Source organism: Pseudoalteromonas sp. TAB23, from assembly GCF_000498075.1.
Lineage (GTDB): Bacteria > Pseudomonadota > Gammaproteobacteria > Enterobacterales > Alteromonadaceae > Pseudoalteromonas > Pseudoalteromonas arctica.
Map to the genome: position 1 here is coordinate 1 of NZ_AUTP01000324.1, position 57671 is coordinate 57671.

At 38.8% G+C, this 57671-nt stretch carries 45 protein-coding genes, 1 tRNA gene, 3 pseudogenes and 1 riboswitch (1 of these 50 running past the window's edge); of the genes and pseudogenes, 35 read left to right on the forward strand and 14 right to left on the reverse strand.

The window, feature by feature from the left end; all coding sequences use genetic code 11:
* From L654_RS0121125 to L654_RS0121140, 4 genes are all read left to right on the forward strand, one after another.
* A partial coding sequence (locus L654_RS0121125; RefSeq protein ID WP_024608981.1) for a PUA domain-containing protein occupies nucleotides 1–463 on the forward strand: 463 nt, incomplete at its 5' end.
* Nucleotides 464–579: 116 nt separating this feature from the next.
* The gene (locus L654_RS0121130; protein WP_007581591.1) at nucleotides 580–939 is read left to right on the forward strand and encodes a glutaredoxin domain-containing protein; all 360 of its coding nucleotides are present in this window, start codon (nucleotides 580–582) and stop codon (nucleotides 937–939) included.
* Nucleotides 940–978: 39 nt separating this feature from the next.
* Nucleotides 979–2463 (forward strand): glutamate--tRNA ligase, encoded by a 1485-nt coding sequence (gene gltX, locus L654_RS0121135; protein ID WP_007581594.1) that lies wholly within the window; start codon nucleotides 979–981, stop codon nucleotides 2461–2463.
* Between the two features lie 163 nt (nucleotides 2464–2626).
* Nucleotides 2627–2926, forward strand: coding sequence for a hypothetical protein (locus L654_RS0121140; RefSeq protein ID WP_021032137.1), 300 nt, complete (start codon nucleotides 2627–2629; stop codon nucleotides 2924–2926).
* Between the two features lie 13 nt (nucleotides 2927–2939).
* Here L654_RS0121140 and L654_RS0121145 read toward each other — a convergent pair whose 3' ends face one another.
* Both L654_RS0121145 and L654_RS0121150 read right to left on the reverse strand, forming a co-directional pair.
* Entirely contained in the window at nucleotides 2940–3335 is a 396-nt protein-coding gene (locus tag L654_RS0121145) for a hypothetical protein (protein ID WP_024608982.1), read from the reverse strand.
* 263 nt (nucleotides 3336–3598) lie between these two features.
* On the reverse strand, nucleotides 3599–4468 hold the full coding sequence (locus tag L654_RS0121150; RefSeq protein WP_024608983.1) for a CPBP family intramembrane glutamic endopeptidase: 870 nt from the start codon (nucleotides 4466–4468) through the stop codon (nucleotides 3599–3601).
* A 112-nt stretch (nucleotides 4469–4580) separates the two neighbouring features.
* Between L654_RS0121150 and L654_RS0121155 the strand changes: the two genes are divergently transcribed.
* The 3 genes from L654_RS0121155 to L654_RS0121165 all read left to right on the forward strand — a co-directional run bounded on the left by L654_RS0121155 (nucleotide 4581) and on the right by L654_RS0121165 (nucleotide 7748).
* Complete coding sequence (locus L654_RS0121155) at nucleotides 4581–5282, forward strand: DUF3581 domain-containing protein (protein ID WP_024598641.1); 702 nt, start codon at nucleotides 4581–4583, stop codon at nucleotides 5280–5282.
* A 176-nt stretch (nucleotides 5283–5458) separates the two neighbouring features.
* On the forward strand, nucleotides 5459–6706 hold the full coding sequence (locus tag L654_RS0121160; protein ID WP_024593280.1) for a DEAD/DEAH box helicase: 1248 nt from the start codon (nucleotides 5459–5461) through the stop codon (nucleotides 6704–6706).
* A 58-nt stretch (nucleotides 6707–6764) separates the two neighbouring features.
* Nucleotides 6765–7748, forward strand: coding sequence for a sensor domain-containing diguanylate cyclase (locus tag L654_RS0121165; protein ID WP_024608984.1), 984 nt, complete (start codon nucleotides 6765–6767; stop codon nucleotides 7746–7748).
* Nucleotides 7749–8066: 318 nt separating this feature from the next.
* Here the strand turns inward: L654_RS0121165 and L654_RS0121170 are convergent, their stop codons facing one another.
* Nucleotides 8067–9023, reverse strand: a complete 957-nt coding sequence (locus tag L654_RS0121170) for a methylenetetrahydrofolate reductase (protein ID WP_024608985.1) — start codon at nucleotides 9021–9023, stop codon at nucleotides 8067–8069.
* Between the two features lie 259 nt (nucleotides 9024–9282).
* Between L654_RS0121170 and L654_RS0121175 the strand changes: the two genes are divergently transcribed.
* The gene (locus L654_RS0121175) at nucleotides 9283–12165 is read left to right on the forward strand and encodes a pitrilysin family protein (protein ID WP_024608986.1); all 2883 of its coding nucleotides are present in this window, start codon (nucleotides 9283–9285) and stop codon (nucleotides 12163–12165) included.
* A gap of 80 nt (nucleotides 12166–12245) precedes the next feature.
* Here the strand turns inward: L654_RS0121175 and L654_RS1000000128600 are convergent, their stop codons facing one another.
* Nucleotides 12246–12371: a hypothetical protein gene (locus L654_RS1000000128600; protein ID WP_007581611.1), complete on the reverse strand. Its 126-nt coding sequence runs from the start codon at nucleotides 12369–12371 to the stop codon at nucleotides 12246–12248.
* Nucleotides 12372–12773: 402 nt separating this feature from the next.
* Between L654_RS1000000128600 and cysE the strand changes: the two genes are divergently transcribed.
* Entirely contained in the window at nucleotides 12774–13592 is an 819-nt protein-coding gene (cysE, locus tag L654_RS0121185) for a serine O-acetyltransferase (RefSeq protein ID WP_024606056.1), read from the forward strand.
* A 35-nt stretch (nucleotides 13593–13627) separates the two neighbouring features.
* Nucleotides 13628–14308: a hypothetical protein gene (locus L654_RS0121190; protein ID WP_024608987.1), complete on the forward strand. Its 681-nt coding sequence runs from the start codon at nucleotides 13628–13630 to the stop codon at nucleotides 14306–14308.
* Between the two features lie 12 nt (nucleotides 14309–14320).
* Here the strand turns inward: L654_RS0121190 and xseA are convergent, their stop codons facing one another.
* The gene (xseA, locus tag L654_RS0121195) at nucleotides 14321–15661 is read right to left on the reverse strand and encodes an exodeoxyribonuclease VII large subunit (protein WP_024608988.1); all 1341 of its coding nucleotides are present in this window, start codon (nucleotides 15659–15661) and stop codon (nucleotides 14321–14323) included.
* Nucleotides 15662–15796: 135 nt separating this feature from the next.
* Between xseA and guaB the strand changes: the two genes are divergently transcribed.
* From guaB to rimI, 5 genes are all read left to right on the forward strand, one after another.
* Nucleotides 15797–17266, forward strand: coding sequence for an IMP dehydrogenase (gene guaB, locus L654_RS0121200; RefSeq protein WP_002958783.1), 1470 nt, complete (start codon nucleotides 15797–15799; stop codon nucleotides 17264–17266).
* Nucleotides 17267–17531: 265 nt separating this feature from the next.
* Nucleotides 17532–19109 carry a glutamine-hydrolyzing GMP synthase gene (gene guaA, locus L654_RS0121205; RefSeq protein ID WP_024608989.1) on the forward strand — a complete coding sequence of 526 codons (1578 nt, stop codon included), beginning with the start codon at nucleotides 17532–17534 and terminating at the stop codon, nucleotides 19107–19109.
* 155 nt (nucleotides 19110–19264) lie between these two features.
* Nucleotides 19265–19341: transfer RNA gene (locus L654_RS0121210), tRNA-Trp, on the forward strand.
* 64 nt (nucleotides 19342–19405) lie between these two features.
* Nucleotides 19406–19711: a hypothetical protein gene (locus tag L654_RS0121215; RefSeq protein ID WP_024608990.1), complete on the forward strand. Its 306-nt coding sequence runs from the start codon at nucleotides 19406–19408 to the stop codon at nucleotides 19709–19711.
* Complete coding sequence (gene rimI / locus L654_RS0121220; protein ID WP_007581622.1) at nucleotides 19698–20165, forward strand: ribosomal protein S18-alanine N-acetyltransferase; 468 nt, start codon at nucleotides 19698–19700, stop codon at nucleotides 20163–20165. Before L654_RS0121215 ends, rimI begins: the two co-directional genes overlap by 14 nt.
* Nucleotides 20166–20240: 75 nt before the next feature.
* Here rimI and L654_RS0121225 read toward each other — a convergent pair whose 3' ends face one another.
* Nucleotides 20241–22907: an ATP-binding protein gene (locus L654_RS0121225; protein WP_024608991.1), complete on the reverse strand. Its 2667-nt coding sequence runs from the start codon at nucleotides 22905–22907 to the stop codon at nucleotides 20241–20243.
* 853 nt (nucleotides 22908–23760) lie between these two features.
* Here L654_RS0121225 and prfC point away from each other — a divergent pair.
* The 4 genes from prfC to L654_RS0121250 all read left to right on the forward strand — a co-directional run bounded on the left by prfC (nucleotide 23761) and on the right by L654_RS0121250 (nucleotide 29238).
* The gene (gene prfC / locus L654_RS0121235) at nucleotides 23761–25350 is read left to right on the forward strand and encodes a peptide chain release factor 3 (protein WP_007581628.1); all 1590 of its coding nucleotides are present in this window, start codon (nucleotides 23761–23763) and stop codon (nucleotides 25348–25350) included.
* A gap of 59 nt (nucleotides 25351–25409) precedes the next feature.
* A complete protein-coding gene (gene argS / locus L654_RS0121240) occupies nucleotides 25410–27152 on the forward strand; it encodes an arginine--tRNA ligase (RefSeq protein WP_024608992.1) in 1743 nt (580 codons plus the stop codon).
* A 658-nt stretch (nucleotides 27153–27810) separates the two neighbouring features.
* On the forward strand, nucleotides 27811–28449 hold the full coding sequence (gene pdxH / locus L654_RS0121245) for a pyridoxamine 5'-phosphate oxidase (RefSeq protein ID WP_010553172.1): 639 nt from the start codon (nucleotides 27811–27813) through the stop codon (nucleotides 28447–28449).
* 21 nt (nucleotides 28450–28470) lie between these two features.
* Nucleotides 28471–29238: a TatD family hydrolase gene (locus L654_RS0121250; RefSeq protein WP_024608993.1), complete on the forward strand. Its 768-nt coding sequence runs from the start codon at nucleotides 28471–28473 to the stop codon at nucleotides 29236–29238.
* Here L654_RS0121250 and L654_RS0121255 read toward each other — a convergent pair.
* Nucleotides 29205–29825 carry an AhpA/YtjB family protein gene (locus L654_RS0121255; protein ID WP_024608994.1) on the reverse strand — a complete coding sequence of 207 codons (621 nt, stop codon included), beginning with the start codon at nucleotides 29823–29825 and terminating at the stop codon, nucleotides 29205–29207. The genes L654_RS0121250 and L654_RS0121255 overlap by 34 nt on opposite strands.
* A 152-nt stretch (nucleotides 29826–29977) precedes the next feature.
* Here L654_RS0121255 and serB point away from each other — a divergent pair, with 152 nt between their 5' ends.
* Nucleotides 29978–31009: a phosphoserine phosphatase SerB gene (serB, locus tag L654_RS0121260; RefSeq protein ID WP_024608995.1), complete on the forward strand. Its 1032-nt coding sequence runs from the start codon at nucleotides 29978–29980 to the stop codon at nucleotides 31007–31009.
* A gap of 20 nt (nucleotides 31010–31029) precedes the next feature.
* Here serB and L654_RS0121265 read toward each other — a convergent pair whose 3' ends face one another.
* Nucleotides 31030–33507, reverse strand: coding sequence for a PilZ domain-containing protein (locus L654_RS0121265; protein WP_024608996.1), 2478 nt, complete (start codon nucleotides 33505–33507; stop codon nucleotides 31030–31032).
* A 362-nt stretch (nucleotides 33508–33869) separates the two neighbouring features.
* On the opposite strand from L654_RS0121265, the gene radA reads away from it, so the two are divergent.
* Entirely contained in the window at nucleotides 33870–35255 is a 1386-nt protein-coding gene (gene radA, locus L654_RS0121270) for a DNA repair protein RadA (protein ID WP_024608997.1), read from the forward strand.
* A 75-nt stretch (nucleotides 35256–35330) separates the two neighbouring features.
* Nucleotides 35331–36263 (forward strand): hypothetical protein, encoded by a 933-nt coding sequence (locus tag L654_RS0121275; protein ID WP_024608998.1) that lies wholly within the window; start codon nucleotides 35331–35333, stop codon nucleotides 36261–36263.
* A 62-nt stretch (nucleotides 36264–36325) separates the two neighbouring features.
* Here the strand turns inward: L654_RS0121275 and argE are convergent.
* Nucleotides 36326–37453, reverse strand: a pseudogene (argE, locus tag L654_RS01000000126565) (acetylornithine deacetylase).
* Between the two features lie 224 nt (nucleotides 37454–37677).
* Between argE and argC the strand changes: the two are divergent.
* From argC to L654_RS0121335, 8 genes are all read left to right on the forward strand, one after another.
* Entirely contained in the window at nucleotides 37678–38688 is a 1011-nt protein-coding gene (gene argC, locus L654_RS0121285) for an N-acetyl-gamma-glutamyl-phosphate reductase (RefSeq protein WP_024608999.1), read from the forward strand.
* Nucleotides 38689–39456: an acetylglutamate kinase gene (gene argB, locus L654_RS0121290; RefSeq protein WP_007581651.1), complete on the forward strand. Its 768-nt coding sequence runs from the start codon at nucleotides 38689–38691 to the stop codon at nucleotides 39454–39456.
* Nucleotides 39457–39463: 7 nt separating this feature from the next.
* Nucleotides 39464–40396, forward strand: a complete 933-nt coding sequence (locus L654_RS0121295; protein ID WP_024592295.1) for an ornithine carbamoyltransferase — start codon at nucleotides 39464–39466, stop codon at nucleotides 40394–40396.
* On the forward strand, nucleotides 40393–41559 hold the full coding sequence (locus tag L654_RS0121300; RefSeq protein ID WP_024609000.1) for an argininosuccinate synthase: 1167 nt from the start codon (nucleotides 40393–40395) through the stop codon (nucleotides 41557–41559). The genes L654_RS0121295 and L654_RS0121300 overlap by 4 nt, the downstream gene beginning before the upstream one ends.
* Nucleotides 41560–41608: 49 nt before the next feature.
* Nucleotides 41609–43474: an argininosuccinate lyase gene (gene argH / locus L654_RS0121305; RefSeq protein WP_007581654.1), complete on the forward strand. Its 1866-nt coding sequence runs from the start codon at nucleotides 41609–41611 to the stop codon at nucleotides 43472–43474.
* A 265-nt stretch (nucleotides 43475–43739) separates the two neighbouring features.
* Nucleotides 43740–43940 carry a hypothetical protein gene (locus tag L654_RS0121310; RefSeq protein ID WP_024609001.1) on the forward strand — a complete coding sequence of 67 codons (201 nt, stop codon included), beginning with the start codon at nucleotides 43740–43742 and terminating at the stop codon, nucleotides 43938–43940.
* Nucleotides 43941–45487: 1547 nt separating this feature from the next.
* Entirely contained in the window at nucleotides 45488–46000 is a 513-nt protein-coding gene (locus L654_RS0121330) for a hypothetical protein (protein ID WP_010553183.1), read from the forward strand.
* 104 nt (nucleotides 46001–46104) lie between these two features.
* Nucleotides 46105–46611, forward strand: coding sequence for a hypothetical protein (locus L654_RS0121335; protein WP_024609005.1), 507 nt, complete (start codon nucleotides 46105–46107; stop codon nucleotides 46609–46611).
* Nucleotides 46612–46646: 35 nt separating this feature from the next.
* Here L654_RS0121335 and coaD read toward each other — a convergent pair whose 3' ends face one another.
* Nucleotides 46647–47138 (reverse strand): pantetheine-phosphate adenylyltransferase, encoded by a 492-nt coding sequence (coaD, locus tag L654_RS0121340; protein ID WP_024609006.1) that lies wholly within the window; start codon nucleotides 47136–47138, stop codon nucleotides 46647–46649.
* A 198-nt stretch (nucleotides 47139–47336) separates the two neighbouring features.
* On the opposite strand from coaD, the gene L654_RS0121345 reads away from it, so the two are divergent.
* Nucleotides 47337–48029, forward strand: coding sequence for a TetR/AcrR family transcriptional regulator (locus L654_RS0121345; protein WP_024592300.1), 693 nt, complete (start codon nucleotides 47337–47339; stop codon nucleotides 48027–48029).
* 372 nt (nucleotides 48030–48401) lie between these two features.
* Nucleotides 48402–49859: a tRNA uracil 4-sulfurtransferase ThiI gene (thiI, locus tag L654_RS0121350; RefSeq protein WP_024590024.1), complete on the forward strand. Its 1458-nt coding sequence runs from the start codon at nucleotides 48402–48404 to the stop codon at nucleotides 49857–49859.
* 25 nt (nucleotides 49860–49884) lie between these two features.
* On the opposite strand, the gene L654_RS0121355 is transcribed toward thiI, so the two are convergent.
* Both L654_RS0121355 and L654_RS01000000126570 read right to left on the reverse strand, forming a co-directional pair.
* Nucleotides 49885–50787 carry a 2-dehydropantoate 2-reductase gene (locus L654_RS0121355; RefSeq protein WP_024609007.1) on the reverse strand — a complete coding sequence of 301 codons (903 nt, stop codon included), beginning with the start codon at nucleotides 50785–50787 and terminating at the stop codon, nucleotides 49885–49887.
* Nucleotides 50780–51083, reverse strand: a pseudogene (locus L654_RS01000000126570) (hypothetical protein). Before L654_RS01000000126570 ends, L654_RS0121355 begins: the two are co-directional and overlap by 8 nt.
* 152 nt (nucleotides 51084–51235) lie before the next feature.
* On the opposite strand from L654_RS01000000126570, the gene L654_RS0121365 reads away from it, so the two are divergent.
* The 3 genes from L654_RS0121365 (at nucleotide 51236) to L654_RS0121375 (ending at nucleotide 54819) form a co-directional block, all read left to right on the forward strand.
* The gene (locus tag L654_RS0121365; RefSeq protein WP_007377833.1) at nucleotides 51236–51718 is read left to right on the forward strand and encodes a YajQ family cyclic di-GMP-binding protein; all 483 of its coding nucleotides are present in this window, start codon (nucleotides 51236–51238) and stop codon (nucleotides 51716–51718) included.
* A 201-nt stretch (nucleotides 51719–51919) separates the two neighbouring features.
* Nucleotides 51920–52705 (forward strand): hypothetical protein, encoded by a 786-nt coding sequence (locus L654_RS0121370; protein WP_024609008.1) that lies wholly within the window; start codon nucleotides 51920–51922, stop codon nucleotides 52703–52705.
* 63 nt (nucleotides 52706–52768) lie between these two features.
* Nucleotides 52769–52953, forward strand: a riboswitch (cobalamin riboswitch).
* A 36-nt stretch (nucleotides 52954–52989) separates the two neighbouring features.
* On the forward strand, nucleotides 52990–54819 hold the full coding sequence (locus L654_RS0121375) for a TonB-dependent receptor (protein ID WP_024609009.1): 1830 nt from the start codon (nucleotides 52990–52992) through the stop codon (nucleotides 54817–54819).
* A gap of 90 nt (nucleotides 54820–54909) precedes the next feature.
* Here the strand turns inward: L654_RS0121375 and msrA are convergent, their stop codons facing one another.
* On the reverse strand, nucleotides 54910–55446 hold the full coding sequence (gene msrA / locus L654_RS0121380) for a peptide-methionine (S)-S-oxide reductase MsrA (protein ID WP_007581669.1): 537 nt from the start codon (nucleotides 55444–55446) through the stop codon (nucleotides 54910–54912).
* 85 nt (nucleotides 55447–55531) lie between these two features.
* Nucleotides 55532–57671, reverse strand: a pseudogene (locus tag L654_RS01000000126575) (efflux RND transporter permease subunit) (it continues 955 nt past the right edge of the window).

Below are 57671 nucleotides of genomic sequence, written 5' to 3' on the forward strand. Positions count from 1 at the left end.
GACTAAACTGCAAGCCGCCGACATTGCAAGGCGCGCAGGCGTTGAAGTTATTATTGCTAAAGGCGCAGGCAAAAACGTTATTTTAAAATGCATGAGTGATGAATTACCCGGTACACGTTTTTTAAAACTCACCGCCCCAAAAGATGGCCGTAAAAAATGGCTACTAGCTGGGCCAAAAAGTACCGGCCAAATTGTTATTGATACAGGTGCTATTACAGCGCTGCAAAATAAAGGTGCAAGCTTACTCGCTAAAGGCGTTACTAATGCATTTGGACGTTTTGAACGCGGTGATTTAATTGATTTAATTGATAATAAAAATCAAGTGATTGCACGGGGCTTAACGCGCTTTAGTAGCACCGAGGTAAATAAAATAAAGGGTGCGCATTCTAGTCAAATAGGCCAATTACTCGATTACGATAGTGGCGCAGAAGTACTTCATAGGGATGATATGGTATTGCTATAGAAGCACTTTTAGTAAATTAAATTACTTGAGTGTAATTCTCGGAGTATTACACTTTTTTGATTGTAAATTTGTGCTAAAATCTGGCTCCTTAAATTGTTGTAAGCAGAGCACAGAACATGAAATTAGTTCGTTGGTTTTTAGGTTGTATAATCTTATTCTTTAATTTTGTATTTACTCCTCGCAGTAAAAAGCGTGCAAGCGACGAGCAAGCACAGCTTGATCAGCAAACCTCACAATTTAAACTGTATCAATTTAAAGCATGCCCGTTTTGTGTAAAAGTACGTCGCGCCATTAAACGCGAAGGCTTAAACATAGAAACGCGTGATGCAAAAGACAATGAGCAATATCGTCAAGAGCTACTAGAACAAGGCGGCAAAGTTAAAGTGCCTTGCCTGCGTATAGAGCAAAACGGCCAAGTACAATGGCTGTACGAATCAAACGATATTATTGCTTACTTAAACAAAGTAGCTGCATAAACCACTTTTATTATCTCACTTATTTAAAGAGAATATACCATGACAATTCGCACCCGTGTTGCCCCGTCGCCAACTGGTGACCCGCATCTTGGCACCGCTTATATCGCCTTATTTAACTACTGTTTTGCTAAACAACAAGGCGGTGAATTTGTACTTCGTATAGAAGATACAGACCAAGTACGTAGCACGCCAGAGTCTGAACTTGCGATTATGGATAGCCTACGTTGGTTAGGGCTTGAGTGGGATCATGGTCCTGATGTGGGTGGCGAATTTGGTCCTTACCGTCAATCTGAGCGTAGCGATTTATATAAAAAATACGCGCATCAGTTAGTTGATGATGGTAAAGCGTTTTACTGCTTTGCAACAAGCGAAGAGCTTGATCAAATGCGTGAAGAGCAAATGGCAGAAGGCCTACGCCCTAAATATGACGGTCGTGGTTTAAACCATACAGATGAAGAAATTAAAGCAAACTTAGCTGAAGGCAAACCTTACGTTATACGTATGAAAATCCCAAGCGAAGGCACATTTAAGTTTAACGATTACCTTCGTGATGAAATTGAGATCCCGTGGGAAAACGTAGACATGCAAGTGCTTTTAAAAGCGGATGGTTTCCCAACGTACTTTTTAGCGAACGTAGTTGACGACCACCATATGGAAATTAGTCATATTTTCCGTGGCGAAGAGTGGATTAACTCAGCACCTAAGCTGTTAAAGCTTTATGAAGATTTTGGTTGGGAAGCGCCAGTACTTGGTCACTTACCATTACTACGTAACCCAGATAAATCAAAGCTGTCTAAGCGTAAAAACCCAACGTCTATTAATTACTATAAAGAAATGGGTTACCTGCCAGAAGCCGTGCTTAACTACTTAGGCCGTATGGGCTGGTCAATGCCTGATGAGCGTGAAAAGTTCACACTCAATGAAATGATTGAAAACTTCGACATGAAGCGCGTATCGCTTGGTGGTCCGGTATTCGACGTAGATAAACTAAGCTGGTTAAACGGCATGTGGATCCGCGAAAACCTAACCGACGAGCAGTTAATTCAGCGCTTTGTTGATTGGAAGTTTAATGGCGAAATGCTCGCTAAAATATTACCCGAAGTTAAAACTCGTATTAATACGCTGTCGGATATGGTTGAGCTTGCAGGGCACTTTGTAGGCGGTATTCCAACTTACGATCCTGCGCTATTAACAGCCGGCAAAGCAGACGAAAACGTGATTCGCCAAGCGCTACAATTTTTTGTATGGCAGCTTGAAGGTCTACGTAGCTTTGAAAAGCCCGCTATTTTTGCAATTGCAAAAGAAGTTGCAACATTCCACGAGCTTAAGATTAAAGACTTTTTAGAGCCAATATTTGTCGCAATTACTGGCAAAACGTCAAGTACGTCAGTGCTTGATGCAATGGAAATATTGGGGTCTGACTTATCACGTGCTCGTTTACGTGTAGCACTTGCTCATTTAGGTATTTCTAAAAAGCAGGCTAAAAATATAGAGCGTGCGTACCGCGAATACCCAAGTGCATAATTGCTAAACAATGTACTTTTAAAAGCCGAGCTTAGTAAAATAAGTTCGGCTTTTTTGTGTCAGGTTGTTTAGCTATATGACATGGCATTTTGATATTGTTTAACTAAAGTATTAGTACTCAACCCAATGCTACAATGCGGCATATAAACTCATAGGAGGCAGTATGATTGCAACCGTTAAAAACAAAGCTATTTTTAGCAGTAATACATTTTCGATAAACCTTGTTACTTACCCAACGAATCACAGCGTAATGAACCATATTGACCCTGTGCAGCAAGGGCGCTATTACAAGCTCAACTTTGTATTAGAAAAACCTAAAGCGGGTGGGGTATTTAAATGCTCAAAATGCATTATAAATTTATTTAATCGCGTGTATTTGTTTAGACCCGATAAGTACGAACACAGCGTATCTAAAATCGAGTCTGGAAAGCGTGTACTACTGAGCTTTGCGCTTAATATATAATTTGCACTTTTACTTATTGATAGTCGTAGGCCTGTCCGGTGCATAAAACAGATAAGTCGCAATACGATACAGACGTTTCGCTACAGGAATTAATAGTAAAAGCATTCCCGCCTCTGCGCATGGCATCTTCTTTAAGTAAATCAATAGCGTTTGATTTAGAGCGATTGTAGCTTACATTATTGCTGCCCAGTCCATCGCCATCACAGCTTTCAGCTTCTATTCGGCCTAAAAGTGTTGCGCCACTTTCGTGTGCTTCTTGATCGCTATAAAATTGCTGTAAATCTCTTTTATTAACGTAGGTGCCAATTTCTTGAGATAAAACGCCGTTGTCTATATCTGTATGATAAGTCATGCCTGAACAACCAGCTATTGTGGCGAGCACTGTTATTGCCATTATAAAACGTAGCATATTTATTAGTCCTTTAATTTATTTAATACCAATCTGCTTATATATGGGGGCTATTTAACGTTAAGAAAATTACGCTAAAACTAGGCAAAAATTTTTGTATCTAGTTGTTCTAAATAAAAAATTTTTAACGACGTTATAGTGAAATTTAATTCGTTAAATTGTTCAAAGATTTATGCAGGTTGGTATAAAGTAGTAAATTACTAACAAAATCAAATGCGGGCAATGTTTACTACTAAGTAAATTGTTAGCATTTGTAAATGTATTTAGATTTTATTGAGCATAGGGTAAGTAAACAAAAAGAAGTGGCAAACATTAACCAACCAATGGCATAAAATAGCCCACTCTAAGCGCTGCGTTTTATAAAAAACATAGCCGTATCCTAAGCCTGCAATAAACGAAACCAATACATAGTTAATTCCTCCAGCAAAATGTGCCAAAGCAAAAATACATGCAGTAATTACAGGGGCAAGTATTGCTAAACGGCTCGGTGTAATTATTTTGCTAAGCTTAGTTTGAAGTAAACCTCGAAATAAAGCTTCCTCGGCAACACAGGTAAATAAAAGATTAATAGCAATAAAGGCCAACCAAAAGTCCGGCACTTTTGGGTTAAAGCTTACAAGTCCAAGCATTAAAGCCGCAGTGAGCGAAGCTAAAACAGTAGCAATAGCAATTAAAATGGGTTGTTTAACGTTTAATGGGCCCGCTTTATTAGAGTCTGCTTTTAAAGTTTTTTTATTCGAATAAAAGTAAGCACAAAGAAATAAACCCGCCATAGCTTTATCAAAATTAGCATAAAGGGTAAAAGCAATCGCATCGCTTGTAATACGCTCATCTATAACAATAGGGAGGTTATTAAAACCAGGCACCCAATGAAGTGCTAATGCAAGTGAGAAAGTTATAAAAACAGTACTTAACATAGCGCGTATTATTGCCCGCTTTGTATTTAGCACACTGTAGTATAAAACAACGTAAAGCCCAGTACTGAGCAGTGCATATAAATTTATGTAACCTTGAAAATACGCACTTGTAACACTTAAAGCCATTAAGTAGTGCCAAAGGGGTTGTCGCATTATTGATATTTTGCAGTACGGAAAAACACATATAATTGATAGTGCAAATAAATAAAAGGTCATTGTTTTTTATTGCTCTGTTTTATTTAGCAACTAATCTAACAGATTCGACCTCTCAATATTTTTTTTCTGGTAATATAGATAGGTTATAAGCAGTTTAAGCAGTGAACAAACTATGTTAAGTCCTTTTTTTCAGCAGCACGCTGATTATGTTTCTATCTCTCGTGAGCAAGGTTGTCGATTCGCTAAATGCGTTGCTGACGATTACAATCCACTTCACGACAAAGATGCCAAAAAGTTTTGCGCGCCAGGAGACTTACTTTTTTCATTGGTACTAGACCGCTACGGTATTAGTGAACAAATGGAATTTACTTTTGCTGGTATGGTTGATGAAAACACCAAACTTAACTTCCCTGAAGGGGCTGATGAGTTTGATGTAACCAATGGCGAAAAAGTAATTTTAAAGGTAAAGCGCAGCGGTAAAACCAGCCAATGCCCAGCATTAACTAATAGTCTTATAAAAAATTATGTTGAGTTTTCTGGTACTACTTTTCCGCATGTAATTATTCCATTAATGGGCAAGCAAGAGGTAATGATAAACCCTGCTCGTCCTATGGTGATTTACGAATCAATGCTTATCAATCTTGATAATCTTGATATTACAGAACCAGAACTTGAGTTTGCAGAGCCTAGTTTTGAGTATGCCGGTAAGCGCGGAAAAATCACACTACGTTTTAACCTGTTGGAAAACGGCGTTAAAGTGGGTAGTGGTGAAAAGCATATGGTAGTTTCGGGTATACGCGAATACTGCCAAGCAACAGTTGACGATTTAATAGCGTTTTACAACGAGCGTAAAGCTACACTAAAGCCAGCTTAAAGCTACAGCAAATTATAAAAGGCGCTAAATACAGCTGTTATTTAGCGCCTTATTTATTGTTTTAGCGCTAAAGTGAAAGTGAGCAACCACGATTAAATACTTTTCTGGACTGGTTAATTTACGCAGTACAGTAATATGCGTACAATAGCGCTCTTTGTTATTTTAAAGCTAAGTCTATGTCTGCCACTACGTTCTCATCACTTAATCTCGACCCGTTATTATTAACAGCGATTGAGCAAAATAATTACACTCAACCTACCGCAATTCAGATTAAAACTATTCCGCCTATTTTAGCCGGAAGTGATGTAATGGGCAGCGCGCAAACAGGTACGGGTAAAACCGCCGCCTTTGTTTTACCTTTATTACATAAGCTTTTAAATACCCCTAAAAAAGATGAGCAAGGCCTTGCCCGCGTTGTAATTTTAACGCCAACCCGTGAGCTTGCTCAGCAAGTATTTGCAAGCTTTGAAAAGTACGCACAAGGCACTAATATCAATGGCGCTTTAGCCTATGGTGGCGCAAGTATTGGCCCTCAAATAAAAGCACTTAAAACAGCGCAAGTTATAGTGGCAACACCTGGGCGTTTGCTTGATCATATAGTTAAAGGCAGTGTGGTACTTTCAAGCGTAGACTCCTTAGTGTTTGACGAAGCTGACCGCATGCTTGATATGGGGTTTATTGATGAAATTAGACGTATATTGCGACATATCCCGGGCGATCGCCAAACTTTACTATTTTCAGCTACGTTTGATGACAGCGTGTTTGAACTCAGTAAAAAGTTACTTAAAAACCCAGAGCTAATTGAAGTTGATAAACGTAACTCAGCTGCGGTTGAAGTAGAGCAAGTTATTTACGCTGTAGATGAGGATCGTAAGCGCGAACTTGTATCGCACATGATTGGCATGAAAAACTGGCGCCAAGTGCTTATTTTTACTCGCACAAAACAAATGGCTGATCAGCTTGCTAAAGAAATGTGTAAAGACGGTTTAAAAACCGAATCAATCCATGGCGACAAATCGCAAGGCGCACGCGACCGTGCATTGCAAAACTTTAAAGAAGGTATTACACGCGTACTTGTTGCAACTGATGTAGCTGCGCGTGGTTTAGATATTTCTACACTTAGATACGTAATTAACTTTGAACTACCTTACATTGCCGAGGATTACGTGCACCGTATTGGCCGTACTGGTCGTGCTGGTGAACAAGGACTTGCTATGTCGCTGGTAAGTCTTGATGAGCAATGGCTGCTAGAAGAAATTGAAGTACTACTCGATACGCGTTTAACGCCGCAGTGGTTAGAAGGTTACGAGCCAGATCCTAATAAAAAGCCAAAAGATAATCGTAAAAATACTAACAAGTCGCGAAAAGATCGCGATAAAAAACGCATCACTGGTAAAAGAGAGCCAAGTAGACGTCGTAAATAATAGCTTTTACTTTGTTTTTTTGCCTATACTGGAGCTACTAAATAGCCGAGGTAAAGCAATGTTTGAAATTGATCAATGGGCATTTTCTGGTATTGATGGCCAAATATCTTTGCATAAATGGCAAAAAACAATCGACCTTATAACGGGGCTTTTTTCAGCCCCGTCTGGTTATATAGTTCAGGCAACAAGCAAAGGCTATCGCGTTGTTATTAGAAGTAACGAGGGTGGATCTAACTTTGAGACCAACCCTATACTCCCTCCTCAAACTCCTCTGTTTTGTCGCCACGTAGCTGAAACTAACAATACATTATATGTTAATGATGCAAGTAATAACGATACATGGAACACCCTACCAGAAGTAGTTGAAGACGGTGTTGAATCCTACCTAGGTTTACCTATTCATTGGCCTGAAGGCGAAGTGTTTGGCACGTTATGTTTAAAAGACACTAAAATAACAAGCTATACCGATGAATATTTTGAACTCATAGAACAACTACGTGATTTAATTGAAGACGACTTAGCGCTTGTGTATAGCTATGAGCAAATGCGCGAAATAGCCATGTTAGACTCATTAACGAATATTTATAACCGCCGGGCACTTAGCTTACTCGCTCAACAAAAACTTAACTTAGCACTGCGTTTAGGCTTTGACGTATGCTGTTTGTTTATTGATATAAACGACTTTAAAAAATTAAACGACACCTGCGGACATGAAGTAGGCGACAAAGCCTTAATTATATTAGCGGATACGCTAAAAACGCATTTAAGAGATGCCGATATAGTAGGGCGCTTAGGTGGCGATGAGTTTGTTGCAGTAATGCAAGTAAGCGATAAGAGTAAAATTAATTACATCATGGATAAAATTTCGACTGAGTATTCAAAAGCCTTACTCAAAGAAGACGTTTGCGATTTATCGCTTAGTATTGGTTATAGTTTTACTAATAAACAAAAGCAGCCCTTTGAAGCGCTATTAAATGATGCAGACCACGCAATGTATAAAAATAAACAAGCGTATAAGCTTGCTAAAAAAGCACAATTATAAAAGGAGGTTCGTCATGACTCATGCCACACAAACTTGGCTGGTTTTTTCTGCGATAGGTTTTATTTTTTCCTTAGCAATAATAAGCTTATTTGAAACGTTCCCTAGCAATCTAATGAGGGAATAATTTTTGGTGTTATGTGCTCCTCTATGGGGTTTGCCTTAAAAAGGCTTGAGAGTAATAACCAAAAACACCTTCAATAAATAGCTTAAGCTGCAAATCTTTACTTGTATTTATTAATTAATTTTTCAAAGAACGGACATAAAAAAGCAAGCCGTGAGGCTTGCCAAGAAGGGTGTTAATTAGCTCTAACCTAGCTTTTAAGCTATTAGCTTTTCCGCAAGGTTCAATTCCATAATGGCTTTTAATAAACGGTATAGGTTAATTGACGCGTCAATTTCTTCTTTACGGTTTGTTAAGCTTTCAATATTTAAGCCCAGCGGTACATCTAAATGCGCACAGCTTTTAAGTATTAAGTCGAGGTTTTCGCGGCAAATACGTACCGATTCGCTTAATGTATTGTCTGCATCAAGCATGCGCCATTTAGTTGCCTCTGGCACTGAGATACCCAACCATTGCATAAAGTCTAAGGTTTTTTCACCGCCGCACGGGGTAAACGTTAATATAATACGTTGAGGTGTAATACCCTGTGCTTTACATGTACGTGCGTAGCTAGTAATTAGCTCTATAGTCGCTTGTGCGTCGTAAACAGCTTGCGATATAAAAAACTGACAACCTTGTGCTGTTTTTTCTATTAATCGTTCGTGCTCATTTCGTTTACTTGAATGGCGCTCGGCAATCGTAACGCCACCTAAAAAGAAATCATCTGATTGCTCAGCCAATGCTTTATACGCATCTGGCAGGCTTAGCTTTATATCGCCTATCGATGATGGGCTACCTACTAAAACAACATTTTGTAAATCGTAGTCGTTTTTAGTTTCACTTAGCCAATCTTTAAATTCGCCTACGCCACGCTGCGCCACACTTTTATAAGTAATCACATCTTGTGCAGATAAATTACGAAGTAAATGGCTGTATTCACGCGGATCAACGGTTTGTTTAAACGCAAATGGGCGGTCTTGATTAGTACGGCTGCTTTCGTCTTGAATGTCGTAAATTATCACGCCGTCGTATTCAATTTCGTGTAAGCGACCTAATAGCTTTTCTGCAATGATTTTTAATTGCGCTTTATCGGTGCCAATTTTAGGCGGGGTAGTACCAATAAGATAAACACCTTGATTGGTGTCCACTATCTTCTCTTTTAGTGATAAAGCCATAATCCTCATTCCAGCTAAGTTTGTTTTGATGGATTTAATATAGCAGCCATTTAGACGTCTAGATAGATTTATTTAATGAAAGTTTTTCAACTAACATGATGTTTATTCATATTGCTTGTTCCCATAATTTATAATTGACACAGTTGTTTACATAATAAATTCCCTTTGGGCTCTTATATTTATTGGCTTTGGGGCATAATCGAGGGTGAGTTAGTGATAAATCTGACAACAAATTTGCTCAATTTAAAAAGGGACAACAATGAAATTTAAATTATTAGCAACCAGCTTAGCGGTATCGCTGGCGTTAACGGGTTGCGCCATGCAACAAAACCAAAGCACGCAAACAACAGCACAACAAAAACAAGTAAATAAAGCTGATGAGGGTGTTTTTTCGCAAGATTATTTAATTGAAGAGCTAGAAAACGGCTTACGTGTCATGGTTGTTAAAACCGATTACCCTGATGTAGTGTCGCTGCAAATTCCGGTATCGGTTGGATCGCGTAACGAAGTTGAAGAGGGCAAAACAGGCTTTGCTCACTTTTTTGAACACATGATGTTTAAAGGCTCACAAAAATACCCTGAAGATGTGTACTCAGACATATTAAAAAATTCAGGTGTTGATAACCGCGCTTATACAACAAACGATTTTACAAACTACCATTTAAACTTTTCAAAGCAGCATCTTGATAAAGTACTTGAGCTTGAAGCTGATATTTTTCAAAACTTAACTTACACCGAAGAGCAATTTAGAACAGAAGCACAAACGGTAAAAGGTGAGTACTTAAAAAACAACGCGAGTCCAATTCGTAAATTATTAAGCGCTGTACGCGAAGAAGCGTTTGATAAGCACACGTATAAACACACCACTATGGGCTTTTTTAAAGACATAGAAGCCATGCCAGATCAAATGGCGTACGGGAAAGAGTTTTTTGCTAAGTTTTATAAACCTGAGTATGTGTCACTTGTTATTGTGGGCGATGTAGATCCACAAGCAACAATGGCAATGGTTAAAAAGCATTGGGGCAGCTGGAAAAAGGGTAACTATGTTGCTGACATTAAAGCAGAGCCTGTTCAACAAGCACCAAAATATTTGCACCAGCAAGATGAAGCGCTACCAGGGCATTGGTTACTTGTATCTTACAAAGGCGCTGCGTGGGAGCCTGCTAAAAAAGACAGAGCGGCACTTGATTTAATCTCACAGCTTTATTTTTCAAATAATTCAGATTTATATCAAGAGCTAGTGGTCGACAAACAAATTGCCAGCCAAATGTTTACCTATAACCCAGAGACTAAAGATCCGGGTTTATTACACGTATTTGTTAAAGTAGAAAATGCAGATGATTTAGCCACTGCACGCGATGCCATTAACCGAACTTATGCAAAAGCACGCACTGAGCTTGTTGATGAGCAAAAGCTCAGTGATTTAAAATCGAACCTTAAATACAGTTTTATTAATGGCTTAGACTCATCGCAAGCGATTGCATCAACTCTTGCCAGCTACATGCATTTTGAGCGTGATCCTGAGGTTATAAACCAGCTGTATAAATCGGCAGATAACATTACCAGCGCAGATATTAAAGCCGTTGCTAATAAATACTTTACTGATAACGCACGTACCACATTAACAATGTCGGCACTTGATAAAGCCCCAGGTTTTGAGCAAGAAGTTAATTTAAATGCGCTTACTGCAAAGCTTGAACAAGCACCTGCGGCACCTGTATTTAAAGTACTTGATAAAACGAATAGCTCGCCATTAATTGATGTTAACTTTTTATTCAATACCGGTGCGGCTGCCGACCCACAAGGCAAAAAAGGTGTTGCTGCGTTAACTGCGGCTATGCTTGCACAAGGTGGCTCAGAGGCGACAAGCTATAAAGATATTCAAAAAGCACTTTATCCGCTTGCGGGTAGCTTTGGCTATCAAATAGATAAAGAAATGCTGTCGTTTCAAGGGCGTATTCATAAAGATAATGCGGCGCAGTGGTATACACTTGTGAGCGATCAATTACTAAACCCAGGTTTTAGAGATGACGACTTTAAACGCCTTAAAAAAGAAATGATCGACGGTATTAAATCAGGCTTAAAAGCATCTAACGATGAAGAGCTAGGCAAAGAAGTGCTATACAGTGCGCTTTACAAAAATCACCCTTACGAAAGCTACAACTATGGTGATATTTCGGATTTAGAAGCGCTGACCCTTGATGATGTTAAAGCGTTTTATAACAGCGAGCTTACGCAATCTAAGTTAACGGTTGGTTTAATTGGGGCTGTGCCTGCAAAACTTAAAGCTAAAATGATGAGCGATTTTGCAACGCTACCAAAAGGTGAGCAAAGCCGTTTAAGTATTCCTGATGCACCAGCGCTTAAAGGTCATCATGCAACTATTGTAGAAAAGTCAGCGCAATCGACGGCGGTATCGTTTGGTTTCCCTATTGATACAATAAGAAGTAGCGAAGACTGGACAGCCCTTTGGCTTGTGCGTTCGTACTTCGGTGAGCACCGTAGTTCTAATAGCTTTTTATATGAGCGCATTCGCGAAACTCGCGGCATGAACTATGGCGATTACGCATACATTGAATACTTTCCACGTGGTATGTTTCAAACCAAGCCTGATGCAAACCTAGGGCGCTCTGAGCAAATATTTCAAGTGTGGTTACGCCCACTTCGCTCTAATAACGATGCGCACTTTGCAACACGTACCGCCTTGTTTGAGCTAGATAAGCTAATTAAAAATGGTATGAGCGAAGATGACTTTGAAGCTACGCGTAACTTTTTAATTAACTTTGTGCCGCAAATGGTAGCAAGTCAAAATCGCCAATTAGGTTACGCACTTGATAGCGAATTTTACAACACTGATAGCTTTGTAAGTTACGTAACTAATAAACTTAAAACGCTAACGCTTGCTGATGTAAATCGCGTTATTAAAGAAAACTTACAAACAGACAATGTTCAATATGTGTTTATAACCGCAGACGGCGCTGATATGCAAAAACGTTTAGCGCCTGAGCAAACATCGCCAATGGTTTACAACACTAATAAACCTGCTGAGTTGGTTGCTGAGGATAAAGTGATTGCCGATTATAAATTATCAATTCCTGCAAAAAATATTGAAGTAGTAAAAGTTGAAAAAGTATTTCAATAATTTAAGTGGTTTTTAATGGTTGGAAAGTGCCCTAACTTATGGGGCACTTTATATCTTTAAGGACTCTGTAGTAGGGTCCTTTAATTAATGAAACGCGCATCATATATTTTGATGGCAATACCAATAATCATAATTATTAAACTAATGAGAAGTAATATATTTATTCCACGCTTTTCTTTATTTTTTAATTCAGAGTCATCACTCATTTTGAATTCCTCATTTCTATTTTTTATGTAAAAAATCAATAAAACTAAATATAGCTTAGCTCGGTATAATGAACAAACTTAGCTTAAATCCTAATTAATTTAGCGTTTTTACGCCGTCAGCTGTACGTCAGTCCGTATTTTGTCATATGATAGGTGAGCTTTCGTATGTTGCTAGCTTTTGATTTTTTTTATTAATTTATTATATTTTAAGTCTGTATTGGTCATTTTAGCTACTGTCGTATAACTTAATCTAAAAAATAGGTAAGTATTTAAAATATCATTTCTGGGTGCTAGTTATATCTAATAACCAGAACAAATAACTAAGGGATTAACACCTTAGGCTTTAAATCCGTTAGACTTGGGAAAAGGCTATTTTATATCAACTTAAGGCAGTGCAGTATTATGCGTCATGCAATTTGGCAACAGCTTCGCGACGAAGCTAACGATGTAGTAAAACGTGAACCATTATTAGCAAGTCATGTTTATTCATGCATTTTGAATCATGATTGTTTAGGTTCGGCATTGAGCTTTATTGTTGCTAATAAGTTGGCTGATGCGGTGGTATCGGCATTCACTATCCGAGAGCTGTTCGATCAAGCATTTGTAAAATGTGACCGTATGCTATCTTTTGTTGCTGAGGATATTAAAGCGGTAAAAGACCGCGACCCTGCATCAGAAACCTATCTTACGGTTATATTAAATCTAAAAGGTTTTCATGCTATTCAGGCGCACCGTTTGGCTAATTGCTTGTGGCAACAAAACCGCAAAGAGCTAGCGCGCTTTATTCAAAGCCGTAACTCTGAAGTGTTTGGGGTCGATATTCACCCAGCATGTAAAGTGGGTAAAGGCATTATGTTTGACCACGCAACCGGTATTGTTATTGGTGAAACAGCGGTAATTGAAGATAACGTATCAATTTTGCAATCTGTAACGCTTGGCGGTACAGGCAATGAGCAGGGCGATCGTCATCCTAAAATTAGAGCAGGCGTATTAATTGGCGCCGGCGCTAAAGTACTTGGTAATATTGAAGTAGGTGAGGGCGCACGAATTGGTGCGGGCTCAGTTGTACTTAGCAATGTTCCACCACACACAACCGCTGTTGGCGTACCCGCTAAAATTATTGGTCGACCGGATTGTGAGTGTCCGGCGCAAAGTATGAACCAAAACTTTTTAGCAAATCCTGAGCCTGAAAACGAATCGCACACGAGTGCAATGCTATAAGTAATTAAAAATAATAAAACTTAAAAGGAATTAACATGAACAAGAATAGTTTATTGGCTCTAGGGATTGGGTTTATTGCGGGTGTAGGTTTAACTTGGAGCTACTTTAATGCAGCTTCAAGTCATCCAGAATCTGTTAAGTCGCAGCCAAGTTATGAAAAACAGCAAAAGCTTCATATTGAACAACAAAGTAATGAGTTATTGAGTAATGCTGGCTCTGCAGTACTTGAGCAAGTCGCTAGTATAGAGCCCGCTGAAGACACGCCTCCAACCTATTCAGAAACCCAAATGCTTGATGAGTTACCTTTAGAAGAGCAAGTAACTCAGCTTAAGCAGCAACTTGCTGAGCAGAAAGCGACAGTTAAAAGCATTTTAAAGCAAATGAGAGGTCCTTCAGATTTTGAGAAGATTTTACGTGATAAATTTGAAAAGCAAACGCGTGACGAAGAATGGGCTTATCGTACTGAAATGGCATTACAAGATTTTTTATTAACAGCTGATTTAGCGATTATACCTGATGTTGTTAGCGCAAAATGTAAAACGACGATATGTGAATTTGAACTAGCCGCACCCGCTGATAACGACACATTTGATAATTCTCAATGGCGAGAGCTAAACGACAAGTTGATGAAGCAAGAGTTTTGGCAACAATTTAAAAGCACTACCTCCACATCAAGCGATAGCGAGCTTAAATTGTTGCTAAGTACAGAGTTTTAAGTAATACCAACTTTATGTAACAGGTATAACCTGTGATTCTATAGAGCCATCAACGAGCTCTGTAATCAAAACATCGCCTGTTTTAATTTGCCCCACAGATTTAACCACTTTGCCTTGTTGTGTTTTAGTGATGCTATAGCCGCGCGCTAAAACATTAAGCGGACTTACTGAATCTAACCTGCTTGCTTGCAGTGCTAAGCTATTATTCGCTTGCTGTAACTGATGTTGTATAGCTTGGTTTAGCCTAGCTTGTAATTGCGAAAGTTGATGGCTTGCTGTAGCGAGTTTTTTATCGGGTGATTGGCGCATTAAACGCGGCGTTAAGTTATTGAGTGTACGTTCTTGTTGGTATAAACGATTACGCATCGCCTGTTGCAGCGCAATGCTTAGCTCATCCAAACGTTGTGATTTTTGATTAAGCTGATTACGCGGATGACATAAATTAAGGCGGTGTTGTAACTGCGTTGCTAGTGCGCGCTTGTCGGCAATGCCGTGCTTAAACGCGTTAGATAAACGATTAACTAATTGCGTTACTTTGTTGTGTAACTCTTGCGTATTTGGGCTTACAAGCTCAGCTGCGGCTGATGGGGTCGCTGCACGAACATCAGCAACGTAATCGCTAATAGTGGTATCTATTTCGTGGCCTACCGCACTTACTATCGGTAATTCACTTTTGAAAATAGCGCGGGCGAGCTGTTCGTGATTAAAACACCATAAATCTTCAAGTGATCCGCCGCCTCGCCCTAAAATAAGTACGTCTACTTCATCACGAGCATTAGCTAATTCAATTTGGTTAATTAAATGCACGTGCGCTTCTTTGCCTTGTACCATAGCAGGGTAAATGATGACTTCTAGCTGCGGTGCACGGCGTTTGAGTACCGTTAAAATATCTTTTATAGCAGCGCCGGTTGCTGAGGTAATAACACCAATGCGATTAATATTTTGGGGTAATGGCTGTTTGTGAGCAGAGCTAAATAATCCTTCGGCGGCTAAACGCATTTTAAGCGCATCAAATTCTTGTTTTAGCTGACCTTCGCCTGCGGGTTCCATATGCTCAACAATAAGCTGGTAGTCACCGCGAGGTTCATAAAGCGATACACGCGCTTTTACTGTAACTTGTGCGCCATTTACAGGGCGGTAGCTTTGGTTGCGATTATTGCCTCGCCACATGGCGGCTTTAATTTGTGCTTTATCGTCTTTTAACGAAAAGTACCAATGTCCAGATGCAGGGGTAATAAAGTTAGAAATTTCGCCCGTGAGCACTAAAGATGCAAAACCTTGCTCAAGGATTGTGCGAATTTCTCTATTAAGGCGTGAAACGGTGTAAACCGCCTGCGAAGGCTTCGAAAACATAAAAAACAACCTAAAACTATTTATTGCACTACTTTATCATAAATATTTGCGAAATATTATTTACTCATGCCAACAACGCTGTTAAAATTTGGCCGCAATTCCTTATCTTAGATCCACATGTGAGAAGTTGCCAAAATGCTTAGAATCGCTAAAGAAGCTCTTACCTTTGATGACGTACTTTTAGTACCTGGTCATTCTACTGTTTTGCCACACACGGCAAATATTTCAACTCGCTTAACGCGTGGTATCAAACTTAACTTGCCGCTTATTTCAGCATCTATGGATACTGTTACAGAAGCTCGTTTAGCTATTGCCCTTGCGCAAGAAGGTGGTCTTGGTTTTATTCATAAAAACATGACTATTGAAGAACAAGCGAAAAACGTACGTAAAGTTAAAACCTACGAAGCAGGTATTGTTTCATACCCTGTAACGGTGACTGCCGATTTAACAATTGCAGATGCAATTGAGCTTTCGCACGAAAAAGGTTTTTCAGGCTTTCCGGTTACCGATAGCAATAATGTGCTTGTAGGCATTGTTACTAGTCGTGATATGCGTTTTGAAACTAAGCTTGAACAGCCTGTTTCTACCGTTATGACTAAAAAAGAAAAGCTTGTTACCGTTAAAGAAGGCGCAGCACGCGAAGAAATTTTAGGCTTAATGCACGAACACCGCATTGAAAAAATCCTTGTTGTTGATGATGAATTTAAACTTAAAGGCATGATCACAGTAAAAGATTACCAAAAAGCCCAAGACAAACCTGACGCATGTAAAGACGACCAAGGTCGTTTACGTGTAGGTGCAGCTGTAAGTGTTGGTGCAGGTACTGATGAGCGTATTGCTGCATTAGTAGAAGCGGGTATTGATGTTTTACTTATCGATACATCGCATGGTCACTCTCAAGGTGTTATTGACCGTGTTACTAAAACGCGTAAAGAGTACCCAGACTTACAAATTATTGCAGGCAACATAGCAACAGCTGAAGGTGCGATTGCACTTGCTGATGCGGGAGCGGATGCAGTTAAAGTAGGTATCGGCCCAGGTTCTATTTGTACTACACGTATTGTTACCGGTTGTGGCGTTCCACAAATTACCGCTATTTCAGATGCTGTTGAAGGCTTAAAAGGTCGCGACATTCCTGTTATTGCTGATGGTGGCATTCGTTTTTCTGGTGATATTGTTAAAGCACTTGTTGCTGGTGCATCGTGTGTAATGGTGGGTTCACTGCTTGCTGGTACTGAAGAAGCACCAGGTGAAGTTGAATTATACCAAGGCCGTTATTACAAATCTTACCGTGGTATGGGCTCATTGGGCGCGATGGATCAAAAAGAAGGTTCATCAGATCGTTACTTCCAAAAATCAAACGAAGCAGACAAGTTAGTACCTGAAGGTATTGAAGGTCGCGTAGCTTACAAAGGTCCTATTGCAACGATTATTCATCAGCAAGTGGGCGGCCTACGAAGCGCTATGGGCTTAACGGGTTGTGCAACAATTGAAGAGCTAAATACAAAACCACAATTTGTACGTGTTACTTCAGCCGGTATGGGTGAGTCGCACGTTCATGATGTGCAAATCACTAAAGAAGCACCAAATTACCGTTTAGGTTAAGCAGCGTAATTAATTTAATATACTGGGCTTGCTTTGCAAGCCCTCTTTTTAGTCGTTTATATAAATACCAATTGCATTAATAAAGTGGTCAATTATTGCGACAGATAAATGGCTCAATAACGAGGCAAAAATTTCGATTTTTAGTTTCTTCTAAATAAGAAGTTTTTAACGTGGTTAGAGAGTTATTTAGCCTGCAAAAATTAGTAATGTTTAATAAAATTGGTATTCAAAGCGGCATTTAGCATCAGACTTTACGAGATACTCCATGAGCAAAGATATTCACGATTCACGAATTCTCATTTTAGACTTTGGTTCACAATACACTCAATTAATCGCCCGTCGTGTGCGTGAAATTGGTGTTTACTGTGAACTTTGGGCATGGGATGTGACTGAAGAGCAAATCCGCGAGTTCAACCCACAAGGTATTATTCTTTCTGGTGGTCCAGAATCAACAACACTTGAAAACAGCCCGCGCGCTCCTGAGTATGTATTTAATGCAGGCGTGCCTGTGCTAGGTATTTGCTACGGTATGCAAACAATGGCAGCTCAACTTGGCGGAAGTGTACACAGCTCTGATAAAAAAGAGTTTGGTTACGCACAAGTAGAAAAAGTAGGCAACTGTGCATTATTTGATGCAATTGAAGACAGCATTACCGATGGCGGCAACGGCGTACTCGACGTATGGATGAGTCATGGCGACAAAGTAATGGATATTCCAGCTGGTTTTGCAACAACAGCTAAAACATCTACTTGTCCACATGCTGCAATGTCTAACGAAGAAAAACGTTTTTACGGTGTACAGTTTCACCCAGAAGTAACACACACGCACCAAGGTCAGCGCTTATTAGAGCGTTTTGCTATTGATATTTGTGGCTGTGAAAAATTGTGGACTGCTGCAAAAATTATCGATGATGCAATCGAGCGTATTAAAGAAACAGTTGGCGATGACGAAGTTATTTTAGGCCTCTCTGGTGGTGTTGATTCATCGGTTGTGGCTATGCTTATTCACCGTGCAATTGGCGAAAGACTAACATGTGTATTTGTTGATAATGGTTTACTTCGTTTAAACGAAGGCCAACAAGTAATGGACATGTTTGGTAATAAATTTGGCTTAAATATTGTTAAAGTTGAAGCTGAAGAGCAGTTTTTAAATGATCTAGCGGGTAAGTCAGACCCAGAAGATAAACGTAAAGCCATTGGTCATACGTTTATTAATGTATTTGATGAGCAAGCCAAAAAGCTTAAAAATGCAAAATGGTTAGCGCAAGGTACAATTTATCCTGATGTAATTGAATCAGCGGCATCTGCAACTGGTAAAGCGCATGTTATTAAATCTCACCACAATGTGGGCGGATTACCAGATGACATGAAAATGGGCCTTGTTGAGCCATTACGTGAATTATTCAAAGATGAAGTACGTAAAATTGGCCTAGAGCTAGGTTTACCGTACGACATGCTTTACCGTCATCCTTTCCCTGGACCAGGTTTAGGTGTGCGTGTACTTGGCGAAATCAAAAAAGAATACTGTGATTTATTACGCCGCGCTGATGCGATTTTCATCGAAGAGCTTCACAAAGCTGAGCTTTACCATAAAGTAAGCCAAGCGTTTACTGTATTCTTACCTGTTAAATCGGTAGGGGTTATGGGCGATGCACGTAAGTACGATTGGGTTGTATCACTTCGTTGTGTGGAAACAATCGACTTTATGACAGCGCGCTGGTCACATTTACCTTATGAGTTTTTAGGTGTGGTATCAAACCGTATCATTAACGAAATAGATGGTATTTCTCGTGTTGTTTACGATATTTCAGGTAAACCACCTGCAACTATCGAATGGGAATAATTAATTTTAGTTTTAATTAACTAATTTTAAGTGATTAAAAAATGGCGAATTAGCATGCTAATTCGCCGTTTTGTTTATTTAAAAAGCAGTTAAACTAAAAGAGTGATTTTTCTCTTTACCTTTGGCGAAACTTCTCTATAATTCGTCGTCATTGCAGGGGCGTAGTTCCAATTGGTAGAACAGCGGTCTCCAAAACCGATGGTTGGGAGTTCGAATCTCTCCGCCCCTGCCATTTCTTCTTTACATCGTTTTTATTACTTCTTATATTGTTCAAATGTCTAATCTACTGAGTTGTTATGCATCCACGTTACGCAGCTATTTTTGATATAGAAAATCTTGAACTCAATCAACATTATTGTCCTCAAGCAAATGATCAAGCTAATACTTTATCGCAAAGCACGATAGCTAGTTCTTTAACGCTAAATGAGCAACTACTTGCAGACATTAAACTCAGTGCAGAGCCTATTATTATAAATAGCGTTGTACAGGGCAGTGAGATGCAATTAAACGACAATAAGCTTACATTGCCAACCCCACAGCTCAACGCCTCTGAGAAGCGTGCTTTATGGGCTTTAATGAGTGAATACCTTGATAAACTTTAAATCAGTAGATGAAACTGCAATACCTCAATTAATGGCCATCGAAACAGCGTGTCATAGCCATCCGTGGACTTTAAATACAATGGGTTCATGTATAGGCGGGCGCTATTTTAATGTTGCCGCATTTGATGAGGCGAGCATGATTGGTTTTTATATTGGTGAAAAAGCAGGGCCTGATTTTACACTTATGGATATTTGTGTAACACCAAGTCACCAGGGTAAGGGTATTGCAAGGCAGTTGTTAGCGCAGTTTATTGAATATGGTGAGCAGCAAAATGCTGAAAACCTCTTTTTAGAAGTACGCGAATCAAATACGCGTGCTATTGCGCTGTACGAGCGCGCAGGCTTTGCTGAGATGTCAGTGCGTAAAAACTACTACCCAAGTGATAACCCTGCTAAAAATGGCTTTGAAGACGCTATTTTAATGGGTATGGCGCTAGGTTTAAACTTTTCATAATTAAAGACGGTAATTAGCATTTAAAATATAGAGCCGCTAAAGTACTGCATTTGTACAGTTTTGTAAGTTTACTTTTTAGGTTACTTTGTCGCTAATTGCTTGCTCAATGGCTGCTATTAAATCATTTACCAACTCGTCTCTTGGTACTTTATTGTTACTTTTTAAGTTCTCTTCAAGTGCCGCAGCGCTATGGTAAATTTCATCAAAGTTAAAGCATCCAGAACTACCTTTAACACTGTGCGCTATACCTCTTAATGCTTCCCAATCATCACAATGCTGCAAAGCTTTAACTTCTTCTAAATATGTAGGTAAGTTAGCTAAATAATTATCGGCAATTTGCTGAAACTTTTCGCTCTTTAATAGGCTATCCCATTTATTTTGATTATCTTTTTCAAGATGCAGGTAGCTTACGAGTACGTTTTCCAGAGCATCTTTATCGATGGGTTTAGCCAGTGCTTTGTCGCAACCAGCTTCTAGATAAGTGCCTATATCATGGTTCATTACATTGGCAGTAAGGGCAATGATAGGGCCATCATATGCTGCATGACGAAGCATTTTAGTCGCTTCTAATCCACCCATTACAGGCATTTGCATATCCATAATAATAAGTTGGTAGTCGTTTACGAGCGCCATTTCTACAGCTTGTGCGCCATTACTGGCAATATCGGGTTCAAGACCCCAGGTTTGCAGTAATAATTTAATTAATAGTTGGTTATCTGGGTTATCCTCAGCCACTAATATATTGGCGTCGAAGCTATTAGTCGCAAACGATAAGAGAGGGTCTTTCTCTGGTATTAACTGGCTGTCTTGCGTTAAGAATTCAAGCATGGGTTGATCATCAGATAGCTGACATGCCACCCTAATTGTAACGCGGCTACCTACACCCACTTCACTTTCAAGGTTTACATCGCCACCAAGTAACAGTGCTAAGTTTTTAGAAATACACAACCCAAGACCTGTACCACCAAAACGACGTGTAGTTGTGGCATCGGCTTGTTCAAACGGCTTAAATACACGTTCTATTTGATGCTCAGACATACCAATACCAGTATCTTTAATTACAAACTCTAGCTTTTGACTTGCTTGTAAATAATGCACACAAATAGACACGCTGCCATTTTCGGTAAATTTAACAGCGTTATTAGCAATGTTTATAAGTATTTGTTTTAAGCGGGTCACATCACTATAAATGGTGCGAGGTAGCGGCAGTTGATAGTCGATATTAAGGGTTAATTGTTTTTCTTGTGCCAGTGGTTGAATAATTGATTCAATGTCGTGCACAAGCTGCACTACGTTTAACGCTGACAAATCAACAGCCAGCTTTTCAGCTTCAATTTTAGATAAATCGAGTATGTTATTTATTAACTCTAGTAAGTGTTTTGAATTACGTAAAATAGTGCTTAGGTGTTGTTTGTCATTCGCTACTTTATCGTTATGTAGTAACTGCTCTGTAAAGCCCATAATGGCCGTGAGCGGCGTGCGTATTTCGTGACTCATGTTAGCTAAAAAGCGGCTCTTAAGTTGATTAGCTTGCTCAGCTTGGCCAATAGCTAACTCAAGTTGGCTGTTCATAGCTTCAAGTGCTTGGGTACGACTTTCCACTTTATCTTCAAGGTGGTGTTTGTATTCTTCAAGCTGTTGTTGGTAGTGCCTTATTTGATTAACCATGTGGTTAAAGTCGTTAAATAAAACACCTACTTCATCATTTGTATGAGCTGGTAAGTGCACCGACAAATCGCCATCACCAACACGATGACTCGCAGCACCTAGTAATTCAATTGGGTTAAGTAATAAATTACGTACCACTATAAAAATTAATATTGGCAGGGTGATCACCGAAATAATAACAATTAAGCCTGTTATTAAACTTATGGCTTTACCTGATTGATAAAGCACCCCTTTGGGAATGGTCGATACGTAATAATATCCGCCGGGCATTTGCACTGCAAAAATCATTCGCTCTATTTTGTCTATGCTTGAGAGTTCAATAGTCGAAAGCATGCCGATATCAGCGAGGTCATGCACTTGATTAAGTTCGTACTCGCTTATGTATTGGCCACGCATGTTGTAATCGGAGCTAAATAAAATTTTCCCGTCTTTAGTCAACATTAAATTAAGCGTGTTGTTATATGGCGCTTCTAAAATACTAGAGTTTAGTATTGAAGGTTCTATATGTATTACAATAAAACCAAGCTGCTGTGGTCGCTTTAAATAGTAATCAACACTATAAATTCGTTGAATAAAATACAAACTAGTGGTGCCATCATCCTTTTGAATCATAAATTGCTGTTTACTTAAATTACTTTGCAATACTTGATTAAAAAACGGGTAGCTTTTAGGCGCTGTTGTTAGGTTGTTAGAGTAGTAGGCATCGCTTTTCCCACTGGCTGAAACTAAATTAATGCTAATTATATCGGGATAAGCCTCACTGTAACTGGCAAATACATCCATAAGCGCGCCAAGTTTTCGGGTGTAATTACCGTTGGCACGAATGTCGTTTGCTAAAAAATCACTAAGTACTGGCGAGGTTGAAAGTAGTTTTGCAGTAGAGTGAAAAGAGTCGATATAATTAAATATTTTTTGCTGTTGTTGCTCAACAAAACGGCTCATTATTAAATCAGCTTGTTTTTGTGTTGAATTAGTTACATTGGTGAGCGTAAAGCCACCTAAAAATAGCAGCGGTAGAATAACAAGGGGTGTTATATACCATAATAATCTAATACTTAACTTACTGGTTTTCATGACCAAACGACTTATCCTCCATGCAATCTATCAATAATATGCGTTACGACTTTATTACACAAGCTTGTGGCGGTCTTGGTGGCTAAATTACAATCAGTAATTGCATGGTATTTAGCTCTGTATTGGTGTTTTTTTATTTTATTAAGTTATTTTAATTTAATAAGTTACATGCTTATAACCGTTATTTTATCGTTCAAAAAAGTTTACATAAATTTACATCTTTTAAAGTCATTTTTTTAAAGATAAATGCTATCACTTAAAATTGAATTTTCTAATTTACTCTTAGTTATAAATATCAGTGGGTTAACGCAGGGCTGTTAGCCGGGCCACTAGGTTAATATTCTCAAGCAAGGCTTAAAAATTCTAATGGTGTGCAGAGGCTTGGTGTATTGTGTGCTGATTCTATTTATTTGGCTTATTACTGATTTTTTTGTACCTCATTTGCAGTTAGGCTTCCCAAAATCCATATTAATAAAAAAGATCAGCTAATAACCAACCATTGATTGTTTATAAGGCCAAGATCAGCGAAAATAGTATCCAATTACGATTAACATAACGGATCGCATGTGAGGGGCCAATTTAGGGCTTTTCTGATGGTGTGTTGAGCTTTCGAGGTTGCTCTATACCAATTTTATTAAAACAAGATCGTTCTAGCGTATTAAATAACTCACTAACTACGTTAAAAATTATTCATAGAGAATAACTCTATGTGATAATTTCGCCTTGTTATTGCGCTATTTTATTATCGCTATAATAGAACGCTAATTTAATGCAATTGGTATTATTTAAGCCTTGAAAGCTCAGCATACTTAAAGTGGATAATATCCGTATACAAACTAAAAGAACTTTTTTAATGGCAGATCAAAATCTCCTTAGCGAAATTAATAAACGACGAACCTTTGCTATCATCTCTCACCCAGATGCTGGTAAAACAACCATTACCGAAAAAGTATTGTTATTCGGACAAGCTATTCAACGAGCCGGCACTGTAAAAGGCCGTGGCTCTAACCAGCATGCAAAGTCTGACTGGATGGAAATGGAAAAAGAGCGTGGTATATCTGTTACTACCTCTGTAATGCAGTTTCCATATAACAACGCACTTGTTAATTTACTTGATACTCCAGGACATGAAGATTTCTCGGAAGATACTTACCGCACATTAACTGCGGTAGATTCGTGTTTAATGGTTATTGATGCGGCAAAGGGTGTAGAAGATCGTACCCGTAAGCTAATGGAAGTTACACGCCTGCGTACAACGCCAATTGTTACGTTTATGAATAAATGTGACCGTGAAATTCGCGACCCAATGGAAGTGCTTGACGAAGTTGAAACAGAGCTAAATATTGCCTGTGCACCCATTACTTGGCCAATTGGCTGTGGTAAAGAGTTCAAAGGTGTTTATCACATTCATAATGACGAAGCTGTTTTATACAAAACAGGTCAGGGTCATAAAATTCAAGAAGTTCGTACCATTAAAGGTCTTGATAACCCAGAACTTGATATTGCCATTGGTGAAGATTTAGCTGCGCAATTACGCGATGAGCTTGAGCTTGTTATTGGCGCATCAAACGAATTTGATTTAGATCTGTTTTTAGCCGGTGAGCTTTCGCCAGTTTATTACGGTACCGCACTTGGTAACTTTGGTGTTGACCACGTTTTAGATGGTTTAACTAAATGGGCACCAACGCCACTGCCTCGTGAAACCGAAGACAGACTTATTGTTGCAACTGAAGAAAACTTTACTGGTTTTGTATTTAAAATTCAGGCCAACATGGACCCTAAACACCGTGACCGTATTGCATTTATGCGTATTGTATCGGGTAAGTACAGCCAAGGCATGAAAATGAATCACGTGCGAATTGGCAAGCAAGTGAGCATTTCTGATGCGGTAACCTTTATGGCGGGCGATCGTGAGCGCGCAGCTGACGCTTACGCGGGCGATATTATTGGTTTGCATAACCACGGTACCATTCAAATTGGTGATACGTTCACACAAGGCGAAAAACTTAAATTTAGCGGTATCCCTAACTTTGCGCCTGAATTATTCCGCCGTATTCGTCTTCGCGATCCGCTTAAGCAAAAGCAATTATTAAAAGGCTTAGTACAGCTTTCTGAAGAAGGTGCTGTGCAAGTATTTAGACCGCTTATAAACAACGATTTAATTGTGGGCGCGGTAGGTGTACTTCAGTTTGATGTAGTTGTAGCGCGCTTAAAAGCCGAATATAACGTAGATGCTATTTACGAAGGTGTAAACGTAAATACAGCGCGTTGGGTAAGCAGCGACGATGTGAAAAAGTTTGAAGACTTTAAGCGCAAGTGCGAAAGTAATTTAGCACTCGATGGTGGCGATAACTTAACTTACATTGCGCCGAGCCGTGTAAATCTTAATTTATCAGTAGAGCGTTACCCAGAAGTGACATTTAACCACACTCGCGAAAACTAGAATCGACTGACTACAGTTAACTGAAAGCCTGCTTTGGCGGGCTTACAAAGGTAAAAAATATGAATATTCGTACTATTTTAATCGAAAAAGCCATTGCCGCTATGGCGGGCGCAGGCTTACCTGAAGATACAAACCCAGCAGTAACACAAAGCACACGTCCACAATTTGGTGATTACCAAATTAATGCAGCAATGGGCGCGGCTAAAAAAATGAAAAGCAACCCACGTGAGCTTGCGCAAAAAATTATAGATAATCTTGATGTAAGCGATATTGCTCAAAAGACTGAAATTGCTGGCCCAGGTTTTATTAATATTCATTTAAAGCCTGAGTTTTTAGCTCAAAGCGTTAAAGCAGCTAACAGTGATGCAAAGCTTGCTGTAAACGAGCATGCTAACCCGCAAAAAGTGGTTGTTGACTATTCATCACCAAACCTTGCTAAAGAAATGCACGTAGGCCATTTACGTTCAACCATTATTGGTGACTCAATTGTGCGTGCGCTTGAATTTAGAGGCGATACGGTTGTACGTCAAAATCACATGGGTGATTGGGGCACGCAATTTGGTATGTTAATCGCGCATTTAGAAGATCAAATTAGCCAAGGTGTAGATTTAGATTCTGTAGCGCTTGCTGATTTAGAAACCTTTTACCGCGATGCTAAAAAACGCTTTGACGACGAAGAAGGCTTTGCTGATAAAGCACGTAATTACGTTGTTAAATTACAAGGCGGCGATGCGCACTGTGAAAAACTTTGGAAACTGTTTATAGCTACCTCAGTTAAGCATTCTGAAGAAGTATACAAGCGTTTAAATGTAACACTTACTCAAGCCGATATTATGGCTGAAAGCGCATACAACGCAGAACTTAACGATATTATTAGCCTACTTAAAGATAAAAATATTGCAGTAGAGTCGCAAGGCGCGCAAGTTGTGTTTTTAGATGAACTTGCCAACAAAGATGGCGAACCATCTGCGTTTATCGTACAAAAATCTGGCGGTGGCTTTTTATATGCAACAACAGATTTAGCGGCATGTGATTATCGTTCAAATAAATTAGGTGCTGATCGTATCTTAATTTTTGTAGATGCACGTCAAAACCTACATTTTAATCAAGTAGAGCTTACAGCGCGTAAAGCAGGTTTATTACGAGACGAAACAAGTTACGAGTTTTGCCCGTTTGGCACCATGATGGGCGCCGATAACAAACCATTTAAAACACGTACTGGCGGCACAGTAAAACTTGCTGATTTACTAGAAGAGTCAATTAACCGTGCAGCCGCAAAACTAGCTGAACGTGAATCGGATTTAAGTGATAGCGATCGCAGCGAAATTGCACGTAAAGTAGGTATTGGCGCAGTTAAATACGCCGACCTTTCTAAGCATCGTACCAGCGATTACATTTTTAACTGGGACAGCATGCTAAGCTTTGAAGGCGCAACCGCTCCTTATTTACAATATGCTTATACGCGTATACGCAGTATTTTCCGCAAATCAGGCGTTGATGCTGCTACGTTAAATTCAGACGTTGCAATTGTTGAGCCTCAAGAAAAAGCACTTGCACTTAAGCTACTACAGCTTGAAGAAGTACTTGATTTAATGATCAGCGAAGCAACACCGCACGTACTATGTGGTTACTTATATGAGCTAGCAAGCTTATACATGACATTTTACGAAGCCTGCCCAGTACTTAAAGAGGGCGTAGAGCCAAGCGTGCGCGATAGCCGTTTAGTGTTGTGTAATTTGGTTTCTAAAACTCTTGAAACGGGATTAGATTTGCTAGGCATTGAAGTTATGGAGCAAATGTAATCACCGTCGTATTTTAACCTAATACTGCGTTATCCAATCCGACTTACCCTAATCACATACAAACCGTATGCTCATAGGGATAAGTCAGGTTGGACGCCTTGTCTTAGGCTAAACTACTTAGGTGAACCGTCTGCTGCGTGTAGTTCGCTTTGACTGCGTTGTCGTGCTTTTTTAGCCTAAGTCACATACTAAATGTATGCTCCTTGGCATAAAAAAGCACTCCGTCTTGTCAGCACTTCTACACTTGCAGATATCTGAGTTGTGTAGTTCGTTTTAGCTGCGTTAAGAAGTTTATTTAGCCTAAGTCACATACAAACCGTATGCTCCTTGGCATAAATAAACTTCTTGCCTTGCTAGCACTCCTACACTTACAGATACCTGAGTTGTGTAGTTTACGTTGTAGGTTGGGTTGAGTGAAACGAAACCCAACGATACGCCTGAGACTCTATGTTTATTGCTATCGAATGCACCTGAGGCTTTGTGTTTATTGCTATAGATACACCTGAGACTCTATGTTTATTGCTATCGAATGCACCTGAGGCTCTGTGTTATTGCTATCGCATGCACCTGAATCTTAATATTTGTTACTACTCAACATCCATTGTTTTAAGCTCGCTACTCTAAGCTCTTTTCTAAGGCTTTATTTAAAGGACTTGTTATGAAACTCGAAGATATCCGCCGTGAATACCTGCAAGACGCGTTAAGCGAAGATAACTTGCAAGATGATCCGTTTAAGCAGTTTGAAACATGGCTTGAGCATGCAGTGGCAAGCCAGTTACCCGACCCAACTGCGATGGTTGTAGCAACTGTTGATGAAACCGGTCAACCTTCACAGCGTATAGTGCTTTTAAAGCATCTGGATGATAACGGTTTTGTATTTTTTACCAATACAGGTTCGCGTAAAGCGCAAGAGCTTAAAGGTAATAATAAAATTTCCTTGCACTTTCCGTGGCACCACATGGAACGCCAAGTTATTGTATATGGCGAGGCTAAACCATTACCTACCTCTGCCGTGGCAAAGTACTTTTTATCTCGTCCTAAAGAAAGTCAATTAGCAGCATGGGCGTCAGCGCAAAGTCGTCCGGTGTCATCACGTAAAGTACTCATGGAAACCTTCGCCAACATGAAAAATAAGTTTGCTAAAGGTGAAATTCCACTCCCTGATTTTTGGGGCGGATATTGTGTAGTGCCCACTAAAATTGAGTTTTGGCAAGGTGGGGCGCATCGTTTGCATGATCGCTTTATATATCAGCGCCAAGCAGATAACAGCTGGCAAATTACACGCTTAAACCCTTAATTAAAAGATGAGTAAGTAACCGTGCAATTTATTGACTCTCATTGCCACCTCGACTTTAGCGAGTTTGATTCGAATCGTGAATCGCTCATAAACGAGTGTGTAGCAAAGGGAGTTAATCAGTTTGTTGTGCCGGGTATTACGCTTGCTCAATCGCATACTCTCATAAAACTCAAAGCAACTTACCCAAGTATAAAAATAGCCGCAGGGCTACATCCTTACTTTTTAGAGCAACATAACGAATCGCACATAGAAGCGTTATTTGAATTCGCGACTGCAAATAAGCATCAGTTGGTAGCTATTGGGGAGTGCGGGCTTGATCGAAGTATTGAAAACCTTCCTAAACAAACTTATTTATTTGAGCAGCAAATAGGGCTTTCTAATGAGCTTAACTTACCGCTCATTGTGCATCATAGGCAAAGCCATGATTTAATTGCGCAATCGTTTAAGCGGTGTAAGCCAAAAAACGGGGGAGTGATTCATGCCTTTTCGGGCTCACTTCAACAAGCGCAGTACTATATTAAGCAGGGTTTTAAGCTTGGCATAGGCGGCGTTATTACCTATGATCGCGCAGTTAAAACACGCGCTGTTATTGCTGCTATTGAGCCAGAGCACTTAGTGCTTGAAACCGACTCACCTTCAATGCCGTTAAGCGGCCATCAAGGTGAAGTTAACACGCCACTGCATATACCTGATGTATTTAACGCGTTATGTGATTTAAAGCCACATAGTGAAAGAGGGACGCTTGCAAAGCAGCTTTACGATTCTTGTTCAGATGTTTTTTGCATATAGCGATTTACCTGCCAACGTTTTAATCCACGCCCTAACTGCCACGTAAAAATACATGCAATCACTAGCATTAATAGCACCTGCCGACCTAAGTCATGAAAATGATTATGGCTGTCGGATATTGCGGCGCGAGTTAAATAAGTAACGGACACAAAGCCTATAGGACGGTCATCATCGCTTATCACGGGTTCCATAAAAGGTGTTTTTAGTTTACTAATACCCGGTGTAGAATCAGGGAGTTGTCCATAAATATGATGTGACTGCCAATTGTCACTGCTAGCAATTAAAATGCCTTGTTGATCATAAATAGTCGCAGAAAGTACAAATTCATCTTTACTTATATCGTTACAAATGGCGTTGAGCTGTGGTTTGTTTTTTTCAATAAGCGGTGTTTTAACATTTAAAGCCATAAACTGAGTGAGGCTTTTTGCCGTGCTATCTGCACTATCATAAAGTAACTGATGACTCTGAAAACTACTATTAACACCTACCCAGCTTAGTAATACAAAACAGCCAGCCGCAAGTATTAAGCGAACAAGTCGCTTTCTTTGAGAAGCGGATATAGGGTTTTTAATATGGTTATTTTTCATAGTCACCGTTTATGCTGCTGACAGCATTTTGATTTGATGTTACAACTACACTAACTATAACCTTAAACCCCACCTGATGGCGAATTTAGTGTTGAGAATACCAGTTATGATATGCCAATTATCAGGAAAATAAAAATAAACACGGAGATCCCATGTCGCAAATCAACATGGCACAGCAAGCTGCTGAGCAACCATTACAACACTTAACTTTAAATAAATGGTTTAGCTATAGTGGTGGTGTATTTACACCTCTCAATTATATACCAAACAAAGCATTAGGGTTATTTAGCATCGCATTTGCGGGTGATTTTGAAGAAAAACACATTGTTAGCATTATTGATTTTTTAGCTACGCATAACCAAACCGTCACTGCTATATGCCAATATCAACCAGATTTAGGGTTAGCTCCAGCACTGTGTTTTTACGTGCAAAATGCTGCAGAGCAAGCTATAAACCCGTTAGTGCTACAAGAGTTTTCAAACACTCTAGATTGTCAATTAGTGCAAGTTGCTACTGCGCCTAATTTATATGAGCCTGGTTTATTGGTTATGGATATGGATTCAACTGCAATAACTATTGAGTGCATAGACGAAATAGCACGCCTTGCGGATGTTTACGACGAAGTTGCCTCAGTAACCGCACTTGCAATGGCGGGTAAACTTGATTTTAGCGAGAGTTTAAATCAGCGCGTAGCTAAACTGGCTGGTATTGAAAAAAGCTTAATTGAAGAGCTAAAAAGTGCATTGCCACTCATGCCGGGTATTAAAGTGCTGTGTCAAATTCTAAAACAGCATGACTGGTATTTAGCAATTGCATCAGGTGGTTTTGTACCGTTTGCAGAGCGCGTTCAAGAGCTTATTAATTTAGATGAAGTGCACGCTAATGTACTCGAATTTAAAGACGATAAACTAACAGGTAAAGTACTGGGTACAATTGTAGATGCACAACAAAAAGCAATTATTCTAGAGTCGTTACAACATAAACTAGGGCTTGAGAAGTCGCAAACAGTTGCTATTGGCGATGGCGCAAACGATTTAATCATGATGGCAAAAGCTGGCCTAGGTGTAGCAGTGCATGGCAAACCTAAAGTAGTTGAGCAAGCACAAGCGGCTATTTGTGAAGGGTCATTATTACAATTGTTGTATATGTTGGCCATTCCGTTAGATAAAGAGCCCGCTCTTTAAAGTTGTTTAAGTTAAACCGCTTAGCGTAAGCGGTTTAACCAAATTAGTTTACGGCGGCCCATTTGTTCAACTTGCTCTTTTTTAAGCTCTAAATGGCTTAGAGCTTCTTCAGTTATATCTACTACGTCCCCCACGCCTGCAACAGCCCATAATGCTTCTTCTAAATCTTTTGCTTTATGCATTGCATATTGGCTTACGTATTTAAGCTCGTTTGATAGATAGTCAGTATCGGGGCGACCTGTGCGCGAAATATACAAACGCATCACAAATATAAGTTGTGATGTAATGCCTTTACTAATTTGTTTATAAAAGCTTGAGTAGTCTTCACCTAGGGCGCATTGGCTAACAATAGCCTCTTCAATTTTGCCCTTACGAGGGTCGAAATTAATAGCGAGTGTAAAAGCAAGCGGTGCATCTTGGCGACTGCGATCTTTAATATTAGGCGTTATTACATTAATAATTTGCTCTTCGGTAAGAATACTCGAAAAGTCAGTTTTGTTACCTAATAAGCCAAAGTTTTGCAAAATAACATGCATAGGACTGGCGTATAAGCCATAACCAATTGCACCTGTTTTAAAGTGTGCAGCTTCTTTGTGTAAATACAGCGGAAATTGGCATACACTTTTTGTAACCATATTTCTAAGCGCGGTAGATAAGCCTTCTACTTTAGCGGCTTCTTCAGATACTTTAAGTTTGTCTTTATTACCTTCTATCAACTGAGTAAAAAAGGTTACGCCAGCATGGGGTAAATCAGCAACACGATTCGCTTTTAGGTTAATAGTAGTGAATGACTTACTAATGGCCATTATTTCGTACTTTAGTTCGCTAAGTTTATGCTTTTTAGTTATTTTTTGAAGCTCAGGAAATGTTAAAAGTACTATATCGCCTTTTTTAAATGTGACTGGTTGCTCGCACTCTAATTGCAAACCCATTACAGAAAAGTCACGTGTATAACCGTTAAATACTTCATCATTAATAGTGACGCTAACCGGTGTTTTATAAAGGTAGCGCTTATGCGAGCGTAAATTTACGTATTCAAGTGGCACAATATCTAAATAAGGTGGCGTTTTATGTTTTGCGTGGCCAAAATGTTTAAGCTGATTTACTAACGCTTTATCAAAAGTAAGTTGTTTATAATCTGCTTGCTCTGTTTTATTGCCAATACTTGTAAGTACAACAATATATTTAACGTCTTTTATAAGGCCTTTAACTCGAGGGGAAGGCGGCTTGTTGAGTTTTTCAATATTAGCGCCAGCACTATTAGGTAATGAAAGCGGTATAAAAGAATCATCTGGATGACTTGGCATTATTTGTATTTTAAAGCACTGCCAACTTTCTTTTTGGCTACCAAAACCTAAAAATAGATCACGTAATTTAGGGTTATTATTTAGTTCAGTTCGTGTCGCAGAGTAATAGTAAATTTTACCCGATGATATATGTGTAAATGTATAGAGGTAATCTTCTTTGACCGCGGTAATTTGGGTTAGTAATTGTGTAATGCGCTGATGATTGAGTATATTGTACAAACACGGTGTTTTTCTTTCATCGGTAAAATAGCGCTGGATAAAAATATTATTTTCAGTAGTAAGGCTAAGGCTTGGGTAATACTGTTCATCTTTTTTGCTTAAAAATACATATAAAGACGTTACACGAGGGATGTAGTATTGCTCATACCCCTTTGATACTACAGCATCGAGCGTGTTATCTAAATTTACTTTATAACGACGTTTATTACCGTGAATAAAGCTTTCTAAAAAGTCATTAAAGGCATCGTTATTTTCGATATAAGTGCGTTTTAAGCGAATGTGGTTGTATTCACGAGAGATATTTTCAACGGCAACAACTTCGTATTGAATACCGTTTTTTAGGCCAAGTTCAAAGTCTTGTTCAAGGCCTACCAAGCGCATTGCTATTAGTTCACCTTTTTTTATAGAGTAGCGCGTTGCAAGCTTAACTTTACAACCGCTTAAAGATATATCTGAGGTGCTAGCAGCAATGTTCTTTTTATCTTTGTAATCAATAGTTACTTTTATTGAGTAATTCATCCGTTCTTCACGGCGGCTCTCGTAAGAGGCAAACTTAATGACTTCAGTGCTTAAGTTACTTTCTGATTCTTGTAGTTCTGATTTTTCGGCGGCTTGTTTTTGTAATACGCGGTGGTTATTTTCTGTATTCATTACGGCTTCGTAAACGGCTAGAGTATATTCTCCATGCTGTTTGAGTGCTTTTTCAAACACTTCAATGGCTGTGTCATCCATAAAGTGTTGTTTACCGTTATGCTCATACGGTTTTACTTGGCCCGTCACTAATCCACGAAGATCAACAAAACGTGCTACTGGCTGAGATAAACGTGACATTTCCATTTTCATCAAAAATTGCTCAGGTTTGGTTAACCCAGCGGTTTTTGATTTGAAAATTAGGTCAAATTTAGCATTGCCTAAATATGTTTTTAACTCATTCACGAGGTCTTCGTGTTTGAGCATTATGTCATCAGCCATTTATAAAACCATCACCGTCTAATTGAAAAAGTAGGTATACTGTTAAGTCCATTTATTAGAAGTTCAATAAACGTTAAATCGCGCTATGTTATTAATATAGGTACAATTATTTTAGTTACTACTGTTTAGCTCTTGTTATTATGTGTTATATGCCATTTTGTTGGCAAGTTACTTTAAACTATTTCGAAGCAAAAAGTATGCCCTAAATTATAGCTAAAAAGAAACACCATATGTATTTAATGATTGTGACGCTAGATTTTTACGCAGGCAAGAGTTTGTTGCTAAGTAAATGCTTGAAGTGGCAAAATAAGTTATTAACAGTAAATGTTTTTAAAATTAGAGAATCGTAGATAAGGTTATAAATGACTAAAGCGGCAAAAATAGAGTTTGTGTGTACAGAATGTGGCATGAACTACCCACGTTGGCAGGGTCAATGCCGCTGCGGTGCGTGGAACACATTAGCAGAATTTAAACCTTCAGCAGGGCAGAGTAAAAAAACGTCAGTTCGAGCAAATGTAGGCGGTTATGCTGGCGGTGGTGGTGGCGGCTCTAAAAAAATTAATGATATTGCTACGTCAGAGGCAGAAAAACAGCTGACAGAAATTGGCGAGCTCGATCGTGTGCTAAGCGGTGGTGTAACTACCGGCTCTGTTAATATAATTTCGGGTGATCCAGGTGCTGGTAAAACAACCTTGCTATCTGACTTAGTGGCGAGAATGTCACAACGTATGCCGTCACTTTACTGTACGGCCGAGGAGTCATTATCGCAGTTTAAAAACAGGGTAAATCGTTTAAAGTTAAACTATAACCCTGACGAGCTTTATTTACTTTCAGAAACCAGTGTTGAAACCATCATTGAAGAGCTCGAGAAAAATAAAATTAAGTTTGCTGTTATTGACTCTATTCAAGCGGTTGTAACCGAAACGGCAAATGGTAGCCCAGGTTCGCCTTCGCAAGTAAAAAGTGCCGCCCAAGCATTGACTCAATACTGTAAGCAAAATGATGTAACCATGTTCATTATTGCTCATGTAAATAAAAATAACGAAATAGCAGGTCCTCAAACACTTGTACATATTGTCGATGCGCTTTTACACATAGACACCAACGATGGGCAAATTAGAACCCTTAGGGCAAATAAAAACCGCTTTGGTGATATTGATACTGTTGGTATTTTTAAAATGTGCGAACGCGGTATGTTGAGTGTTGATAACCCAAGTGAAATTTTCTTGTCGGGTTCAACCACTGACTCGCCAGGCTCTACAATTACCTGTATTCGTAAAGGCAATCGTAATTTATTGCTGGAAATTCAGTGTTTAACTACCGAAACCGAGGCGGAATTTCCGCAGCGTGTTTGCGTTGGTTTAAACATGAACCGCATAAAAATGCTGACTGGCATATTACGAAAACACACTAAAACCAAAATATTCCACGATACGTTTTTTAATATTGTGGGTGGCCTAAGAATAGATGAAACAGAAACTTGTATTGATTTAGCATTAGTAACCGCGTTACTTAGCAGCTTAAACGAATTTGTTGTGCCTCGTACCACGTGTATTATGGGTGAGCTTAGCTTAAATGGCGATGTACGCCCAATTGACAGTGGCGTACCACGTGTTAAAGAAGCGGCACAACATGGTTTTACAGAAATATATATTCCATTTCGTAATTACCATAAGTCGATGGAAGGGCTGGGCGCTAAAATTACCCCAGTTAAAACAGTACATGAGTTGCTTAGTTTAATTAATTAATACTTACGGGTGTTAATGTGTAATGTTACTCTTAATAAAACTCGGTTTACACAAAGAATAGAATAAGGAAATAACATGAAAAAGTTAGTAATAGTTGCAGCGATTGTAGCTGCGGGCGTTGGTGGCGTGAGCTATGCAAATTATGTAGCTACACAAGAAGTGCGTGCAGAAGTAGATAAGCAACTTGCTCTAGTAAGCGAGCAAACTGGCGCTACATTTAAATACGCTGGTTTATCGGCAAGTGTTATTTCAAAAAGCGTAGAAATAACAAACATGGAAGTAATAAGCCCAGAGGGCGACAATGTTGCTAATATTCAAAGCATTGAAATAACCGGTTACGAGCCAGATAAAATATCACCGCATACATCATTTGATGTAAAAAGCTTTCAGTTTGATAAAGATTTTGTTTCAAAATTACCTGCTGATACAAACGAAATGCTCGCGTCGGCAAGTTACGACTTACATTCATCACTTGATTACGATGAAGAGTCTGGCAATAGTGATGTAGTCGTTAAGCTTGATGCAAAAGACATTGTTAGTTTTAATATGGATATGGGCTTGGCTAATTCAAAAGCATTAATGGATGCTTCATTAGCGATTAGTAAAGCGCAGCAAGAAGCGGGTAACCAGCCACTTACTTATGAGCAAGAGTTACAGCAGCAAACACTTGTTATGCAAGCAATGAGTAAGTTAGAGCCGCGCAATGTTAGCTTTGCCTTAAATAACCAGGGTAAATTAAAAGACTTACTATCAAGCGAGCTTGAAAAGCAAGGCATGACGCTAGAGCAAATGGAAATGATGTTAGAGCAGCAGTTACAACAAGCTCCTGTAACTGAAAATATTGCAGAGGCTTTAACTAGCTTTGCTAAAGGTTTAAATTCATTCAGTGTGTCAGCAAAGCTACCTGAAGGTAAAACTATGATGGAAATTAACCAACAAGTTATGATGCTAGTAGGGCAACCTGAAGAGCTAGTTAAGTTTATTAACTTAGAAGTTAAAGGTGATTAGGCCTTAGTTTTGTATTAATAAAGGCGCCAATTGGCGCCTTTATTATTTTGTGTTGTTAGCAGTTAGTAACTCTGATTGCTAAAGCAGTTTGCTTTTATGATATTGGTGATTATTTGTTGTGATGGTTTTATTTTTTCCATCGCTAAAAACTCATCAGGCTGATGCGCTTGGTTAATTGAGCCTGGGCCCATTACGATTGTTTCACAACCGAGTTGCTGGATAAACGGCGCTTCAGTGCAATAATTTACTGCGACCGCTTTTTGCCCCGCTATTTTTTCAGCCATTTTAACTAAAGCACTGTCGGTGCTACCACTAAACGCCGGGATTGGTTCATGTAAATCAATAACGCTCACCGCATTTGGGTATTGCTGATTTATCTCTTTTGTTGCATCAAGCACTAATGCTTGTAGTTCTTGTACACTTAAACCTGGTAATGGGCGCATATCTATATGCATTTCACAGCAACCACAAATTCTATTCGCATTATCGCCACCATGAATGTTACCTAAGTTTAATGTTGGATAAGGAATTTCAAAGTGATTTATTGAATACTTATGCTTTAATTGCTCTTTTAAGATCATCAATTTTGTAATCACTTTATGCATTACTTCAATGGCGTTAAGGCCACGTTCGGGATCTGAGCTATGCCCAGAGCGACCAACCACTCTTATTGCTGTACTCATATGGCCCTTGTGCATAAATACTGGCGTCATATCAGTAGGTTCGCCAATTATACAGCGTGCAGGTTTTAAATTAGGGTGCTTACATATTTGCTGTGCACCTGCCANATAGTTGTTTCTTCATCGGCAGTGGCGAGTATTAAAATCGGTTGAGTTTGCTGCTTTTCATCAAGTTCACTAATTGCTTGTAATACAAAAGCAAAAAAACCTTTCATATCAATGCTTCCTAGCCCGTACAATTTATTGTCGAGTTCAGTAAGTTTAAACGGATTGTGGTTCCAGCGGCTGTCATCNCCCGCCATCACCTTTTCCACGCTTTGCTAATAAATTAAAGCGGCCTTTACCTCCTTCTAATTCAATAATTTCACACGTAAAACCGAGTGTTTCGCACCACCTCGCAAGGAGTTCAATTACGTTTTTATTGCTCATACACAAGCTGTCTTCAATTGCACTAATAGAAGGGGCTGCAATCAATTGTTGATACATAGAAATAAACGAAGGCAAAGGCATAAAAAAATCCAAAATTATTATTCAATTTAATTGCATAACAATATAAAAGTATTTATGATGAATATCAATTCACTTTTTAAGCATAAATATATTAAAGTAAAGCTATGGAAATAATGCGACGATAATCTACAAATTCATTAAATTAAGTCTTAATTTAGCGTCTTAGCTAGTTTAAGCGAACAACATATATATTTAGCAGTAAATTTTAAAATAACGAGTAATCAATGAATGTAGTTATTATTGGCGCAAGCGGTTATAGCGGCGCAGAGTTAGCAAGCTTAGTTGCTAATCATCCAAACCTTACCTTAACAGGCTGTTATGTATCTGAGGGTAGCTTAGATAAAAATAAATTACTAAGTGATTTATACCCAGAGCACCTTGGCTTACTAGATTGTCCTTTACTTCCTCTTAGTGCATCAGCTTTTGATGACATTCAAAGTGATGCTGACTATGTGTGTTTATGTACCGATCACAAAGTAAGTGTTGATTTAGCGCCTCAATTTTTAGCTATGGGTAAAAAAGTATTTGATTTATCTGGTGGCTATCGCCTAGCAAATAATGATGATTACGTTACTTACTATGGTTTTGAGCATCAACACCCAGAGCTTTTAAATGAAGCGGCTTACGGTTTAGCAGAGTGGAACCATGATGCTATCGCTAACGCAAAGCTAATTGCTGTTGCAGGCTGTTACCCAACAGCGGCGCTCAATGCACTTAAACCGCTTAAACAAGCAGGCTTATTGAGCAGCGAAAGTATTATTATTAATGCCGTTTCGGGTGTTACGGGTGCCGGGCGTAAAGCGAGTGTAGGAACACATTTTTGTGAGGTATCGCTTGCACCTTATGGTTTGTTTAACCATCGCCACGGTCCTGAAATTGAACAACACCTTGGCCACAAAGTATTATTTACACCGCATCTAGGTAGCTTTCCGCGCGGTATTTTAGAAACTATTTATGTACAACTTAAGCCTGGCGTTACCAAGGAAAACGTTGCATCTGCTTATCAAGTGCTTGCTAACGAACCATTAATTCGTTTGTTAGGCGATAAAATACCTTCAATTAAAGGTGTTGCTAAGCAACCATTTGTTGATATTGGCTGGCAGCAACAAGGCACGCAGTTAATTGTAATGTCTGCCATTGATAACTTATTAAAAGGCGCTGCTGGACAAGCTTTGCAGTGTATTAATATTTCTATGAATTTAGATCACACTACGGGCTTAAAAGGAGCGTTTTAAATGAGTAAAAAAACGTGGGTTATTAAACTCGGTGGTGCAGTACTTAATACAGAAAATGCAGCAAAAGCGTTATTTGACGTGCTAAGCGAGCAAAAAAATGATGAGTTTGTCATTGTTCATGGCGGTGGTTCTTTAGTAGATACATGGCTAAAGCAAGCGGGTTTTGCTAGTGCTAAACACCAAGGTTTACGTATTAGTCCAGCAGAGCAAATGCCTTATATAGTGGGTGCGCTTGCAGGTTGCGCTAATAAACAATTAATGACTCAAGCTATAAGCGCAGGGCATAAGCCTGTCGGCTTAAGTCTTTTTGAGGCGGGTGTGACTGCAACCCAAAAATTAAAAGCGCTTTGCTTAGTGGGTAAATGCACAAGTAACGACGATTCTATCATCAATGATTTACTTAGAATTTCTCGTTTACCAATTGTTAGCTCTATCGGCTTTGATGAACAAGGCTTGTGGTACAACGTAAATGCAGATGAAGCTGCAGCGGCTATTGCCAGTAATTTAAATGCAGAACTAATTTTTATGACGGATGTAGAAGCGGTACTTGACGCAAATAAACAACCGTTACATCAACTTGACACAAAACACATTGATACTTTAATTACAGATGGAGTAATTGTGGGCGGGATGGAGGTCAAAGTTAAGACCAGCCTTCACGCTGCCCAACATTTACGACGCGGTGTGTATATTTCCAGCTGGCAAAAGCCAGGAAATTTAACTGCTCTGCTGCAAGGCGAGCATGTCGGAACAAAGATTACACCATAGGTTTATTATGTTTGAGAATTTTTTAACAGGTTTAGAATTAGACCAAGAAGGCGCACTTAATTTATTAAAGTTAGCGCAAGATATAAAAGCAAAGCCAGAAAAATACAGCCAAGTATTATCGGGTAAATCAATCGTAACATTGTTTGAAAAGCAAAGTTTACGTACACGTTTATCGTTTGATATAGGTATTAATCGCCTTGGTGGTCATGCTGTTTATTTAGATCAGCAAAATGGCGCTATGGGTGCACGTGAATCAATTAAAGATTTTGCACTTAATATCTCTACTTGGGCCGACGGTATTGTGGCGCGTGTAAATCAGCACAGCACATTAACCACGTTAGGTGAATATTCATCGGTACCTGTGGTAAATAGCTTGTGTGACTTGTACCACCCTTGCCAAGCACTTGCTGATTTTTTAACACTTCAAGAAGTACATGGCGATGTGAGTCAGCTTAAAGTAGCTTACTTAGGTGAGGGCAATAACGTAACTCATTCATTGATGTTACTTGCCGCAACGCTAGGTACTGACTTTGTTGCTGTAACACCAAAAGGGTGTTCGCCAGATTCACAAATACTTAAAAAAGCAGAACAAATTGCAGCAATGAATGGCGCATCAGTCATGGTGAGCGATAGAGTTGAAGCTGCGGTTGGTGCAAACGTTGTATACGCAGATACATGGGTATCAATGGGTGATACAACGCCGCTTGAGCAAGTAAAAGAAAAATACATGCCTTATCAATTAAACCAGGCATTGCTAGATCAAACAGGTGCGACTACGGTATTACATTGCCAACCGGCACACCGTGAATTTGAAATTACCTCTGAGGTAATGGATGGTCCAGCATCAAAAATCATTCAACAAGCAGAGAATCGCATGCATGCGCAAAATGCTCTGCTAGTTACATTACTAAATCCAAATTTTGTTAAGGAACACCTATGAGTTCAATTAAAAAAGTCGTTTTAGCCTATTCTGGTGGTCTTGATACGTCGGCTATCGTGCCATGGTTAAAAGAAAACTACGGCTGTGAAGTAATCGCGTTTGTTGCCGATGTAGGTCAAGGCGCTGAAGAACTTGAAGGCGTAGAAGCTAAAGCAATTGCCTCTGGTGCATCTGAATGTTACGTAGTTGACTTAAAAGATGAAATGGTAAGTGATTACATTTACCCAACGCTTAAAACGGGCTCAATTTACGAAGGTACTTATTTATTAGGTACTTCTATGGCGCGCCCAATTATTGCTAAAGCACAAGTTGAAATTGCACGTAAAGTAGGTGCTGATGCACTTTCTCATGGTTGTACTGGTAAAGGTAATGACCAAGTTCGTTTTGAATCATGTTTTGCAGCACTAGCCCCTGATTTAAAAGTAATTGCGCCATGGCGTGAGTGGGACTTATCGAGCCGTGAGTCATTACTTGATTACTTAGCAGAGCGTGACATTCCGTGTTCAGCATCTGCTACAAAAATTTATAGCCGTGATGCTAACGCATGGCATATTTCGCACGAAGGTGGTGAGCTTGAAGACCCATGGTGTCAACCAACTGAACAAGTATGGACTTGGACTAACTCTCCAGAGCAAGCACCAGATAAATCAGAACTAGTAACATTAAAAGTTGTTGAAGGCGAAGTGGTTGCTGTAAATGGCGTAGAACTTAAACCTTACGATTGTTTAGTTAAATTAAACGATATTGCATCGCCTCATGGTGTTGGACGTGTTGATATTGTAGAAAACCGTTTAGTTGGCATGAAGTCACGCGGTTGTTATGAAACGCCAGGCGGCACAGTCATTATGGCAGNAAGCCGTAAGTGGAAAGAAGTACTCGGTGGCGAGTTCTCGCATTTAGTATACGACGGCCGTTGGTTTACGCCTCTTAAAGATTCTATTTTAGCCGGTGCAGAAGCACTTTCTAAAGTGGCAACAGGTGAAGTGGTACTTAAGCTATACAAAGGCCAAGTAACTGCAGTTCAAAAGCAGTCACCAAATAGCTTATACAGCGAAGCATTTGCTACATTTGGCGAAGATGATGTGTACGACCAATCACACGCTGAAGGCTTTATTCGTTTATTCTCGCTTTCAAGCAGAATTTCAGCACTCGCTAAAAAGTAATTTATTACGCCCCTTATAAAAGGGGCACTACAGGGTTTGGAGAGATTTCATGGCATTATGGGGCGGACGTTTTTCTACGGGTCCAGATGAGGCGTTTAAGCAATTTAACGACTCTCTTCCCTTTGACTACCAGTTAGCAGAGCAAGATATTATTGGCTCTGTGGCATGGGCTGGTGCACTTGAACAGGTAAGTGTACTTTCAAGTGACGAGCACACAAGATTAGTGGCTGCATTAAATGAGCTGCTTGAAGAAGTTAAAGCAGATCCACAAGCGGTAGCTACTTCAGGTGCAGAGGATATTCATTCACATGTTGAAGCAGCTCTAATTGAAAAAGTAGGTGATTTAGCTAAAAAATTACATACAGGCCGAAGCCGTAATGACCAAGTTGCCACCGACTTTAGATTATGGTGCCGTGATACGGCTGACCATTTACTAGATGCTATTGCACAGCTTAAAGGCGAGTTTGTAGCGCTTGCAGAGCGAGAGCTTGGCACAATATTACCAGGTTACACGCACTTACAGCGCGCACAGCCAGTATTGTTTAGCCACTGGTGTATGGCGTATGTAGAGATGCTAGAGCGTGATGAAAGTCGCCTGCAAGATGCTAAAGCGCGCATGAATTTTTGCCCATTAGGCAGTGGTGCATTAGCAGGTACAGCTTATCCGATTGATCGCCAAGCATTAGCGCATGGACTAGGTTTTACAGCGGCTACAAAAAACAGCCTTGATGGTGTATCTGATCGTGATTTTGTTTTAGATCTTTTAAGTTGTGCGTCTATTTCGATGATTCACTTATCTCGTATGTCAGAGGATCTGATTTTTTATAATTCGGGTGAAGCCGGATTTATAGAGCTTGCTGATAACGTAACATCAGGCTCATCGCTCATGCCTCAGAAAAAAAATCCTGATGCACTCGAGCTTATTCGCGGTAAAACCGGACGTGTGTTTGGTGCATTTAGCGCTATGATGATGACGTTAAAAGCGCTGCCACTTGCATACAATAAAGATATGCAAGAAGACAAAGAAGGCCTGTTCGACGCTATGCCAACATGGCTTGCATGTATTCATATGGCGCAAGCATGTATTAAAGGCGTTAAAGTAAACGGCGATAAGACACTTGCTGCAGCAAAAGGAGGGCATGCAAATGCCACCGAACTTGCTGATTACTTAGTTGCTAAAGGTGTGCCATTTAGAGAAGGGCATCACATTGTAGGTGTACTTGTACAGCTTGCGATTAGCGAAGGTAAAACGCTTGAAGAGCTATCGCTTGAGCAGTACAAATCAGTAAACACTGTATTTGAAGACGATGTTTACCCAGTACTTGAAATTGATGCATGTATAAAAGCACGTAAAGCCCTTGGTGGGACGTCTATTGAACAAGTAACGAATGCTGTTAAAGAAGCCAAAAAAAAACAGCAAATAACGGTACGTGATGCAAATTTAGATGATGTAGAAGCAATTGCCACGCTTATACAGCATTGGGCAACGGTAGGTGAAAATCTGCCTCGTGCAAAAAGTGATATGGTGCACTCAATTAACGAGTTTGCAGTAACAGAAATAAATGGAAAAGTGTCGGGCTGTGCGTCGTTATACATTTACGATACCGGCCTTGCTGAAATACGCTCATTGGGTATAGACCCAAAAAGTAAAGTGTCGGGGCAGGGTAGACAGCTTGTAGATCATCTACTTACTAAAGCCAAAAAATTGGCACTTAACCGAGTTATTGTATTAACACGCGTACCAGATTTTTTTGAACAACAACGTTTTACTTTTTGTAGCAAAGACTCTTTGCCTGAAAAAGTAATGAAAGATTGTGAACTTTGCCTTCGTAAAGAAAATTGTGACGAAGTAGCAATGGAATATATTTTAAAGCTAAGTACACGTGCGGAGATCCCGTGTAAATACGTAGCTTAAACTCCCTGGATACAAAAAACGTACGGTTATCCCTGTGCGTTTTTTTATGTTTGTAGTAAACTGGTCGGAGCTGTTTAGTTTGATTATATAAGTATGTTTTGAGTGAGTTTTAAGGTGTCAAAAAAAGTTGGCACATTGGTTGCTTTGTATAAGGTAGATAGCAAAATAGCTATCACTACTTTAAACAGGTGATGCATTTATCTACATAATAATGTGGTTAAAAGTTGCACCAAATATAATTAAAACTTTTACAAGGATCAATCACATGCAAGTTTCAGCTAATAGCCAAGTACAAATGCAAGCATACAACAAAACACAACAATTAAAGCCTGCAATGGAACAAACTGCTAGCCCTAAAACCCTGCAATCTGATACAGTAAGCTTCTCTCAAGAAGCTATTTCTGCAGCAAGCAGTGATAATCTACAGCGTGGTGGGGTTATACTTGATACAAGTAAACCAAAATAAATATTGAAGGTCCTGAATGTTTCTAACTGAGTTTTTTGGTTTTTTTTCGTTATCAGCTTTTGCTTCATGGGGCTTTTTGATGGCGTTCTTTTTTAATGTTTTTGTTTTTTCATTAGATATAAAAAGAAATACAACCTTATTGCTCAGTTCTTTCATTATGATGCTTTCATATACCGCATCAGATTATTTTTTTACATGGTTATCAATAGAAAACTCTCTTTACCTTGATTGGGCTCTTTATGATTATGCTACTGTAATAGCCTTACTATCAGTTTATCTACTATTAAAAAAAACAACTCCTTCATTTATGTATATATTAATAGGTCTTATAGTTAATTCATTATTGAGTTTGTGTATGTACCTAGATATGTATGTTAACAATAACAGAGAACCTTGGTTTTTATGGGACTTGTATACATTTTCAGTCAATATAATCGATCTTATAATGATTGTTATTTTGATTGTAGATAGAGACTTACTTGGTCTTCATAAATTAAAAAACAAACTCCTTAATTACTTCAAGTCAAACGATACCCACAAAGTAACTTAGCTTAAATGTACATTACTGAACCCCTAATGGTTTATGTACAAGCCTTCACTCAGTGGGGCTTTTTAATGGCCTTCATGTATTGTTTGGCCTCTACGATAAATAAAGAAAATAAGTCTCCTGTTTATTTATCTGCGCTTATGCTCTGCTCATATGTTTCTAGTGGTTATATAGACTTATTAGAAGGTTTATATTTAAACTCGGTGCTCTACGATTTTATTACAATTTTAGCTTTGTTAATTTTAGAGTACTTTAAAGTACTTCACCGCTCTATAGCTTTTCACTTCATCATCTTTGCGTTAATAATAAATGCTGTGCTCACCTTAATATTGCATTACGATCTATACGTTTTATATAACTATGAGCCTTGGTGGTATTGGAGTGTTTATTCTGTTGGCGTTAATATGTTCGATGTTTTAATGATTCTGTCACTAGTATTCAATAAAAATACCATTTTTAAAAGAGGGGTTGCATTGAACTTTAAAAAGTTGAAAAATATTGAATGAACTTTTAATTAGCCCAACAGTTTCTCTGTACATAGGTGCATTTGTACAATGGGGATTTCTTATGGCTTTTTTGTACTCCCTTGCTCATTCGATTAATAAGCCTAATAAAGAAAGAGTGTATTTGTCTTTGGTTATGAGTGTTTCATATTCGTTTAGTATATTTACAAATATGGATACGGTAACTTATCTAGATTTTTTGTTTTCCGATATTTTAACTCTTCTAGTTATTATTTCCCTTAGGCGGCTCTGGCATGATGGTATTACCTATCTATATATTATTACTGGTTTAGCTATAAACTCAACTCTGCATTTTCTCATGCATTACGACATCTATATATCAAATAATACAAGCTACTGGTGGCTTTGGAATGCTTACGCGATAGGGGTCAACGCTGCTGATTTCATAATGGTAGCTATATTTTTTATAAACAAAGATTTTTTATACTTGATGAAATTTAAAAATAGTTTGATTACTAGTTTGAAAAGGACAGTTGATGGCTGACCTACTCTGGAGTCTTGTCGATTTAGGCGATAATATAGGACTATTATTTACTTGGTTCTTTTTAATTTCATTTTTATATAATCTATCAGCAAGTATAAATAAGGCAGATAAAAGCCTGCTACAGTTATCATTCATTATGCTGGTTTCTTATACTTCAAGTCTTTTTATGGATCCTCGAACTTCGACTCCTCACTTAAATTACTTTTATTTTGATTTTGCTACCATAGGTACTTTATTACTTTGGCGAGCTGTATGTAAAAATCCTGTCCCCATTGCTTTTGTCTATGTAATTGTTGGTCTATTTATTAATACGTGTCTGTTCCTGGGTATGCATTACGATATTGTAATCGTTGGCACTCTTTACTATTGGTGGTTTTGGACCATTTACACATTCGGGATGTATTTTGTCGATTTTACCATGGCATTGGTATTAATCATCAATAAGGATTTTTTAGGCTTAAACAAGCTTTTAAGATGTGTTAGAAAGTTAAATTTAGATCGCTGAGGCAGTAAAGCTCAACTTAAAAGAAGAGTGATTTTGTGCCTTTATTTGATGTTGCCGTAATATGTAAAGCGGTATAATAATTTTTTATCTAGTGTTGGAGTAAAATGGTTGAGCTACTTTTAAATACAAATATCTCTTTTTATATAGGTATTTTTGTACAATGGGGCTTTTTGATGGCTTTTTTATATTCTTTAGCAAGTTCGATAAATAGCGCAGATAAAAGCATTGTTTGGCTATCTTTCATCATGGCACTTTCTTACTCTTCTAGTATGTTTATTGATATGGACGCGATTACTTACTTCGATTTTTTCTTATTCGATATTATTACTCTATTTGTTATTATTTTATCTGGTTTTTTTATAAAGATTAGCAGCGTATACATTTATTTATTATTTGGTTTAGGTATAAACACCTTACTATTTTTTGCAATGTATATAGATAATGATGTTATGCACCATTATGAATTTTGGTGGTTCTGGTGGGTGTACATAGTAGGTATAAATTTTACAGATTTGACCATGGTTTTAGTTTTCTTTATAGGTAAAGATGTTTTAAAACTTGCTTGGTTAGAAGGAAAGCTAAATAAAGTGTTTAATAAAAGGGCCTATTAGTAATGGATTTCAGTGCTAACAGGCCTTATTTATTATTAACTGGCACCACAGCCCAATTTAGTTTTTAGAGCTTTAACAATTACAGGGTCTACAAACTCGCTTACATCACCATTGTGGCGAGCTACTTCTTTAACGAGTGTTGATGAAATAAATGAATTTCGCTCTGCGGGTGTTAAAAATACACTTTCTAAGTCGGGGTTCAGGCGGCGGTTCATGTTGGCTAATTGAAATTCATAGTCAAAATCAGATACAGCTCTAATACCGCGAATAAGCACATTAGCATTGTGCTCGCGCGCAAGGTCAGCCAATAAACCAGAAAAACCAATCACCTTAACATTATCTATGTGGCTTAAAATAGAGTTTGCAAGCTCAACACGTTCTTCAAGGTTAAAGCAGGGTTTTTTACTTGGGTTATTAGCAACCGCAACTAATACAGTATCAAACATTTTAGCTGCACGTTGAATAAGGTCTGTGTGCCCATTAGTTAGTGGATCAAAGGTGCCAGGGTAAATTGCAATAACTTTCATAATGTTCACTATTTATTATTTTAGCGCTAGTTTAACAGTGTTTATGCCACAAAGCAGCCTAGCTAAAAAAGCATATAAACACTTACTTTCTTTAAACAGGTCAGTCCATGGTGGGAGTGTTTTAATGATTCATATTTGTTTATACTGTTTACCTCTTTTGAGTGTAATGTAGCCTATAGATAATTTGAGTATTAGCATATGAATACCAAGGATAAAATAATACACACCAGTATTTTGTTGTTTAACGAAAATGGTGAGCGTGCAATAACGACAAATCATATTGCATCAAACTTAGGGATGAGCCCGGGTAATCTTTATTATCATTTTAAAAATAAAGAAGACATTATCCGTCATATTTTTGCGCTGTATCGCGATCATTTAAATACTCACTTTAAACCTATTAATAAAGATGATGATGCATTTAATCATTTAACGGCTTACCTAGATTCGTTATTTGAGCTGATGTGGCGCTATCATTTTTTTTACGATAATCTCGGGGATATTCTCTCTAGAGATGCTGATTTAAAACAAGCTTATATTGATTTTCAGTTAGAGTTGTTAGAGCAAGTTCGTAAAATTATTTTAGGACTTCGCGACAGTGAAATGATTGCTATTGATGAGCAAGATGTCATTGATTTAGCACATACACTAAAGTTAACGGTTAGTTTTTGGACGCCTTATATTAAAGCCCGTAGGCCAAGTGGTACGCTTGCTGAGCAAGATATATATCATGGCATTTTAAAAGTACTTACATTATTTAGAGCGTACAGTACCGATAAAAGCATTGATAAAATGAACCTGCTACGTGAAAAATATACTGAATTAGCGCAACAAGCCTTAGGGCCTGTTGACCTTTCAGGATTAAAATTTGTTCAATCTAGGGGCGATTAAATCGCGACGCGAGGTTTGTAACCTAGTGGGCTAAGTAAAAACCGAGCAAAGCTTCCGCGTCCTGCTCACGCCCCTTACCTACATCCATGTAGGCAACAAAGAGTTAATCGCCCCCTAGGCTGAACCCTTTGGGCAGCGCTTGTTTGGCATTTATGCTACGTTATCGCCTATTTATGGGGAATAACCACACTACATAGGCTCTGCCTTGCCTAAATACCAAACACACTGCTGTAAATTTAACCTCGAAAGATAAACAGGCCCTAGCTGTAGTTTAATCGATAGTAATAGGCTGTTTCCTAGGCGCTGAATTTTTTGCTATAATCCCGCGCCAAATGCCTGGGAGCGCGAATTCCCGCAGTCTAAGAGTGAACTATGCTTAAATTTATCGTCAAACTACATCCTGAAATAGCCATTAAAAGCCGTTCAGTCCGTAAACGCTTTACTAAAGTGTTAGAAAATAACATTAAAATTGTATTGCGCCGTGTTGACGAAAAAGTACAAGTAAGAAATAACTGGGATAACATTTCAGTTGTTACAAAGCTTGAAGACGCGCAAGTCCGCCTTGATTTTATCGATAGCCTTAAACGCATCCCTGGCATTGTTCAATTTATTGAAGTAACCGAAACACAATTTGAAACTCTTGATGATATTTATCAAAAAACCATCGCTTTAGTTGGTCATACTATTGTGGGTAAAACCTTTTGTGTTCGTGCTAAGCGCATAGGGCAACACGATTTTACCTCAACTGATTTAGAGCGTTATGTTGGTGGTGGATTAAATCAGCATATTGAAGGCGCAAGCGTAAAGCTTAGCCGCCCAGAAGTAACAATACGCCTAGAAGTAAAAGACGATAAAGCTTACATTGTTTCTCATACACATTTTGGTATGGCTGGTTTTCCTCTGCCAACTCAAGAAGATGTGCTTTCGCTTATGTCGGGTGGCTTTGACTCTGGTGTAGCAAGTTACCAAATGATTCGTAAAGGCGCACGCACACACTTTTTATTCTTTAATCTAGGTGGCGCAGCGCACGAAATTGGCGTTAAGCAAGCAAGCTACTACTTATGGAAAAAATACAGCTCTACACATAAAGTTAAATTTGTAACGGTTGATTTTGAACCTGTTGTTGCTGAAATTTTAGAAAACGTTGAAAACAGCCAAATGGGTGTTGTACTTAAACGTATGATGATGCGCGCAGGGAGTGTGGTTGCGCAAAAGTTAAACATTCAGGCACTTGTCACTGGCGAAAGTATTGGCCAAGTATCTAGTCAAACATTAGCGAATTTAAGCGTGATTGACCGTGTTACTGAAACGCTTATTTTACGCCCGCTTATTCAACACGATAAGCAAGAAATTATTAATATTGCTCGTCAAATTGGTACGGCCGAAATGGCAGAAACAATGCCTGAATACTGTGGTGTTATTTCTAAAAAGCCAACGGTTAAAGCCAAAATAGACGTTATTCTTGGTGAAGAAGAAAAGTTCGACTTTGATGTACTTGATACCGTTGTAAACAACGCACGCATAATGGATGTGCGTGATATTGACGTTGAAGCCAAACAAGAACTTAAAGAAGCTGAATCGGTTGCTGATTTACCTGTAGGCTCTGTGGTAGTTGATATTCGCTCACCAGAGGAAGAAGAAGCTGCACCGCTAGAAATCGATGGTGTTGAAGTGGTGCATTTGCCGTTCTTCCGTTTAGCTACTAAGTTTGGTGATTTACCAAAAGACACTGACTACTATTTATATTGTGACAGAGGCGTAATGAGCCAACTACAGGCACTTATGCTGCACGAACAGGGCTTCGAAACTGTAAAAGTTTATCGCCCGTAAAGTTAAAAGCTTATATAAGCGTGGTTTATACCACGCTTTTTTTTGCCTGAATTTTGACTAACAACTCATCGTTGTAAGGTGTAGGAATACCGTGAAGTTTGCCTTGTTGGCTAATATAGCCACATATAGCTGATATTTCAGTTTCTCTGCAATGCGCGACGTCTTGCTGCATTGAAGAGTAATTGTCAGACGTTAATTCCATTATTTTATAAGCGGTATTAAGTGCTTTAATCAATGGGATATTAAGCCCTTGTACCTTTGCTATATTGCATGCTTCAGTGAGTGCATTAAAAATTATAGCATTGTACTTAGGTGCGCGTAACTCACCATTTTTTACATTACTTAAAGCGCTTAATGGGTTAATGGCAATATTTACGAGTAGTTTTTCAAAACGAAGCTGCTGAATGTTATTAGTAAACTTTAGGCTGGGTATCACTTTAAAAATATCAGCTATTGGCGCGCTATTTTGAAAAGCTAATTCATTACAAGCACCAATAACACTTTGTCCCTCACCAGTGTGCTGCACAATGTATTGGTTTGATTTAAAGCCCGCTATGCTTGTCGTTAAAAAGTAGAGTGCTTGGTGAGTGCTTAGCTGGCTATTTACCTCATCAACATTACCCATTCCGTTATGCGAAAGTACAACAGAGCAATGATTTGGTAAAAACGGCTTTATTTGCGTAAATGCATCAAGTACTTGAAAGGCTTTAACGGTAAATAAAACAACATCAAATTCAGCCGCTTTATTTAGCTGATTTAATGAAATAAATTGTGCGTCAATTTTTTTAGATGCACCCTTTCCTCGACTATAAAAGCGGGTATTTGTTGGGCTTTTGCGAGTTAAAACACTGACATTATGCGACGCACTTAGAAAATGACTAAGTAACAAGCCAATAGCACCATCGCCGACAATTAAAATATTAGCCATATGGGTTCTTTTTTCGAGGTGTAAAAATTACTCTAAGTAAAAAGTAGCTTGCGGCACCTGCAAAATCAGCAAAAAAATCACCGAGTGATGCTTGCCTATATGGAAGTGCGTCTTGCATTATTTCTATAGAGGCGCCATAACCTGCCANTGGCTAGTATAAAAAAAATCCCAAAATGGGCGACTTTATCAACATGAGGAAATAAATTTACAACGCCACCTTTTATTTCTTTGGCAAATAAAAAGGTAAAAGCTACTATGCTGATTAAAAAAATTGCTTGATAAACACGCCTTGTCACGACAAATCCTAAAATCGCTTAAAAAAGAGGCGCAAGTATATCAAACTAATTTAATATCGCACCTGAACAAGATGCAGAAAAATGTAAAGATTTATAATTTTAGCGTTATAATTGCCACATAAAATTAAGATTAAATAGTTAGGAGCAAACCAATGCCTTCATTTGATATTGTATCTGAAGTAGAAATGAACGAAGCTAAAAACGCAGTTGATAATGCAAATCGTGAGCTAGAGACTCGCTTTGACTTTAGAGGCGTAGATGCATCTATTGAGCTAAATGACAAAACAATTAAGCTTAAAGCTGAAGCAGACTCTCAGGTTATGCAATTATTTGATATTTTAGCTAACAAAATATCTAAGCGTGGTATGGATGTATCAAGCTTAGAGCTTCAAGATATTACCCGTGCAGGTAAAAATGTATTTCGTAACGTTGGCTTAAAGCAAGGTATCGAAAAGGACATGGCTAAAAAAGTAGTTAAAGCCATTAAAGACTCTAAAGTTAAAGTTCAAGCTGCTATCCAAGGCGAAGAAGTACGTGTAACGGGTAAAAAACGTGACGATCTTCAAGAGGCTATGCAAGTAGTGCGCAGTGCTGAGCTAGGTCAGCCTTTTCAGTTTAAAAATTTCCGCGATTAATTAATAAATAGTTTTAAATTAAGCATGCTTTAATCTGTTTATACTTACAGACAGATTGAAGCTACTTACTCTTTTTAAATATCTCACTATTATCCCTCTTTATTGCCTAGATACTCCCGTATGTATTAATCTCCTTTTTGATATTTAAGCTATTATATTTAATCACATGCAATTAAGTACTTCACACTAGAAGGTATTAAAATGAAACGTCATCAATTATTTTTGTTATTTGTTTTGCTTACATTTACCAAACCAAGCTTATCAAAAACAGTTGATATTGATGTACTGGTTGAAGATGGCTACTTTCCCATTATTATTAATGCGCAAAAAAAACAGGGTTTTGCTCCTGAGTTTATTAAGATTTTAAACGGCGCACAGCAGGAGTTTAACTTCGTACTTGAGTCTCTACCTGTAAAAAGGCTTGCTTTGTCAGTTGAAAAAAATAATTTTGATGTTTTATTTTTAATGGCACTGCAATGGATCCCACAATCAGCGCAAGAGAATATTAAAAAAACCGAATTTTATACCATTACCAAAAATGAGCTTTATACGCTTAAAGAAAATACAAATGAGCAAGCTTACTTTGACGACATTACGTCATTAACAAAGGTTGGGGTATTGGGGTACTCGTATCAATTTGCTGGATTTAATACCGATGCCGAATTTTTAAGTGAGGAACATCAGGTAAGTTTAACCATTGATGAATTCAATGTGGTTAAAATGCTGCTATTAAAGCGCGCGGAAGTAGGTGTTTTAAATAATATTGCTTACCAATATTTTAAAAATCAAAATACTTTTAATATGGATTTACTCTATAAAAGTAACGTACCAGATGCCGTTTATAAAACGCACTTTTTAGTTAACTCTAAATCAAATAAGATCACTAGTAATAAAATGGATGAAATACTAAGCTTACCTACTGCACAAATACAACTTCAGAAGCTACTTGATAAATATGGAGTTTCTTCAAACTATACTAGCCCCTAACTGCATTTTAAAGGTTTTTAGCTGTATAGACGTCCATTGACATTTGTAAACAAAATACTCACAATAGCGACATATTTTCAAGGTGCTTGCTAGCCACTTCATGTAATGATTTTTTTAGCAGGATAATCGGGAAGTTGGTGCGTTTTCATGATGACTACAAGCCCAACACTGCCCCCGCAACGGTAAAGTATTGCATATTTTGATGTGCTTACTGAGTCCGGAGACCGGCCTTGATGCAATCTTACTTACTTAAATCTTTGCGGTGGGCAAAGGTAGGGGACATCATGTTAAACAAAACAACTTTAGGCGTTGCTATTTCTGCTGCGCTTTCATTTTCTGTGTCTGGCGCAGAGCAATCAATTGAAAAAATAACCGTTACAGCTAATAAATTTGAGCAATCAATCAATGACGTTTTAGCAAGTGTAAATGTTATTGAGCGTGCAGAAATAGAAGCAAGCAACGTACGCGATTTACCAACCTTATTAAGCACGCGAGTTGGTTTTCAGGTTAATCCAAACGGTGGTTTTGGCCAAAATACAGGTGTGTCACTTCGTGGTACTGGCTCTGGCGATACGCTAATTTTGATTGACGGTGTACGTACAGGCTCAGCAACACTTGGTCAAAAAGCATTAAATAATGTCCCTTTAAATAGTATTGAACGCATTGAAATTATTAAGGGCTCTCGCGCGGCTGTTTATGGCTCTGATGCACTCGCTGGTGTTATTAATATTATTACGCGTGAGTCGGATAACTTATCCCTAAGCGCTACATTTGGTTCTGACTCTTATCAAAATTATCAAGTTGCAGGCTCTGTAAAATCAGATGATATAACAACAGCATTTAACGCAGGCTTTGAAAAAACAGATAACTTTGATGCACTGCAAGGCGTAGCACCAGATGAAGATGGCTATGAAAATAAAAACCTTGGTTTTAAAATAAACTACACCGATGCACATTACGGCGACTTTAAGTTTTTAGGCCAATACAGTGAAGGCTATGCAGATTACGACAGTCGCTTTAGTCCAGCCACAAGTACTATAGAAACAGGTGATTTTAAAAACTATCAGCTTTCTGCAGGTTGGAGTAAAAACTACACTAACCAATCGCACAGTATTGATATTGCTATTTCAACAGATGATTCTCACGATACCTCAGCATTTGGTGTAAATGATTTTATAACTAAACGTGTGCAATTTGATTATAACGGTCAATATATACTATCTGAAGAGCTTAATATTAGCGGTGGTGTTAACTGGTACAACGATGATGTATCGCACAGTTCAACGCAGTATGATATGCAAGAGCGTGATGTATTAGCTGTATTTGTTGGGGCTTATTACAATGCTGAAAAAGTGTTAGCTAATTTAACAATTCGCCAAGACGATGATGAACAGTTTGGTGATGAAACAACATATACAGCCGCTGCGGGTTATCATTTATCTGAAGACGCCACGTTCCGCATAAGCCAAAGCACTGGCTTTAAAGCACCTACATTTAACGATTTATACTTTCCGGCTTTTCCTGGTTTTCCACCTTCATCTAATCCTGATTTAGAGCCTGAGAAATCATTAAATCAAGAGATTGGGTTAAATGTAGATTTTGATATAGCAAGTATTGACGTTGCTATTTTTAGAAATGATATTGAAGATAAGATATCTTTAGATTCTAACTTTTTTCCTATCAACTTGAATGAAGCACGCTACGAAGGGGTTGAATTTAGCTTATCTCAGCAGTTTTTTGGTTTTGATAGCAACCTTAATTTTGCTTACTTAAGCGCTGAAGACGAAGAAACGGGCGCAGAGTTGCGTAATGTTGCTAAACGTACTTTTAACTGGGAACTTGCAAAACAGTTTGGTGCTTTTGACGCAAGCTTAGACATGCAATACCGTAGCGACCGACAAGGTGCTGTGACGCGTTTAGGATCATACACGCTTTGGAACTTAGCGGGTAATTATCAAGTAAATGAACATATTGAAGTTTCGCTTCGTGTAGAAAACTTATTTGATAAAGAATATAACGCTGTTGATTCAAACACTGATTTTACAACGGGTGAAGTGTATTACTACAACACGCCAGAGCGTCGCTTTTTTGCAGGTGCAAGCTACCAGTTTTAACTGTATTTATTAATATTAAAAAGCCCGACTTATGTCGGGCTTTTTAATGTGTAGCTAAGTTTAACTAATCAATTTAACTACTCAAATTAGCTAGTCAGCTAAGAACTCTTTAAATACGGTTTCAAACTTATGTAATTTAGGTGCTATTAAAATACTACAGTAGCCCTGCTGTGGGTTTTCGTTATAGTAATCTTGATGATAATGCTCTGCTGGATAATACGTAGTGGCAGGGCTGACTTCTGTCACAATTGGCTCACTCACATGGCTTTGCAGTTGAGCTATCATTTCATTGGTTTGCTTTAGTTGAGCTTCATCGTGATAGTAAACAACGCTTCTATACTGTGTGCCTATATCGTTACCTTGGCGATTCAATTGTGTTGCATCATGCAAAGTGAAAAACATTGCTAAAAGTGTTTCAAAGCTAACTACATTGGTATCAAATTCAATTTTAACAACCTCAGCGTGCCCGGTTGTGCCAGAGCATACAGAATTATAGGTTGGGGTGTCGGTTTCGCCACCGGTATAGCCAGAACTCACATCTAATACGCCATTTACACGTCTAAATGCTGCATCTATACACCAAAAACAGCCGCCACCAAATGTTGCTACTTGCGTTGTTGAGCTCATAAGTATTCCTAAAATGTATATGGAGTTTAAAGGCGAGCATAAATTGTATGCGCCGCAACAACAAGGTTACGGCGCAATAAAGAGATTAGATCTCTTCGAAAGGCTTTTCAGCAGCTTGTTTATTCAGCTTTTGTTGTAAAAACTCAGGTGACTGTGTATTTTTCGATAGAGCATAATACGCAGCAGGTACAACAAAAAGAGTCAGCAGGGTAGATACAATAACCCCTGTAAACACAACTACACCAATTACCATACGGCTTTCGGCGCCGGGGCCTGAAGCAAAAACCAAAGGAACAGAGCTCATAACGGTTGTTAGTGAGGTCATTATTATTGGGCGAAGGCGCTGGGTAGCGGCTTGTAGTATTGCTTCACTAAACTCAACGCCTTTATCGCGTAATTGGTTAGTAAATTCCACAATCAAAATACCATTTTTAGCACTTAAGCCTATGAGCATAACAATACCTATTTGGCTGTAAATATTTAAGGTCAGTCCTGTAGCCCAAAGCCCAAACATAGCGCCCATTAAACCAAGCGGTACGGTAAGCATAATTACAAATGGGTGCATAAAGCTTTCAAACTGTGCAGCAAGTACCAAGAAGGTAACGGTGAGTGCAAGTATAAATACGTAGGTCATCGCTGATGCGCCTTCGTAATAAAGCTGCGACTCACCTTTGTAATCTACTGCGCCATCTATATCGTTTTCTTGCGCGGCTACTTCGTTTAAAAAGTTAAGCGCTTGCTCAAGGGTATAACCGTCGGCTAAGTTGGCGCTTAATGTAATTGCGCGCATACGGTTGTAGCGGTTTAAGCGCGATGCTGTTGCTTCTTCTTTTAAGCTGATAAGGCTATCAAGTGGAACTAGTTCACCGCTTCGTGATTTAAGGTATATATTTGAAATATCAGTAGGATTGGTAAAATCTTCTTTTGTCCCTTTTAAAATCACATCATATTCTTCACCGCGGTCAATAAAGGTCGTAACACGGCGCTGGCCAAGCATTGTTTCAAGTGTACGGCCTACATCAGATACCGAAACGCCTAAATCGGCAGCTTTGTTTTTATCTATGCTGACTAAAAACTGTGGGAAGGTTTCCTTATAATCATGATCGATTCTTACTAAACCAGGGTTTTGCTCAGCACGCTTTATTATACGGTCACGCCAATCGGCAAGTTGTGCGTAATCATTACCTTGCAGTACAAACTCAATTGGGCGAGATGAGCCACCACCACCAATACCACGGCGCATAATGGCAAATGCACGAACATCGGTAACTTCTTGCATTTTACCGCTTATTTCGTCCATTACTTCCCAGGTTGAGCGTTTGCGTTTATCCCAATCGGCCATACCAACAATCGCAACACCGCCGCTGCCACCCCAGCCAGGCACTCGAACAAGTACACGACTTAGCTCACCCGCTTGCGAGTAAGGCATTAAGCGCTCTTCAATTTTAGCCATATTAGCGGCGTTATTTTCGTAACTTGCGCCTTCTGGGCCGCTCATCATAATAAAGAACGTGCCACGGTCTTCTTTTGGCGTTAGCTCAGAAGGAACTTGTAAAAACAACGAGTAACTAACAAAGCCAGCTAATAATAAGCTCACCATTAAACCCCATTTACGGGTTATGTTGGTGGAGAGTGAATTACGGTAACTTACTTCAATTTTAGTAAACTGGCGATCCATCCATTGGCTAAATTTATTTGGTTTGTCTGATACTTTAAGTACTTTAGAGCATAAGGCTGGTGCGAGAGTAAGTGCTGTAACACTTGAGAAAAATACGGCAGCNCCGCCATAGCAAACTCAGTAAATAATGCACCTATACGGCCATCCATAAATACTAATGGCACAAACACCGATATTAGTACAAGCGTGGTTGCTACTATAGCAAAACCTACTTCACGCGCGCCTCTAAATGCAGCTAGTAACGGCGGCTCACCCAGTTCAATACGACGGTGAATGTTTTCAAGCATTACAATGGCATCATCTACTACTAAACCAATGGCCAGTACTAAGGCAAGTAAAGTGAGTAAGTTAATTGAGTAGCCCATTGCCAATAAAAACATAAAGCTACCAACAAGTGCGACCGGTACGGTGACCGCAGGGATAAGCGTTGCTCGTATATTGCCTAAAAACAAAAATATAACGAGTACGACTAAACCCATAGAGATGGCAAGTGTGCTGTAAACTTCATTAATAGACTCTTTAATAAATACAGACGAATCGTAGCTGT

What these genes read in the sequence shown, in the direction of transcription:
- L654_RS0121370 (WP_024609008.1), top strand. Translation starts at nt 51,920, where the DNA reads ATGAAACGTCATCAATTATTTTTGTTATTTGTTTTGCTTACATTTACC.
- msrA (WP_007581669.1), bottom strand. Translation starts at nt 55,446, where the DNA reads ATGAGCTCAACAACGCAAGTAGCAACATTTGGTGGCGGCTGTTTTTGG.
- argH (WP_007581654.1), top strand. Translation starts at nt 41,609, where the DNA reads ATGGCATTATGGGGCGGACGTTTTTCTACGGGTCCAGATGAGGCGTTT.
- L654_RS0121255 (WP_024608994.1), bottom strand. Translation starts at nt 29,825, where the DNA reads ATGAAAAATAACCATATTAAAAACCCTATATCCGCTTCTCAAAGAAAG.
- L654_RS0121295 (WP_024592295.1), top strand. Translation starts at nt 39,464, where the DNA reads ATGTTTGAGAATTTTTTAACAGGTTTAGAATTAGACCAAGAAGGCGCA.
- L654_RS0121170 (WP_024608985.1), bottom strand. Translation starts at nt 9,023, where the DNA reads ATGGCTTTATCACTAAAAGAGAAGATAGTGGACACCAATCAAGGTGTT.
- prfC (WP_007581628.1), top strand. Translation starts at nt 23,761, where the DNA reads ATGGCAGATCAAAATCTCCTTAGCGAAATTAATAAACGACGAACCTTT.
- L654_RS0121355 (WP_024609007.1), bottom strand. Translation starts at nt 50,787, where the DNA reads ATGGCTAATATTTTAATTGTCGGCGATGGTGCTATTGGCTTGTTACTT.
- L654_RS0121275 (WP_024608998.1), top strand. Translation starts at nt 35,331, where the DNA reads ATGAAAAAGTTAGTAATAGTTGCAGCGATTGTAGCTGCGGGCGTTGGT.
- cysE (WP_024606056.1), top strand. Translation starts at nt 12,774, where the DNA reads ATGCGTCATGCAATTTGGCAACAGCTTCGCGACGAAGCTAACGATGTA.
- L654_RS0121150 (WP_024608983.1), bottom strand. Translation starts at nt 4,468, where the DNA reads ATGACCTTTTATTTATTTGCACTATCAATTATATGTGTTTTTCCGTAC.
- gltX (WP_007581594.1), top strand. Translation starts at nt 979, where the DNA reads ATGACAATTCGCACCCGTGTTGCCCCGTCGCCAACTGGTGACCCGCAT.
- radA (WP_024608997.1), top strand. Translation starts at nt 33,870, where the DNA reads ATGACTAAAGCGGCAAAAATAGAGTTTGTGTGTACAGAATGTGGCATG.
- L654_RS0121215 (WP_024608990.1), top strand. Translation starts at nt 19,406, where the DNA reads ATGCATCCACGTTACGCAGCTATTTTTGATATAGAAAATCTTGAACTC.
- L654_RS0121225 (WP_024608991.1), bottom strand. Translation starts at nt 22,907, where the DNA reads ATGAAAACCAGTAAGTTAAGTATTAGATTATTATGGTATATAACACCC.
- argB (WP_007581651.1), top strand. Translation starts at nt 38,689, where the DNA reads ATGAGTAAAAAAACGTGGGTTATTAAACTCGGTGGTGCAGTACTTAAT.
- argC (WP_024608999.1), top strand. Translation starts at nt 37,678, where the DNA reads ATGAATGTAGTTATTATTGGCGCAAGCGGTTATAGCGGCGCAGAGTTA.
- L654_RS0121345 (WP_024592300.1), top strand. Translation starts at nt 47,337, where the DNA reads ATGAATACCAAGGATAAAATAATACACACCAGTATTTTGTTGTTTAAC.
- L654_RS0121335 (WP_024609005.1), top strand. Translation starts at nt 46,105, where the DNA reads ATGGTTGAGCTACTTTTAAATACAAATATCTCTTTTTATATAGGTATT.
- L654_RS0121130 (WP_007581591.1), top strand. Translation starts at nt 580, where the DNA reads ATGAAATTAGTTCGTTGGTTTTTAGGTTGTATAATCTTATTCTTTAAT.
- L654_RS0121375 (WP_024609009.1), top strand. Translation starts at nt 52,990, where the DNA reads ATGTTAAACAAAACAACTTTAGGCGTTGCTATTTCTGCTGCGCTTTCA.
- L654_RS0121310 (WP_024609001.1), top strand. Translation starts at nt 43,740, where the DNA reads ATGCAAGTTTCAGCTAATAGCCAAGTACAAATGCAAGCATACAACAAA.
- pdxH (WP_010553172.1), top strand. Translation starts at nt 27,811, where the DNA reads ATGAAACTCGAAGATATCCGCCGTGAATACCTGCAAGACGCGTTAAGC.
- L654_RS0121330 (WP_010553183.1), top strand. Translation starts at nt 45,488, where the DNA reads ATGGCTGACCTACTCTGGAGTCTTGTCGATTTAGGCGATAATATAGGA.
- guaB (WP_002958783.1), top strand. Translation starts at nt 15,797, where the DNA reads ATGCTTAGAATCGCTAAAGAAGCTCTTACCTTTGATGACGTACTTTTA.
- guaA (WP_024608989.1), top strand. Translation starts at nt 17,532, where the DNA reads ATGAGCAAAGATATTCACGATTCACGAATTCTCATTTTAGACTTTGGT.
- serB (WP_024608995.1), top strand. Translation starts at nt 29,978, where the DNA reads ATGTCGCAAATCAACATGGCACAGCAAGCTGCTGAGCAACCATTACAA.
- L654_RS0121165 (WP_024608984.1), top strand. Translation starts at nt 6,765, where the DNA reads ATGTTTGAAATTGATCAATGGGCATTTTCTGGTATTGATGGCCAAATA.
- L654_RS0121175 (WP_024608986.1), top strand. Translation starts at nt 9,283, where the DNA reads ATGAAATTTAAATTATTAGCAACCAGCTTAGCGGTATCGCTGGCGTTA.
- L654_RS0121265 (WP_024608996.1), bottom strand. Translation starts at nt 33,507, where the DNA reads ATGGCTGATGACATAATGCTCAAACACGAAGACCTCGTGAATGAGTTA.
- L654_RS0121145 (WP_024608982.1), bottom strand. Translation starts at nt 3,335, where the DNA reads ATGCTACGTTTTATAATGGCAATAACAGTGCTCGCCACAATAGCTGGT.
- xseA (WP_024608988.1), bottom strand. Translation starts at nt 15,661, where the DNA reads ATGTTTTCGAAGCCTTCGCAGGCGGTTTACACCGTTTCACGCCTTAAT.
- L654_RS0121155 (WP_024598641.1), top strand. Translation starts at nt 4,581, where the DNA reads ATGTTAAGTCCTTTTTTTCAGCAGCACGCTGATTATGTTTCTATCTCT.
- L654_RS1000000128600 (WP_007581611.1), bottom strand. Translation starts at nt 12,371, where the DNA reads ATGAGTGATGACTCTGAATTAAAAAATAAAGAAAAGCGTGGAATAAAT.
- thiI (WP_024590024.1), top strand. Translation starts at nt 48,402, where the DNA reads ATGCTTAAATTTATCGTCAAACTACATCCTGAAATAGCCATTAAAAGC.
- argS (WP_024608992.1), top strand. Translation starts at nt 25,410, where the DNA reads ATGAATATTCGTACTATTTTAATCGAAAAAGCCATTGCCGCTATGGCG.
- L654_RS0121190 (WP_024608987.1), top strand. Translation starts at nt 13,628, where the DNA reads ATGAACAAGAATAGTTTATTGGCTCTAGGGATTGGGTTTATTGCGGGT.
- L654_RS0121365 (WP_007377833.1), top strand. Translation starts at nt 51,236, where the DNA reads ATGCCTTCATTTGATATTGTATCTGAAGTAGAAATGAACGAAGCTAAA.
- L654_RS0121140 (WP_021032137.1), top strand. Translation starts at nt 2,627, where the DNA reads ATGATTGCAACCGTTAAAAACAAAGCTATTTTTAGCAGTAATACATTT.
- coaD (WP_024609006.1), bottom strand. Translation starts at nt 47,138, where the DNA reads ATGAAAGTTATTGCAATTTACCCTGGCACCTTTGATCCACTAACTAAT.
- L654_RS0121160 (WP_024593280.1), top strand. Translation starts at nt 5,459, where the DNA reads ATGTCTGCCACTACGTTCTCATCACTTAATCTCGACCCGTTATTATTA.